This window comes from Stenotrophomonas sp. CS3K5 (genome assembly GCF_059515225.1).
In genome coordinates, this window is sequence record NZ_JCAKRX010000009.1 from 1 (window position 1) to 57099 (window position 57099).

Consider the following 57099-nt stretch of genomic DNA (forward strand, 5'->3'; position numbering starts at 1 on the left):
TCTTTGTGCGCAGGAAAGATCGTGGTTGCCGGCCAGCGGCCGGCACTACCCGTGAGGCGGTTGCGGTGATCGCGCTCGGTAGATCCACGCCATGCGCGGATGCGTGGTGCGGGCCTGCGCAACACGCGCGCCGTGGTTGCCGGCCGGCGGCCGGCACTACCGGCCCGATGGATCGAGACCACCGGGCGTGCCCTTGCCGTGATCCATCACGCAGAACACATGGAAAAACGGCGCCCTGCGGGCGCCGTTTTCATCAGATTGCGTTACCCCCGGGGATCAGGCAACGCGTGCGATCCCCTGCATTTCCTGCTGGCGGAAAACCGAGACCGCTTCGGTCAGCGTCCCGGCCTGCGATTGCAGTTCGCGTGCCGCGGCGGTGGCTTCCTCCACCAGTGCTGCGTTCTGTTGCGTGGCCTGGTCCATCTGCACCACGGTCTGGTTGATCTGCTCGATGCCGATCGACTGTTCCTGCGAGGCGGCGGAGATCTCGCGCATCAGGTGACTGACGTTCTCCACACCACCGACGATGCCCTGCATGCGCTGGCCGGCATCGGCGACCAGCTGGGCGCCCTCACCGACCTGGCGACCGGCTTCGTCGATCAGCGCCTTGATCTCCTGTGCAGCGGCGGCCGAACGCTGTGCGAGCACGCGAACCTCACTGGCAACCACGGCGAAGCCACGACCCTGCTCGCCGGCGCGCGCCGCTTCAACTGCGGCATTCAGCGCCAGGATGTTGGTCTGGAAGGCAATGCCGTCGATCACGCCGGTGATGTCACCGATCCGCTTCGACGCGCCTTCAATGGCCTGCATCGTGTCGACCACCTGTTGCATCACGGCGTTGCCGTCGCCGGCGGCACTCTGTGTGGACGCGGCCAGCTCACTGGCCTGGCGGGCATGGGCGGCGTTCTGGCGGACGGTGGAGGTGAGCTCCTCCATCGATGCTGCAGTCTCCTGCAGATGCGCCGCCTGGCGCTCGCTGCGTTCGGACAGCGCGCCATTGCCGGCAGCGATCTCACTGGCGGCCGTGCTGATCGAGGCGGCGCACTGCTGGATGTGGCCCACCATGCGAGAGAGCTGGCCAGCGGTGGCGTTGGCGTCGCGCTGGATCGCGGCGAACGCGCCGTGATGTTCGCCGTGCATGCGCCGGTCGAGATCACCACTGGCCAGCGCAGAAAGCATCTGCCTTACCTCATCAACGGTGCTGCCGAGCGTGTCCAGCAGCTGGTTGATGCCGCCGGTCAGGCCATCGAGGAAGCTGGCGCCCTCGCGTGCCTGCAGGCGCTGGTCGAGGTCCCCCGCAGCGGCAGCGGCGACGATGCCGGCCACCGCGTTCTCCAGTGCCAGTTCATGGGTACGGTCATGCCACTCCACCGCAAAGCCCAGGCGCAGGCCCTGTGCGTCGAATACCGGAGTAACCACCTGGGCGAAGTGCACCGGGCCGATCTGTACCTTGCCGTTGTGGGTGACCTGCAGTCCATTGAGGATGGCGCGAATACGCTCGGGATTGGCGTGGAAGCGGTGGATGCTGCTGCCGACCAGGCGCTCCGCATCGAAATCGGGGAAGGCCTGGCGCAGCGTTGCCTGCTGGTTGCGCAGCAGGGCCACCACCGAGCGGTTCACATAGCGGATCACGTGGTCGTTGTCGGCGATCATCATCGCCGTGCGCGAGACATCCAAGGCCTGGCGGATCTGTGCGTTCTCGGCATTGGCGGCGGCCTCGCGACTGCGCTGCGCCTGCACGTGCCGCGCGGTATCGGCAAGCGCGTGGGCCAGCGAGCCGGGTGCGTAGGCCGTGGTGTTGGCATGGACGGCCAGGTCTGCGCCGGTGGCGATGTCGCGCGCCAGCGCGGCCAATCGCCGCGGACCGTGGCCCAGTGCCTCGGTCTGCTGGCGCAAACGCTGGGCGACCTGACCGAGCAGCACGGTCAGCCCGGCGAGCACGCCGGCCTGCAGCAGCGCCGGGCCTGGCGCTGCCCCGTGCAGCAGCGGAACCAGCAGGGACAGCGTGCCGACAGCGCCTGCCAGCCATACCGGCAGACGGTCGCGGTGGCCGAGCAGAACCCCGAGCAGCAATGCGATCGGCAATGCGGGCGACAAGGCGACGATCATGCCCACCACAGCCAGCTGCGCTGCGAGCAGCAGCGCCAGACCATTGCGGGCGATGGGACTGCCGGCCAGGGGGCCGGCCAGCCACGCCGCCGGCAACACGGCGGCCGCTGCCAGCGAAGCCTCCAGCAGGTGGTTGCCGCGCAGGGCCAGCCACAGACCTGCGGCAGCCAGCGCTGCGCTGCCGATCAGCAGATGACGGTCACCGCGGCGGGCGAGCTGCAGCAGGTGCGGCAGGCGGGTGGTATCGGGGGGGCGGGAGGATGCAATGGACATCGGCGACTCCTGGATCAGCAGACGACAACGATCACGCCGCAGCGCACGCAGATATGCGCGTGCAGGACATGGACCGGGAATTCAGGGAATGCGGCGCGGACAGCGACGCGGAGACGGGACACCGTGGCCACATCCTGTGGGTGACGGTGCAGCAGAGCGGGCATGCGGACTTCCTTGCAGAACCTGACACACGCCGCAGGCCCGACCGGACCTGCGTGCCGCGGGCGCAGGGGCCCGCAACTGAGGTATCGGCCGCAAACGCGCAGAGTGAAGTGCGCGGACGCTGCGACTCAGCCGGCGTTGTCGACAGCGAGGAAGCGCAGGATCACCTCGGCGATCTGCGCTGGTGTTTCCATGTGCAGGTGATGGTTGCCGGCGAACAGCGCCAGCCGTCCATCACGCAGGTGGCGCAGGCGGTCGCTGCGCATCGGCTCGGGGTAGTAGGACTGTGCCGGCGTGGCGTAGATGACCTGCGTCGGGCAGGCGATGGCCTGCAGCAGGTTGTCGATCTGGCCTTCGCTGAGCCGGATCGCGGTGGGCAGCATCAGGCGCGGGTCGCTGCACCAGCGATAGCCGCCCTTGACCGGTTCCACACCGCGTTCGACCAGCAGGCGTGCACAGGGCTCGCTGAGCTGGTTGGCCATCATCCGCGCACGGATCGGTGCGGCCAGATCGGGAAACACGCGTAGCTGCTTGCGCGCCAGCCCACGCGTGGCATTCACATGCTCGCGCAGGCGATGGGCGGTGTCTTCCTCGGGGCCACGCAGGCCACCCAGTGCCTCGATCGCCACCAACCGTTCCACGCGATCGCTGACCGAGGCGGTGAGGCTGGCGATGCCGGCACCCATCGAATGACCAAGCAGGCTGAAGCGGTCCCAGCCCAGCGCATCGGCCACATCGAGCACGTGGCAGATCGCGGCGGCGGTGGTGTAGCTGGCGCCCGCCGGCAGGTGCGCGCTGTGGCCATGCCCGGGCAGGTCGATCGCCACCAGCTGCAGCGATGACAGGTGCGGGGCCAGCGGCACGAAGCTGGCGGCGTTGTCGAGCCAACCATGCAGGGCCAGCACGCGCGGACCGTCACCGTCATGGCGCAGGCCAGCAACGCGCGCGCCAGCGACCTCCAGTTCAAACGGTTGCAGACTCATGCCAGCGCGGCCACGGCCAGCTGTGCCAGGGCGCGTGCGTGCTCCGCATCGGCGTTGAGGCACGGGATGTAGCGCATCGTCGCGCCACGCTCGGCCAGTGTCTCGGTGAAGCCCAGCGCCACTTCTTCCAGCGTTTCCAGGCAATCGGTGGCAAAGCCTGGGCAGACCACATCGATCTGCTTCACCCCGGACTCGGCCAGCGCCCACAGGCTCGGCTCGGCGTACGGCTGCAACCAGCGTTCGCGGCCGAAGCGCGACTGGTAGCCCATCTGCCACTGGTCGCTGCTCAGGCCCAGTGCTTGGGCGATGGCCTGCGCGCTGGCTTCGCAGCGTTGCGGATACGGATCGCCTGCGTCAGCCACGCGCTGCGGAATGCCATGGAAGGAGAACATCAGTGTCTGGCCGCGGCCATGCTGTTCCCAGTAGCGGCGGATCGATTCGGCCACCGCCTCGACCCAGCCCGGGTCGACGGCGTAGTCGCGCACCAGACTGACGGCCACCGCAGGGTTGCTGCGTTGCCAGGCATCCACCTTGTCCTGCACCGAGGCTGTGGTGGTGGTCGAGTACTGCGGGTACAGCGGCAGCACCACGATGCGGCGCGCGCCATCGGCCGCCAGGCGGTCAAGTTCGCCGGTCAGCGCGGGTTCGCCATAGCGCATGGCGTGGCGCACCGTCAGCGCCGGCAGCAGGCGCTGCATGGCCTGCGCCAGCTGACGCGTATGCACCATCAACGGAGAACCCTCGGGCAGCCAGACCTGGGCGTACTTGGCCGCGGAACGGCCGCTGCGCAGCGGCAGGATCAAGCCGCGCAGCAACGGCTGCCACAGCAGCGCCGGGATCGAGACCACGCGGGGGTCGGACAGGAATTCAGCCAGGTAACGGCGTACGGCGGGGGCCGTCGGCGTCTCGGGCGTGCCTAGGTTGACCGCCAGCACTGCGGTATCGGGTGCGTCGAGCATGGGCGTCATTGTCACCGATCCGGCGCCGCGCCGGGATGCAGGGTTCGGATTGCAGGCATAGTGCGCATCAATGTGAGCAGGGAACGCTCATTGGAGATTCATGACAACACTACTAATTTCAGTCACTTGCTATATCTTCCTATGGACTGACTTCTGGAGCCTGCCATGCGTCGCCCGATCCAAGCCCTGCTGATCGCCGCCAGCCTGCTGTCCAGCCAGGCCATGGCCGGACCGCAGGAAGACCAGCGCGCCCGCAACGCGGTGCGCGTGCTGGCCGAAATCCAGGAAATCCCTGAACAGGGCATTCCGGACAAATTGCTCGACGAAGGCCGCGCGGTCATCGTCATTCCCGACACGATCAAGGCCGGCCTGGTCATCGGCGGACGCCGCGGCCATGGCCTGATGTCGGTGCGCATGCCCAATGGCGCCTGGTCCAGCCCGGTGTTCGTGAAGCTGACCGGCGGCAGCATCGGCTTCCAGGCCGGCGTGCAGTCCTCGGACGTGGTGCTGGTGTTCCGCAATGACCGCAGCCTGGACAATCTGGTCAACGGCAAGTTCACGCTGGGCGCCGACGCCGGCGTTGCGGCCGGTCCGGTCGGCCGCAATGCCGCTGCTGCCACCGACGGCCAGCTGAAGGCCGAGATCTGGTCGTGGTCGCGTGCCCGTGGCCTGTTTGCCGGTGTTGCATTGGACGGTGCGGTGCTGCAGATCGATGATGCCGCCAATCTGGACGCCTACGGCAGCAACACCACGCCGCGGATGATCTTCGAGGGCCGCGCCGCCGGTGCGCCGTCGATGGATGTGGTCGCCTTCCGCGACCGTCTGGAAGAAGCCACCTACGCCGCGCGCAACAACCGCGCCGGCAACGGCGGCAACGCACCGCGCGCCCCGGCCCCGGCCGTGGCGCCGGCGCCTGTTCAGGCAGCTCCTGCGGCCCCGGCCGAGGCCACCACCGCGCCGTTGCAGAACGTGCCACAGAACCCGCCGCCGCCGCAGCAGGGCTTCCAGCCGGTCAACGACGGCGAAATCCGCACGGAAACGCTGGGCGGAAACTGACTTTTGTCACGCGCGCCGGTTAACAGCCGGTGCGCTATGCTCGACAGCCTGATCACTAACGTAACGAGCGTCTTTATGGGCAGTTTCAGCATCTGGCATTGGTTGGTCGTGCTGGCGATCGTTCTGCTGGTGTTCGGCACCAAGCGCCTGACCAGCGGCGCCAAGGACCTCGGCTCGGCGGTCAAGGAATTCAAGAAGGGCATGCGCGACGAGGACAAGCCGAACGCGCAGCTGGGCGATGAGTCGCGCAGCCAGGATGCCTCGCGCACCGCGCAGGACGAGCACGACCGCAACGCTCGCTGATCCGGAGCGATCGCCGTGTTCGATATCGGCTTCAGCGAACTGCTGGTGATTGCGGTGGTGGCCCTGGTGGTGCTCGGTCCTGAGCGCCTGCCCAAGGCGGCCCGCTTCGCCGGCCTGTGGGTGCGCCGTGCCCGTACGCAATGGGATTCGGTGAAACAGGAACTGGAGCGCGAGCTGCAGGCCGAGGAAATCAAGCGGCAGATGCAGGACGTGCGCCAGGGCATGCAGGACACCGAGAACCAGCTGCGCGCCAGCGGTGAGGCGATCCGTCGCGAAGCCCAGCAGGCGCAGCACGAAGGCGACGCCTTGGCGCAGGAAGTGCGCGCGCCGGCACCGGCCGATGTTCCGCCGCACCTGAGCGAACCTGTTGCGGCCGACGCTGCGGCACAGGAGGGCGCTGCGGTTCCAACCGCGGCTGACACGGCCGTCGACACCAGTGCGACGCCGCAGCCGCAGAGCACGGAGCGCCATCCATGAGCGAACAGGACTTCGGCGAAAGCTCGCTGGTCGAACATCTGGTGGAACTGCGCGGGCGCCTGGTGCGAGCGCTGCTGGGCCTGGGCGTGGTGCTGCTGGGGCTGCTGCCGTTTACCCAGCGGCTGTACAACGCACTGGCCGAGCCGTTGGTTTCGCAGCTGCCCAACGGGCAGACGATGATCGCCACCAATCCGGCCGGCGCCTTCTTCGCACCGTTGAAACTGACCTTCTTCGTGGCTTTGTTCGTGGCGGTGCCGTGGCTGCTGTACCAGCTGTGGGCGTTCGTTGCGCCTGGCCTGTACGCGCGCGAGAAGCGCCTGGCGGTGCCGCTGCTGGTGTCATCGGTGCTGCTGTTCTACACCGGCTGTGCGTTCGCCTACTTCCTGGTGCTGCCGGCGGTGTTCCACTTCCTGACCACCTTCAGCCCGGACGTGATCGCGATCACTCCGGATGCGAATGCCTATCTGGACTTCGTGCTGGCGATCTTCTTCGCCTTCGGCGGCAGTTTCGAACTGCCGGTGGCGATGGTGATCCTGGTGCTGCTGGGCTGGGTGACGCCGCAGCAGTTCAAGGAAGGACGCGGCTACGCGATCGTCGGCATCTTCGTGCTGGCGGCGGTGCTGACCCCGCCGGACGTGGTGTCGCAGCTGATGCTGGCGATCCCGATGTGCCTGCTGTACGAGCTGGGCATCCACGCCGCACGCTGGCTGGTGCCGTCCTCGGCAGTGAAGAAACCCGCCGCGTGATGCGGTAGCGCCGGGCCATGCCCGGCGTGCGGGGTTTGATGTGATGCCACCGCCGGGCATGGCCCGGCGCTACCGGTGGGACCGGTCAGGCGTGGAAGATGTCGCTGGAGGTCGGCGTGGTCGGGATCGGCGGGGCCGCGCGGCTGCCGCGATGTACGAACATCTGCTTCCACGCGGCATAGACCGCGCCGACGTAGAGCGGCATCAACACCGTGGTCAGCACCAGCTGGGCGATGAAGGCCGCCGCCAGCGGGCCACCGATCAGCATCGCGATCTGGATCACGATCACGAACAGGATGTACATGCAGAACGCGGCGATCAGGCCGAGCACGGCAAACACGATCATCGCGCCGATGTTCTCGATGCAGCCCTGCAGGCTCAGACGCAGCGCGTGCATGCCGCTCTGCTTGTCGAACACCACCAGTGCCGGCTGGGTGAACATCGCCAGCGACAGCGCCACCGCGCTCAGGAACACCAGCAGCATCCACAGCGCAATGCGCTTGGCCGGCAGGTTGGCGACCAGCGCAGCCGCATCGTCCGGACTGATCTGCTGGCCGCTGCGGCTGATCTCTTCCATCTTGGTCATGACCTCGCTGAAGGCGGTGAAGCCCTCGCGGCCGATCATCAGGAACAGCAGCGCGCCCAGCAGCAGCACCGCCAGCACCTGGATCGCCAGCGGCACCAGCAGGTGGCTGACGCGGTGGTCGCGGATCGGCTGCAGCAGGTGCGAGGCCAGGCCCGGGCGGCCTTCGTCGATCTCGCCCACGGCGTACAGCATGCCGCCGAACATGATCGGCGAGATGGCCAGCGTCATCAGCTGCACGGCCAGGCCAGCGGCACCGGGAATCAGCGTCGACAGCAGGGTGACCACCCAGCTCACCAGCAGCCAGGTCAGGCCGATCCGGGCCAGCTGCAGCGGCGCACGCCGGTACAGCGAGAACGTATCCAGCAACCACTGGGCGCCCGCCGAAGCCGGCAGCTTGCGAATCTCTTTCATGGACATCCGGGAAGGACAGGAGGGAGCCGGGCGGCTGCCCGTGGCGCCGATTATCCCTGTTTTGCCGCCGGCTGGGCTGAAGACAGCCGCGCCTGGCGGACGAAGCGGCGCAGCAGCTGGCGCGCCAGCGGTGCGGCGCTGACCGCGCGCTCGATGCTGCGGGCACAGCCGCCGTGGCGGCCGATGCAGTCGGCGCGGGCGCGCACATAGCCGCGCATGTGGTGGGTGGCGAACTCCGGATGGAACTGCACGCCCCAGGCCTGGCGCCCCCAGCGGAAGGCGTGGCAGCCGTCCAGCGGCGAACGGGCCAGCACCTCGGCCCCGTCGGGCGCGCGCAGCACGGTCTGCAGATGAGTGGCATGGGCGGCGAAATGCTGCGGCAGGCCCTGGAACAGCGGGTCCTGTGCGGCCTGCGGCTGCAGTTCCAGCTCGATGGTGCCGGACTCGCGGCCGGCCGGGTTGTAGGCCACTTCGCCGCCCAGCGCGTGCGCCAGCAGCTGATGGCCGTAGCAGATGCCAAACAACGGGCGGTCGTCATGGGCAGCCTGGCGCAGCCATGCGGCGCTGCGTTCGCTCCACTCGGCGTGGTCGGTGACGAACGCCGCCGAGCCGGTCACCAGCACGCCGGCGAAGGCGCGCGGGTCGGGCAATGCGTCGCCATGTTCAACATCGACCACCACGGTCTCGTGTTCTTCCAGCCCGGCGGCCACGCGGATCCAGTGCGGGAAGCGCCCGTAGCGGCGCAGCGACGGCACCGGGCGGCCGGTTTCAACGATCAGGAAGGGAGCTGGGTTCATCCGGGGGGGGCAGCACTGACAGGACTTCCTCGATTGTAGTCAGCCCCTGCGCCACCTTTTCAAGCCCGGCCTGGCGCAGCGTTCGCAGCCCTTCAGCCCGCGCGGCGCGGCTGAAACCGGCCAGATCCATGTCCGCACGGATCTGCCCGCGCAGCCGCGAGCCCAATGGCAGCAGCTCATACAGGCCGATACGGCCGAGAAATCCGGTGCGTCGGCACTCCAGGCAACCGACCGGTCGACAGGGTGTGGCGTCATCTGGATATGCCTCCTGGCTATCAGCCAGGACCGCCCAATCGGCCGCGCCAAGGCTGTGCGGCTGCTTGCAGTGCGGGCACAGCGTACGTACCAGGCGCTGGGCGAGGATGCCGTTGAGGGTGCTGGCCAGCAGGTAGTGCGGCACGCCCAGGTCGAGCAGGCGGGTGACCGCGGAGGGGGCATCGTTGGTATGCAGGGTGGACAGCACCAGGTGCCCGGTCAGCGAGGCCTGTACCGCCATCTGCGCGGTTTCCAGGTCGCGGATCTCGCCGATCATGATGATGTCCGGATCCTGCCGCAGCAGGGTGCGCACGCCGCTGGCGAAGTCCAGGTCGATGTTGGTCTGCACCTGCATCTGGTTGAACTCGGGCGCGATCATCTCGATCGGGTCTTCCACCGTGCACACGTTCACGTCCGGGGTGGCCAGTCGCTTCAGCGTGGAATACAGGGTGGTGGTCTTGCCCGAGCCGGTTGGGCCGGTGACCAGCACGATGCCGTGCGGGCGCTCGACCAGCGCGTTCCAGCCGGCGGCTTCCTGCGGGCTGAAGCCGAGCTGGTCGATGCTCTTGAAGGCGGCGTCCGGGTCGAAGATGCGCATCACGCACTTCTCGCCGAAGGCGGTGGGCATGGTCGACAGGCGCATTTCGACCTCGCGGCCGCCCGGCGAGCGGGTCTTGATGCGGCCGTCCTGCGGGCGCCGGCGCTCGGCCAGGTCCATGCGGCCGAGCACCTTGATGCGGCTGACCACGGCGGTCATCACCGCCGGGGGTACCTCGAACACCTTGTGCAGCACGCCGTCGATGCGGAAGCGCATGCGCCCCATTTCGCGGCGCGGCTCCAGGTGGATGTCCGAGGCGCGCTGCTCGTAGGCGTACTGGAGCAGCCAGTCGACGATGTGCACGATGTGCTGGTCGTCGGCGTTGACGTCGCCGGTGCGGCCCAGCTCGACCAGCTGCTCAAAGCTGGGCAGGGTGGTGTTGACCTCGCCGCGCACGTCGCCGCGCGCGCCCCGCACCGAGCGGGTCACCCCATAGAACTCCATGGTGTAGCGGTGCAGGTCCAACGGATTGACCACCGCCAGCTCGACCCGGCGGCGGGTGAGATGCTGCAGGTCACGGCGCCATTCCTGCACCAGCGGCTCACTGGTGGCCACCAGCACGCGCTCGGCATCCACCGCCAGCGGCAGGAAGCGATGGCGGCGGGCATAGGCGTGGGACACCAGCGCGGTGACCGTGGCCACGTCGACCCGGGTCGGGTCGATGCGCAGGTAGCGGCTGTCGGTGCGCCGGGCCAGCCATTCGGTGAGGCGCTCCAGGGTCAACTCGCCGCCGTCGCGGGCGGCCAGCTTGAGGTTGGACAGTAGTACCAGCGGGTGCACTTCACTGGCGTTGCGCGCGCCCTGCGCGGAAAACCGCATGCGCTCGTGTTCCTGTTCGGCCACCAGGCCGTCGGCGATCAGGGCCGCGGCCACCTGCTCGAACTGCAGGCGTCCCCACGGCAGCGGTACGCCGCCAGCTTCGCCGGGCGTGCCCACCGGCAGCCGATGTTCCATCTGCCTGCTCCTCCCGGGTACGGAATGCCCCGCAGGTCGGCCGTTATACTAGCGCACCCCCTTGCCGGCCAAGAATCGTCCGAATGTCCGCGACCCCGACCGTTCCGATCACCTTCCAGGGCCTGATCCAGACCCTGAACCAGTTCTGGGCCCAGCAGGGCTGCGTGCTCATCCAGCCGCTTGACCTGGAGGTGGGCGCCGGTACCTTCCACCCGGCCACCTTCCTGCGTGCGATCGGTCCGGAAGGCTGGAACGCGGCGTACGTGCAGCCGTCGCGGCGCCCCACCGACGGCCGCTATGGCGAGAACCCGAACCGCCTGCAGCGCTACTACCAGTACCAGGTGGCGATGAAGCCGGCGCCGGACAACATCCAGCAGCTGTACCTGGATTCGCTGAAGGCCCTGGGCATCGACCCGCTGGTGCACGACCTGCGCTTTGTCGAGGACAACTGGGAATCGCCGACGCTGGGCGCCTGGGGCCTGGGCTGGGAAGTCTGGCTCAACGGCATGGAAGTGACCCAGTTCACCTACTTCCAGCAGGCCGGCGGCCTGGAGTGCCGCCCGGTGCTGGGCGAGATCACCTACGGTCTCGAACGCCTGTGCATGTACCTGCAGAACTGCGACAACGTCTACGACCTGGTCTGGACCTATGGCCCGGACGGCCAGCCGGTGACCTACGGCGACGTCTACCACCAGAACGAGGTGGAGCAGAGCACCTACAATTTCGAATACGCCGACGTGGAAGAGCTGTTCCATCGTTTCGATGCCTGCGAGCGTGAGGCGCAGAAGCTGGTGGAAGTGAACCTGCCGCTGCCGGCCTACGAACAGGTGATGAAGGCCAGCCACACCTTCAACCTGCTCGACGCACGCCGCGCGATCAGCGTGACCGAGCGCCAGCGCTACATCCTGCGCGTGCGCGCGCTGGCCCAGGCGGTGGCCAAGGCTTACTACGAGCAGCGCGAGAAGCTGGGCTTCCCGGGCGCGAAGAAGGCCTGACGGCCGCTCTCCCTCTCTCAACTTCCGGGGCGCCGGACGCGTTGCGCGCTGCGCCCCCACCACAGGATCGAACCGATGAGCCAACTTTCCCCCCTGCTGATCGAACTGGGCACCGAGGAGCTGCCGGTCAAGGCGCTGCCGGGCTTGGCCCAGGCCTTCTTCGACGGCGTTGTTGAAGGCCTGCGCAGCCGCGGCGTCGCGCTGGAACTGGGCGATGCGCGCCCGCTGTCGACCCCGCGCCGGCTGGCCGTGCTGCTGCCCGGCGTGGGCCTGGAACAGCCGGAACAGCGCAGCGAAGTGCTGGGCCCGTACCTGAACATCGCGCTGGACGCCGACGGCCAGCCGACCAAGGCCCTGCAGGGATTCGCGGCCAAGGCCGGGATCGACTGGACCGCGCTGGAAAAGACCACCGACAACAAGGGTGAGCGCTTCGTGCACCGCGCGGTGAGCCCGGGTGCGCGCACCGCCAGCCTGCTGCCGGAGATCCTGCGCGAGGCGATCGCGGCGATGCCGATTCCCAAGCCGATGCGCTGGGGCGACCACGCCTGGGGCTTCGCGCGCCCGGCGCACTGGCTGGTGCTGCTGCACGGCGCCGACGTGGTCGAGGCCGAACTGTTCGGCCTGCAGGCCGGCCGCGTCAGCCGTGGCCATCGCTTCCACCACGACCAAGCCGTGTCGCTGGCGCAGCCGCAGGACTACGTTGAAGCGCTGCGCGCCGCCTTCGTGCTGGTGGACCCGAGCGAGCGCCGCGCGCGCATCGTCGCCGAGGTCGAGACCGCCGCAGGCAAGGCCGGTGGCAGCGCCCGCATCACCGAGGACAACCTGGAGCAGGTGGTGAACCTGGTCGAGTGGCCGTCGGCGGTGCTGTGCAGCTTCGAGCGCGCGTTCCTTGCGGTGCCGCAGGAAGCGCTGATCGAGACCATGGAAATCAACCAGAAGTTCTTCCCGGTGCTGGACGACAGCGGCACGCTGACCGAGAAGTTCATCGGCATCGCCAACATCGAATCGAAGGACGTGGCCGAAGTGGCCAAGGGCTACGAGCGCGTGATCCGCCCGCGCTTCGCCGATGCCAAGTTCTTCTTCGACGAGGACCTGAAGCAGGGCCTGGTGTCGATGGGTGACGGCCTGAAGACGGTGACCTACCAGGCCAAGCTGGGCAGCGTGGCCGACAAGGTGGCACGGGTGGCCGCGCTGGCCGAAGCGATCGCGCCGCAGGTGGGCGCCGACGTCGCGCAGGCCCGGCGCGCCGCCGAGCTGGCCAAGAACGATCTGCAGTCGCGCATGGTCAATGAGTTCCCGGAACTGCAGGGCATCGCCGGCCGCCACTACGCGGTGGCCGGTGGCGAAGCGGCCGAGGTGGCGCTGGCCATCGACGAGGCCTACCAGCCGCGTTTCGGTGGCGATGACATCGCACTGTCGGCGCTGGGCAAGGTGCTGGCCATTGCCGAACGCGTGGACACCCTGGCCGGCGGCTTCGCCGCAGGCCTGAAGCCGACCGGCAACAAGGACCCGTTCGCCCTGCGCCGCAATGCGCTGGGCCTGGCCCGCACGATCATCGAAAGCGGCTTCGAGCTGGACCTGCGCGCGCTGCTGACCAGGGCCAACGCCGGCCTGGTCGCGCGCAACGTGCAGGCCGATGTCGGCGAGCTGTACGATTTCATCCTCGACCGCCTGAAGGGCTACTACAGCGACAAGGGCGTGCCGGCCACGCATTTCAACGCCGTGGCCGAGCTCAAGCCCGGCTCGCTGTACGACTTCGACCGCCGCCTGGATGCCATCGGCACCTTCGCCGCGCTGCCGGAAGCCGAGGCGCTGGCTGCGGCCAACAAGCGCATCCGCAACATCCTGCGCAAGGCCGAGGGTGATATCCCGGGCCAGATCGACACGGCGCTGCTGCAGGAAGATGCCGAGCGCGCGCTGGCCGAAGCGGTCACGGCGGCCATCGATGACACCGGCGCCAGCCTGCAGCACAAGGACTACGTGGCCGTGCTGGCACGCCTGGCCCGGCTGCGCCCGCAGGTCGACGCCTTCTTCGACGGAGTGATGGTCAATGCCGAGGATCCGGCGCTGCGTGGCAACCGCCTGGCGCTGCTGACGCTGTTGGGCGAGCGCCTGGGCAAAGTGGCAGCGATCGAGCATCTGTCGAGCTGACGTCGTATCGGTCGTGCCGGCCGCTGGCCGGCATTGCCCCCGCGCATCGAATCGCCGGCGGATGTCCATCGGGGTCATCGCCGGCAGCGCGCAGGATGCCGGCATCCTCGCCTGCGATCGCGATGATCGCCACACAGGCGGGTAATTTGACCGCAACTTAACAACCGATCCTCAAGGGCGTGATGCATTTCGCATCGTCACCTCCGGTCGGTATGCTGTGCCGCATGCAGCCAAAGAATTACGCCCTGCCGCTGATGGTCCTGTCGCTGGCCGCCACCTCCGTGGCCCACGCGCGCGGCACCATCGACAAGGTGGACATCAAGGGACTGGACAAGGGCGACGACGCCGCAATCATCGAGAACATCCAGGAATCGCTGTCGCTGTACGACACGATCGGCAAGGAACAGGGCGAATCGCGCCTGGAGTACCTGCTGTCGCAGGCCGAGCGGCAGACCCGCCAGGCGCTGGAGCCGTTCGGCTACTACAACCCGGTGATCACCGTTGAAGCCCCGCGCGAGAACGAGCATGTGCGGGTGCTGATCCATGTCGACAAGGGCACCCCGGTGACCGTGCGCCGCGAGCACATCGACATCACCGGCCCGGCCATGTACGACCAGTACCTGCAGGATGACCTGGCCGCGTTCAAGCCCCGCAAGGGACAGCGCTTCGAGCATACCCAGTACGAAGCCAGCAAGATCACCATCACCCGGCGCTTGGCCGAACGCGGCTATTTCGATGCCGACTACACCCAGCGCCAGGTGCAGATCACCCGTGCCGACAATGCCGCCGACATCGACCTGACCTGGGACAGCGGCCGCCGTTACAACATGGGCCCGGTGCGTTTCGAGCAGGACTACTTCGTCGACAAGCTGTTCGACCCGTTGGTGTACTGGGAGCAGGGCAGCTACTTCCACGAGGGCAAGCTGGACCGGCTGCGGCAGTCGCTGACCAAGCTGGACTACTTCAGCGTGATCGACATCCAGCCGCGGCCCGACCAGGCCGATGAGAACGGCGAAGTGCCGGTGGATGTGAAGCTGACCCGCGCCAAGCGCACCATCTACACGGCCGGTCTGAGCTATGGCAGCGAGAGCGGCCCGGGTGTGCGCGGCGGCATCGAGCGGCGGTTCCTGAACAACCGCGGGCACAAGATGAACACGCAGCTGGACTATGCGCAGAAGCGCAAGAGCCTGGTGACCAGTTACCGCATCCCTGCCTTCAACTGGCTGGACGGCTGGTATACCTTCGCCGCCAGCGCCTACGACGAACAGACCGACTACATCGATCTACGCAACTTCAAGCTGATTGCCAGCCGCAGCGGCGAGATCAACGAGCACTGGACCGCGATCGCCTCGATCAACGCGCTGCGCGAGCGCTGGCGCTATGCCTCCGGCACCGAGTTCACCGATGCGGTCTACAACACCTCGACGCTGGTGTACCCGCAGATGGTCGCCGACTACGTCAACGTCGACGACCAGATGTTCCCGCGCAAGGGCATCAGCGGCACCGCGACGATGCGTGCCGGCGTCGAGGGCGCCGGCTCCGATACCAGCTTCGTGCAGGCCAATGCCGTGCTGCGCTGGTACATCCCGGTGGGTGAAAGCAATCGCCTGATCCTGCGCGGCGAAGGCGGCACCACCTGGACCAGCGACCTGGTGGCGATGCCGCCGAGCCTGCGCTACTTCGCCGGTGGCGACCGCAGCATCCGTGGTTATGCCTACCGCGAGGTGGGCCCGCGCACGCCGGCACCGGACAAGTACGCGCTGGGTGCCAAGAACCTGGTGATCGGCTCGGCCGAGTACGAGCACTACTTCAACGGTGGCCCGTGGGGTGCGGCGGTGTTCGTCGATACCGGCAGTGCCTTTGACAACACCATCGACCTGCATACCGGCGTCGGCTTCGGCGTGCGCTGGAAATCGCCGGTGGGTCCGGTACGTGTGGATATCGCCCACGGCCTGAACAACCCGGATTCGCAGTTCCAGCTGTACCTGAACATCGGAGCGGACCTGTGAGCACGCCCGCACCAAGCACGAACCCGAACACGCCGCCGCGCGTGCGCTTCTACCGCCGCCGGCGCTTCTGGGCGTGGTCCGGCGCGGGTGTGATCGGCCTGGTGCTGCTGGCGTTGTTGGCGGTGTACTGGCTGCTGCAGACCGTGGCCGGCCGTGACGTGCTGCTGGCGCAGGTGGTGGCGCGCCTGCCGGTGGGTGCCAGCTTCACCTGGGACAAGGTGGAAGGCCCGGTGGCCGGCCCGTTGACCCTGTACAACGTCGATTTCCGCTATGACGACATCCATTTCCACGCCGAGCGCGCGCACCTGGAGCCGGACCTGCGCCCGCTGCTGGGCCGCAAGCTGCTGCTGGACAAGCTGGAGCTGACCAACGCGACCTTGAACCTGGCCAAGAGCGATGAGCCGTTCAAGCTGCCGTCGTGGCCGGATTCCCTGCCGCAGATCGAGATGCCGCTGGCCATCCAGGCCGATGCCATCGCCATCGACGGGTTCCGCATCAGCCAGGCCAACGAACCGGTGATCGACATCAGCCGCGTGCGCGGTGGCATCGAGATCGCCAACGGCGAATTCCAGGCGCGCAAGCTGGTGGTGGACAGCGACATGGGCAACTTCACTGCCCAGGGCCGCTACATCCCGGCCAAGGACTACGACACCGATGTAACCGTCACGGCGGTGCTGCCGGCACCGCGTGGGCGTACCGCCGCCACGGTGGGGCTGGTGGCACGCGGCGATCTGGCACACATGGAAGTGGCCGTGGCCGGGCGTGCGCCGAAGCCGCTGCACGCGATGCTGGTGTTCGACGGGCGCACCGATCCGACCTGGAACGCCAGCGTGCGCAGCGAGGAGCTGGATCTGGCGCTGCTGTCGCCCGCCCTGGCAGGTTCGGCGATCGCGCCGCTGGCGCTGGACTTCACTGCCAGCGGCAAGGGCGGCAACGCCAACCTGCACGGCAGGTTGAAGCAGGGTGGGCAGGAACTGGAGCTGGCCCCTTCGGTGGTCTCGCTGCAGGACCAGGTGCTGAAGGTGTCGCCGTTGGTGGTGAAGGGGCTGGGCGGCGAAGCACGCCTGGAAGGCACCGCCGATTTCAGCAAGGAAGACCAGCAGACGCTCAATTTCTCGGTGGTGGCGCACGATCTGACCTACGTGCCGGCGCCGGACCCGAACACCGCCGGCAGCGCACCGGTGCCGGTGACGCTGAAGGAAGCACGCTTCGGCCTGGCCGGTACGCTCAAGGCCTGGGCGGCGATCGGCCGCGCCGATGTCGAACGTGATGCACAGAAGGCGCAGCTGCGCTTCGACGTGCGTGGCAACGACCAGGCCGCGTCGATCCACCAGCTGCAGGCGCAGACGCCGGGTGGCCAGCTGCAGGTGGAGGGCCAGGTGGCGTGGGCGCCGCAGCTGGACTGGGACGCCAAGGCCACGCTGAAGGACTTCGATCCCGGCTATTTCGTGCCGGGCTGGAACGGCCGCCTGTCCGGCAATCTGGCGTCCAAGGGCCGCCAGCTGCCGCCGCCGGCCAATGCGCCGCCGGGCACCGCCGGTACCCTGGAAGCCACGGTGGATCTGCCGTCGCTGAAGGGCATCCTGCGCCAGCGCAATCTCGATGCGCAGGGCAAGTTCGCGCTGCAGGGTGAGCAGGGCCAGGGCGAGCTGAAGCTGGCGTTGGGCAGCAGCCGGGTGACCGCGTCGGGCAAGGTCGGCGACCGCCTCGACATCGATGCGCGTTTCGAACCGTTGCAGCTGAGCGATCTGCTGCCGGGCGCCGATGGCGGCCTGCGCGGTCAGGTGCAGGTCAAGGGCCCGCGCGACGCACCGGACATCACCGCCGACCTGGTCGGCAACAACCTCAACTGGGATGGCTACGGCGCCGAGAGCGTGAGCATCAAGGGCCACCTTCCGTGGCGCGGCGAAAGCGGCACGCTGGCGGTGCAGGGCCAGCAGGTCAACGCCGGCATGCTGCTGGAACGACTCAACATCGATGCGCAGGGCAGTGTTTCCAACCTGCGCCTGGCCGCGCAGACCCGCAACGAGATGGGCGCGGTGGAGCTGCAGGGCAGCGTGCGCCAGCAGGGCACGCAGTGGCGCGGCGAGCTGGCGTCGCTGCGCATCGCACCGGTGAAGGGCGATGCCTGGTCATTGCGTGCACCGGCGGCGTTCGCGATCAATGGCAGCACCTACACCCTGTCCGAAGCCTGCCTGGCCGCCGCCAGCAGCGGCGCGTTGTGCGCACAGGCGAACTGGCCGCGCGAGGGCCTGGTGGTGCGCAGTGACGCGCTGCCGCTGGCGCTGGTGCAGCCGTGGCTGCCGCCGCAGTCCGGCCGCCGCATCAACCTGCGCGGTGAGGTCAGCCTGGACGCACAGATCCGCCCGCGCGGCAATGCCTGGGAAGGCCACGTGGAAGTGCGCTCGAAGGAAGGCGGCATCCGCCTCGGTGAGAGCCGGGTCACGGTGGGCGATACCACCCGTGGCGAGCTGGTGCGCTATGACCAGTTCTCGCTGAAGCTGGACATGACCCCGGCCAGCATCAAGGGCTACCTGGGCATGGGCTTCCAGGGCAACGGCTTCGTCGACGCCAAGATGCAGACCGGCTGGGAAGCCAGTGCGCCGTTGAACGGTGAGCTGTACCTCAACATGTCGCGGCTGTACTGGCTGGAGCTGTTCTCGCCGGACATCGTGCGCCCCACCGGCCTGATCGAAGGCCACGTCAGCCTGCGCGGTACGCGTGGCCAGCCATCGCTGGGCGGCGATGCGCAGCTGAGCAACTTCAAGGGTGAATTCCCGGCGCTGGGCCTGACCCTCGACCAGGGCAAGGGCAGCTTCGTCGCCCAGCCCGATGGCTCGGCCAAGATCACCGCGCAGGCCAATTCGGGGCAGGGCACGCTGTACGTGGACGGCGGTCTGTCCTGGTTCGGCGATGCGCAACCGCTGCAGCTGAAGATCCATGGCGAAAACGTGCTGGTGTCCAACACCAGCGAACTGCGCATCATTGCCAACCCGAACCTTGATTTCACCCTGGCCAAGGCCGCGATGGAACTGCGCGGCACGGTGCACGTGCCCGAGGCCGACATCGATCTGGAACGCCTGGACCGTGGCACGTCGGTGTCTGAAGACGTGGTGGTGCTCGACCCGGTGGATCCGGAAGAGTCGCGCACCTCGCCGCTGGACATGGACCTGACGGTGAGCCTCGGCGACAAGGTGAAGATGACCGGCTTCGGCCTGAAGGGCGCGCTGACCGGCAAGATGCAGGTGTGGGCCAAGCCCGGCCGCGAGATGACCGCCAACGGTGGCCTGGAAGTGAGCGGTCGCTACAAGGCCTACGGCCAGGACCTGACCATCACCCGTGGCAATCTCACCTGGAACTACAACGCGGTGTCCGACCCGCGCATCAACATCCGCGCCGAGCGCCGGATCGGTGATGTCACCGCCGGCATCGATGTGACCGGGCGCGCGCAGCAGCCGCGCGCGGACGTGTGGTCCGATCCGGCGATGTCGCAGTCCGAAGCACTGGCCTACCTGGTGCTGGGGCGCAGCTTGACCGGCGCCAGCAGCGACCAGACCCAGCAGGTCAACGCGGCTTCGGCGGCACTGTCGGCCGGCAGCGGCCTGCTGGCCTCGCAGCTGGGCGCCAAGCTGGGCCTGGACGATGCCGGCGTGAGCCAGTCGCGCGCGCTGGGCGGTTCGGTGATCGGCGTCGGCAAGTACATCTCGCCCAAGCTCTACGTCGGCTACGGCGTGTCGCTGGTCGGTGCCGGTTCGGTGATCACGCTGAAGTACCTGCTGCGCCGTGGCTTCGACGTGGAAGTGGAATCGAGCACGGTGGAAAACCGAGGTTCGATCAACTGGCGCAGGGAAAAGTAGCGCCACGCCATGCGGGGACGGGGCCACGCCGGGCCAAGCCCGGCGGGTGCAATACCCACCCCCAACCATCGGCCGTTGCCCCGCCGGGCCCCAGCGGCTATGGTCCCGGGCTGTTCTGTCGTACCGGATTGCCTCATGTCGCCACGCAAAGCCCTTCCCACCGCCCTGGCCCTGGGCCTGACCCTCGCCGCCGGCGCGCATGCCGATGAAGGCATGTGGATGCCGACCCAGCTGCCGGAGCTGGCCAAGCCGCTGCGGGCGGCCGGCTTCAAGGGCAACCCGGCCGACCTGGCCAACGTCACCGCGCCGCCGTTGAGCGCCGTGGTGCGTGCCGGTGGTGGCACCGGTTCGTTCGTGTCCGCCGACGGCCTGCTGCTGACCAACCACCACGTGGCGATGGGCGTGATCCAGTACAACAGCTCGCCCGAGCACAACCTGATCGACAACGGCTTCATCGCCAATGGCCGCGCCGACGAGCGCCCGGCCAACCCGGATTTCCGCGTGCTGGTGACCGTCGGCTTCGACAAGGTGACCGATCAGGTGCTGGCCCAGGCCCGCGGCAAGACCGGCCGGGCCTACTTCGATGCGGTGGACGCGGCCAGCAAGCAGATCGTGGCCGAGTGCGAGAAGGACGGCAGCGTGCGCTGCTCGGTGGCCAACATGTACTACGGCACCGATTTCTACCGCATCGCCCAGCTGGAACTGAGCGACGTGCGCCTGGTGTACGCGCCGCCGCGCGCGATCGGCAACTATGGCGATGAGATCGACAACTTCATGTGGCCGCGCCACACCGGTGACTTCACCCTGCTGCGCGCCTACGTCGGCAAGGACGGCAAGCCGGCTGCCTACAGCAAGGACAACGTGCCCTACCAGGCGCCGGCACACCTGCAGATGTCGGTGGAAGGCCCGAAGGAAGGCGACTACGCGATGCTGGCCGGTTACCCGGGCATCACCTACCGCCATCGCACGGCCGCCGAATTCGCCGGCCAGATCGATGCCGTGCTGCCGCGCCGCGTGTCGGTGTTCCAGCAGATGATCGACACCATCGAGACCGCCAGCGCCAAGGACGCGCAGGCGCGCACCCGCTACGCCTCGCAGCTGCAGTCGCTGAAGAACAACCGCAAGCGCGCCGCCGGCGAGCTGGAAGGCCTGCTGCGCAGCGACGCCAAGGCCCAGCGTGCCGCCGACGAGACGGCCATGCTGGCCGCCACCGACCGCAGGTACCAGGGCGACATCAAGGCGCTGCTGGCCAACCTGTCGCAGGGTGCGGCGGTGGGCGAGCGTGACCTGCTGCTGGAGCAGATGGCCGCGCAGAGCCAGCTGCTGCGCTCGGCCCTGCTGCTGGAACGCCTGCGCATTGAATCGGCCAAGCCCGATGCACAGCGCGAGAGCGGCTACCAGCAGCGCGACCAGGCGATGATCGAAGGCGTGCTCAAGCAGGTCCAGCGCCGTTACGCGCCGGAAGTCGAGAAGGCCCTGCTGACCACCCTGCTGACCCGCTATCAGCAGCTGCCGGATGCGCAGCGCGTGGCCGAGTTCGACGCCGCCTTCGGCCGCACCCCGGCACAGCTGGCCAAGGCGCTGGACACCCTGTACGCCGGCACCCAGCTGGGTGACGAGGCGCAGCGCCTGTCCCGTTTCGCCGCCGCGCGCGAAGGCAAGGCGCTGGCCGCCGATCCGCTGATCGCCGTGGCCGGCCCGCTGGTGGCCGCGCAGCTGCGCATCGAGAACGAGAGCAAGACCCGCGAAGGCGAGCAGCTGCGCCTGCGCCCGGCCTACATGCAGGCGCTGTTCGCCTGGCGTGCCAAGCAGGGCCGCGCGGTATATCCGGATGCCAACCGCACCCTGCGCATCAGCTACGGCAAGGTCGAGGCACTGCACCCGCGCGACGGCGTGACCTACTCGCCGGTGACCACCGTGGCCGGCATCGTCGAAAAGAACACCAACGCCTATCCGTTCGATGCGCCCAAGCCACTGCTGGCGGCGATCGCCAAGGGTGATTTCGGCAGCACCGCCGACCCTGCACTGAAGACCCAGACGGTCAACTTCCTGACCAACCTGGATACCACCGGCGGCAACTCCGGTTCGCCAGTGCTCAATGCCAAGGGCGAACTGATCGGCCTGAACTTCGACAGCAACTGGGAATCGGTCAGCGCCAGCTGGTGGTTCGACCCGCGCTACAAGCGCGCCGTGCACGTGGACATGCGCTACCTGCGCTGGCTGCTGGCCAAGGTCTACCCGGCCCCCGAGCTGCTGAAGGAAATGGGCGTGCCGGCAGAATAAGGCCGGTTGCGGGTGGGTGCCCACTGTTGGTGGGCACTGAGGCTCAGTCACGACCAACGGTCGTGACCTACCGTCATGACCTACCCTCACCACCAACGGTCGTGATCTACTGACCCCTCCTCCGACGGAAACACACGCGTGGTCTCCAGTTGGATCCTGCTGCTGGTCTCGGTTGCCTATGCCGCGCTGCTGTTCGGCGTAGCGTGGTGGGGCGACCGTCGGCCCATGTATCCCGACCGGCCGTGGCTGCGGCCGGTGGTCTACAGCCTGGCGCTGGCCGTGTACTGCTCGTCGTGGACCTTCTACGGCGCGGTCGGCACCGCCGTGCGCAACGGCGTGGGCTATCTGCCGATCTACATCGGCCCGTTGCTGCTGCTGCTGTTCGGCTGGCGCATCATCGAGCGCCTGGCGCTGATCGCACGCAGCCAGAACGTGGTGTCCATTGCCGACTTCATCTCCTCGCGCTTCGGCCGCTCGCGGCGGCTGGCGGCGCTGGTGGCGATCATCGCGCTGATCGGCATCATTCCGTACCTTGCCCTGCAGTACAAAGCGGTGGCGATGAGCCTGCAGGTGCTGACCGGCAACACCGGGCCGACCGGCTTCTTCAGCGACCCGGCGCTGTACGTGGCGCTGCTGATGGCGCTGTTCGCCACCCTGTTCGGCACCCGCCAGGTCGATGCCACCGAGCACCACCACGGCATGATGCTGGCGATCGCCTTCGAATCGGTGATCAAGCTGCTGGCCATGCTGGCGGTGGGCGTGTTCGCCTACCTGTGGCTGAGCAACCGCACCGACGCGGTGGTTGAGTCGGTGCATACGCTGTTCACCGGCCTGCCGCCGGTCGGCTTCATCTCGCAGACACTGCTCAGCTTCCTGGCCATCATCTGCCTGCCGCGCCAGTTCCACGTGGCCGTGGTCGAGTGCGGAGATGTGCGCGATGTGCGCCGCGCGCGCTGGATGTTCGGCGGTTACCTGGTGCTGATCTCGGCCATGGTGCTGCCGATCGCCACCGCCGGCGTGACCCTGTTCGGCACCGGTGGCAGCGTTGCCGACGATTCGATGGTGCTGGCGCTGCCGCTGGCCGAAGGCCGCAACGCGCTGGCGCTGATCGCCTACGTGGGCGGGTTCTCGGCCGCCACCGGCATGGTCATCGTGTCCTCGATCGCGCTGGCCACCATGGTCAGCAACGACCTGGTGATGCCGGTGCTGCTGCGCCGCAGTGGCGACCATCAGGAGGCGGCCGATGTTGCCTCGCGCGTGCTGTGGATCCGCCGCCTGGCGATCCTGATGCTGGCGCTGATGGCCTACAGCTACTACCGCACCAGCAGCAACGACAGCACGCTGGCCTCGTATGGGCTGATGGCCTTCGCCGCAGTGGCACAGTTCGCGCCGGGCCTGATCGGTGGCCTGTACTGGCGTGGAGCCAGCCGTCGCGGCGTCGAGACCGGCATGCTGCTGGGCTTTGCCACCTGGCTGTACACCCTGCTGCTGCCGGCGATGACCATGGCCGGCTGGGTTGACGCGGGCTGGGTGCAGCACGGACCGTTCGGCATCGAGTGGCTGCGCCCGCAGCAGCTGTTCGGCATGACCGGCTGGGATCCGCTGACCCACGGCACCTTCTGGTCGCTGCTGGTGAATGCGGCAACGATGATGCTGGTGTCCGCGCGCTGGCGTCCCGGCGTGGACGAGCGCCTGCGTGCCGCTCCGTTCCTCGACCCGTATGCCGAGCGCCCGTCGGTGGCCGGTGGCTGGCCCGGGCACGTGCATGTGGGCGATCTGCTGGCGCTGGCCTCGCGCGTGGTTGGCGAGCGCCATGCGCGGCGCTCGTTCTTCGAGCAGGCACAGTCGCTGGGTCGCGAGCTGCAATCCTCCGCGCCCGCCGACCGGCCCTGGGTGCAGTTCACCGAACGCTTGTTGGCCGCCTCGATCGGCGCGGCATCGGCGCGCCTGCTGCTGACCAGCCTGCTGCGCGGTTCGGGCATGGACCTGGGTGAAGTAGTGGCGGTGCTGGACGAAGCCGGGCAGGAACTGCGCTTCAACCGCGAGATCCTGTCGACCACGCTGGAGAACATCAGTGCCGGCGTCAGCGTGGTCGACCCGGACATGCGCCTGACCGCCTGGAACCGCCGCTACCAGGACATGTTCGGTTACCCCGACGGCATGCTCTACGTGGGCCGCCCGGTGGCCGACCTGATCCGCTACAACGCCGAGCGCGGTGAGCTGGGCGAAGGCGATATCGAGGTACAGATCAACCGCCGCATTGGCTACATGCGTGCCGGTTCACCGCATGTGTTCGAGCGCACCCGCAGCGACGGCAAGGTGATCGAGATGCGTGGTCAGGCGCTGCCCGGCGGTGGCTACGTGACCAGCTACAACGACATCACCGACTACAAGCACGCGGAAAAGGCACTGCTGGAAGCCAACGAGACGCTGGAGCAGCGCGTGGCCGAGCGCTCGCACGAGGCCGAGGTCGCGCAGCAGTCGAAGACGCGCTTCCTGGCGGCGATCAGCCATGACGTGCTGCAGCCGCTGAACGCCGCGCGGCTGTTCGCCTCGGCATTGCGTGACAGCGACCACGTGAGTGACGAGCAGAAGCATCTGGCTGAGCGCGTGGATGCGTCGCTGCGTGCTGCCGAAGAGCTGCTTGATGGCCTGCTGGACGTGTCGCGGCTGGATGCCGGTGGCCTGCACCCGGTGATCGGCGAGTTCGATGTGAGCGCGTTGATGCGCGAGCTGGCCGCGCAGTACACGCCAGTCGCCGCCGGTCGCGGACTGCGCCTGGACCTGTTCGCGCGCCCGGCCTGGGTACGCAGCGATCGCCGGCTGCTGCGCCGTGTGCTGCAGAACTTCCTGGCCAACGCGCTGCGCTACACACGGCAGGGGCGCATCGTGCTGGCGGTGCGTCATCGTGGTGATGAAGTGGAACTGCAGGTGTGGGATACCGGCCCCGGCATCCCAGAGCACCACATGCGGCAGATCTTCGACGAGTTCCACCGCTACCAGCAGCCGTTCGACTGGGGCGAACAGGGTCTGGGGCTGGGCCTGTCGATCTGCCAGCGCATCTCGCGCCTGCTTGACCATCGCCTCAACGCACGCAGCCGGGTGGGCAGTGGCTCGATGTTCTCGATCATCCTGCCGCGGGTGGCGCCGTTGCCAGGCTACACCGAGCTGGCCGCGCCGGTACAGGCGGTGTCCGCACCGGTACGCAGCGATTCGCTGGCGGGCCTGCGCGTGTTGTGCGTGGACAATGACGAGGAGATCCTCGACGGCATGCGCGCGCTGCTCGGCCGTTGGCAGGTGCAGGTGATCACTGCCGCCACCGTCGACCAGGCGCTGCAGAAGATTGCCGAGCGCCCGCAGGTGATGCTGGTGGACTACCACCTGCACGACCGCATGGACGGCCTGGATGCGCTGGTGGCCCTGCGCGAGGCAGCGGGCTACCCGTTGCCTGGCGCGTTGCTGACCGCCGATGGTCGCGACGAACTGAAGCGGATGGCACGCGAACGCGGTTACCGCGTGCTGACCAAGCCGATCAAGCCGGCCTCGCTGCGCGCCTTCCTGGGCGCGCTGCGCGACGCCGGCAACAACGACGCCTGACGGGCACCTGTAGAGCCGAGCCCATGCTCGGCTCCAGCGCGAAGCGTGGTGTTCCGTGGTCGGGCCGAAAAGCAGCCGAGCGTCGGCTCGGCTCTACAAATACTGGTGCCGCGGGGTTCTGTAGAGCCGAACCCGTGCTCGGCTCCGCGCGCAGCCCGGTGCTGATATAGCCATCGCTATACAAACCAGCCCTGCCTGCGCGTTTGCCTGGAAATGCGCCACGTGCGGATCGCGGTGCTAAGCTGCGCGTCCCCTTGGGGAGTAGCCGGATTCCTTCGCAGGAATCGTCCACGTCAACATACTCGGCCAGTGCGCCGTGGCGTGGACAACCATGATGGTTGGCGAGACCAGCGGCCCGCGCGCGCAACGTCAGGTTGGGCGCGAGCGCGAGCCGTGCGTCCGTCCTTGCCCGACCTTCAGCAGCCGCCAATGTCCCCCATTTCGATCCTCCTGATCGGCTTTGCCATGTCCACCGATGCCTTCGCCGCAGCGATCGGCAAGGGTGCCGCGATGCGCAAGCCGGTGTTCCGCGACGCGCTGCGCGCCGGCATCATCTTCGGCGTCATCGAAGCGATCACACCGATCATCGGCTGGCTGCTCGGCCGTGCCGCCCTGCAGTACGTGGAAGCCTTCGACCACTGGATCGCCTTCGGCCTGCTCGGCGCGCTGGGCATCCACATGATCTACAACGGACTGCGCCCGGACAGCGCCGAGGAGGAAGAAGATCCTTCGCAGCACCACGGTTTCTGGAAGCTGGCGCTGACCGGCTTCGCCACCAGCATCGATGCGATGGCGGTGGGTATCGGCCTGGCTTTCATGGACGTGCATATCGGCGTGATGGCCACAGTCATCGGCCTGTGCACGCTGACCATGGTCACCGTCGGCATCATGCTCGGCCGCGTGCTGGGCAGCATGGTCGGCAAGCGCGCGGAGATCATCGGTGGCGTGATCCTGGTGATCATCGGCGCGACGATCCTGTACGAACACCTGCACGGCGTGGGGTGACGCCTGTTCCTGTAGAGCCGAGCCCATGCTCGGCTGGCGTGTGAAGCAGCCGAGCGTGGGCTGGGCTCTACATTGCGGCAATGGCCGACATGCAGCGTCGCATACCGGCAATGCCTATGCGATCACCACGGTGACGCATGCGCGTCGTCCCTGGTTCAGTGACAAGGCCAACGTTGATCTGCTGATCGAAGCCCTGCGCACAGTAGAGCGGACCGGTCGCACCTTCTCCCTCGCCTGGGTGATCATGCCGGACCACCTGCGTTGGTTGATCGAGTTGCGTACCGGCACGCTGGCCGGCTGCATGCAGATCCTGAAGTCCAGGAGCGGAAGATCCATCGCCACGGGCGTTGATGCGAACGCGCCGATCTGGCAGCCGGGGTACTACGACCATGCGCTGCGCAGTGATGAATGCCTGCGCGCGCAGGCGATGTACATCGTGGCCAATCCAGTGCGTGCTGGGCTGGCCTCGCGTATCGGGGAGTACCCCTATGTGTGGAGTCGATGGCCGTTTGAGGCGTGATCGGGTATTGAGGCGAGGAGCAGCCGAGCGTGGGCTCGGCTCTACAGGGGCGTCATGACGTCTGTAGAGCTGATCCCATGCTCGGCTCTGCACCCCATCACGGTCAATCTTCTTCCGGCGGCAGCACGATGGCGTCGTCGTCGATGGCCAGCTTGCCGGCCATCAGCACGGCCTGGGTGCGGTTGGTCACGCCCAGCTTGCGCAGGATGGCGGTGACGTGGGCCTTGATCGTGGCTTCGGAGACGTTGAGGTCGTAGGCGATCTGTTTGTTCAAGCGGCCTGCGCCCAGCATCTGCAGCACGCGGAACTGCTGCGGGGTCAGCTCGCGCAGGCGCTGGCCGACTTCGCGTTCCTCGCGCTCGGTCGGCGGCACGTTGTGCGCTTCCGGTGGTGCCCAGGTCTCGCCATCGAGGATGGTGCCGAGCGCATGGCCGATGGTGTCCGAGTCGGCCGACTTGGGAATGAAGCCGAGCGCGCCGTGGTCGAGTGCGCGCCGCATCACCGTCGCTTCTTCGCGCGCGGAGACCACCACGACCGGCAGGTGTGGGTGCAGCGAGCGCATGTGCACCAGTGCGTTGAATCCCTGTGCACCGGGCATGTTCAGGTCCATCAGGACCAGGTCGGCGTCGTTGTGCTGGTCGGCCAGCGCGTACAGCGCTTCCACGCTGTCGGCCTCGAACAGCTGCACGCCGGGGATGACCCGCTGCACGGCGCCGCGCAGGGCTTCGCGGAACAGCGGGTGGTCATCGGCAATCAGGAGGGTGGTCATGGTCGGGGGGAACCGTGGGGGAAACTGTCTGGGGTCAGATCCCTTTCCTTGCGGAAAGGGATCCGACCCCGGGTTCTGCATCAGCGTACCTTGCGCTCGTCCACCAGCGAGGCCACCACCGACGGGTCGGCCAGGGTCGAGGTGTCGCCGAGCTGGTCCGGTGCGTTCTCGGCGATCTTGCGCAGGATGCGGCGCATGATCTTGCCCGAACGGGTCTTGGGCAGGCCCGGCGCCCACTGCAGGTGGTCCGGCGTGGCGATCGGACCGATCTCCTTGCGCACCCAGGCGACCAGTTCCTTCTGCAGCTCGTCGCTCGGGGTCTCTTCGGCCACCAGGGTCACATAGGCGTAGATGCCCTGGCCCTTCACGTCGTGCGGGAAACCGACCACGGCCGCTTCGGCCACCTTCGGGTGCGAAACCAGCGCGCTTTCCACTTCGGCGGTACCGATGCGGTGGCCGGACACATTGATCACATCGTCCACGCGGCCGGTGATCCAGTAGTAGCCATCCTCATCGCGGCGGCAACCGTCGCCGGTGAAGTAGCTGCCCGGGTAGGTGCGGAAATAGGTATCGATGAAGCGCTGGTGGTCGCCGTACACCGTGCGCATCTGGCCCGGCCAGGAATCGCGGATGATCAGGTTGCCCTCGGTTGGGCCGTCCTTGATCTCGCCATCGGCATTGACCAGCGCCGGCTGCACACCGAAGAACGGCAGGGTGGCCGAACCGGGCTTGAGGTCCATCGCGCCGGCCAGCGGTGAGATCAGGATGCCGCCGGTCTCGGTTTGCCACCAGGTGTCGACGATCGGGCAGCGGCTGTCGCCGACCACTTCGTAGTACCAGCGCCACGCTTCCGGATTGATCGGTTCGCCGACGCTGCCGAGCAGGCGCAGTGAGGCGCGCGAGGTCTTCTTCACCGGCTCCTCGCCCTCGCGCATCAGCGCACGGATGGCGGTCGGGGCGGTGTAGAAGATGCTCACCTTGTGCTTGTCGATGACGTTCCAGAAGCGCGAAGTATCCGGGTAGTTCGGTACGCCTTCGAACATCAGCGAGGTCGCGCCGTTGGCCAGCGGCCCGTACACGATGTAGCTGTGGCCGGTGACCCAGCCGACGTCGGCGGTGCACCAGTAGATGTCATCCTCGCGCAGGTCGAACACCGCTTCATGGGTGTAGGCCGCGTACAGCAGGTAGCCGCCGGTGGTGTGCAGCACGCCCTTCGGCTTGCCGGTAGAGCCGGAGGTGTAGAGGATGAACAGCGGGTCTTCCGCGTTCATGCGTTCCGGCTCGCAGGTGGCCGGCTGACTGTCCACCACATCGTGGAACCAGCGGTCGCGCGGCGCCTGCATGTCCACCGCGCCGCCGGTGTGACGCACCACCAGCACGGTTTCCACGGTATTGGTGCCGGGCAGCTTCAGCGCGGCATCGACGTTGGCCTTCAGCGGAATCCTGCGCCCACCGCGCAGGCCCTCGTCGGCGGTGATGATCAGCTTGCTCTGGCAGTCGCTGACGCGGTCGGCGATCGAGTTCGGCGCAAAGCCGCCGAACACCACCGAGTGGATCGCACCGATGCGTGCGCAGGCCAGCATGGCCACCGCAGCGTCGACGATCATCGGCAGGTAGATGGTGACCCGGTCGCCCTTCTTCACGCCGAGGTTGCGCAGCGCATTGCCGAGGCGGCAGGTGCGCTCGTACAGCTCGCGATAGGTCACGTGCTGGGCCGGCGCATCCGGGCTGTCGGGCTCGAACAGCAGCGCGGTCTTGTCGCCGCGCGTTTCCAGCTGGCGATCCAGGCAGTTCACGCTGGCGTTGAGCTCGCCATCCTCGAACCACTTGATGTGGAAGTCGGACAGGTCGTAGCTGACGTTCCTGATCTTGGTCGGCTTGCGCATCCAGTCCAGCCGTTCGGCGGCCCTGCCCCAGAAACCATCCGGGTCGGTTACCGAAGCCTGGTACTGCTGTTGGTAGGACGTCTTGTCGATGCGTGCCTTGGCGGCGAACTGCGGATCGACGGGGTAGATATCAGCCATGGCACCCTCACTTGCACGTTGACTTTGTATGTGCGGTCGCAGCATCGCGGCGACCGATCCCCCTCAGTTTGCCCCATCCACCCCCGGCCGCGTCACCACCTTGGTTAGACCATGGTCGAAAGTGAGCGCCCAGCAGGGCCGGGTTCGACCAATGGCGAATAGCCGCTATACATGAACGCCCCGCAGTCTCGGCTCGACCGTGCCCCACGCGCGGCATCACCTTGCCACTTGGGAGAGAGGGCAACATGAGCCACCGTACGTTGAAAGCCGTGCGCACACCTTTGGCGGCCTGCCTGTTGGTCGCCCTGGTCGCACCGGGCATGGCGTTCGCAGAGACCGCCAAAGAGAAAGCGCTGGAAGCACGCGTTGCCGAACTGGAACGCCAGGTCCAGCTGCTGTTGTCTTCGCAGCAACAACAACAGACCCAGATCACCCAGACCCAGCAGGCCGTGACCGACGTGCGCAGCGTGCAGGCCGCGCAGAAGCCGGTTGCTTCGGTGCCGGCCGGCAAGCAGCCGATCCAGGTCACTACCCTTACCCCGGGCGCCGCGCCGGGCACCACGGTCAAGATCGGCGGCTTCATCAAGGCCGACTTCCTGGCCACCCAGACCAGCGATGGCCAGCTGGCCGACGACGCTACCGGCCGTTCACTGTACCTGCCGGGCCAGACCCCGGTGGAAGGCGCCGGTGGCAGCGGAAAGCGTTCGGGCACCGACTTCAACGCCCACGCCAAGTTCTCGCGCTTCAACCTCGGCATCGACAACGTGAGCGAATCGGGCAACAAGGCCGGTGCGTTCTTCGAGATGGACTTCTTCGGCAACTCGCTGGGCAACCAGACCGCCACCAATACCTACGGCGTGACCCTGCGTCACGCCTACATGTACTGGAACAACTGGATGGCGGGCCAGACATGGTCCAACTTCATGGATGCGGCCGCGCTGCCGGAAGCGGTCGACTTCGTCGGCCCCACCGATGGCGTGATCTTTGTGCGCCAGGCCCAGGTGCGCTACACCCAGGGTGGCTTCAGCGTCGCACTGGAAAACCCGGAAACCACCACCCTCACCGGCACCCGCAACCCGGTCACCGGGGCCTGGACCAACGCCAGCGCCAACTCCGACCGTGGCAGCCTGCCCGACCTCACGATGCGTTATGGCTGGAAGGGCGACTGGGGCACCTTTGGTGTCGGTGGCATCGTCCGCCAGTTGAAGGTGGACAACCAGGCCACCGGCGCGAAGGCCGACAAGGTGGCTGGCGGCCTGACCCTGGGCGGCAAGTGGGTGATGGGCGACAGCGATTCGCTGCACTACCAGCTGACCGGCGGCGAAGGCATCGCCCGCTACATCGGTTTGGGCATCACCGCTGACAGCGCCTACGACGTGGCCCGCGACGAGCTCAACCCGACCGGCGTGCTTGCCGGTTACGTGGGCTGGCGGCATGCGTTCTCGCCGAAACTGCGCACCAACCTGATCTATGCGCGCAGCGACTACGACAACGACAGCATCCTCGGCCCGCTGGTGACCAAGAGCGTGCAGAGCATCCGCGGCAACATCTTCTACTCGCCGCTGCCCAAGGTCGATATCGGTGCGGAGCTGATGTACGGCCGTCGCGAAGTGGAGAACGGCAACAAGGGTGACATCACCCGATTGCAGTTCACCACCAAGTACAGCTTCTAAACCAGTGCCGACCAAGGTCGGCACCTACAGAGATTGCGCCGGCCAACGTCCGGCACCTACCGAATTGAGTGCCGACCAGGGTCGGCATCTACCGAGGGAAATGTCCCATGTCCAGCACATCCAGCTCCGCACACAAAGCGGGCACCCTGACCCAAGGGCACAAGAAAGTCATTTTCGCATCGAGCCTCGGCACGGTGTTCGAGTGGTATGACTTCTTCCTGTACGGCTCGCTCGCAGCCATCATCGCCAAGCAGTTCTTCAGTGGCGTCAATGAAACCACGGGCATGATCTTTGCCCTGCTGGCGTTCGCCGCCGGCTTCTTCGTGCGTCCGTTCGGCGCGGCCTTCTTCGGCAGCCTCGGCGACCGCATCGGCCGCAAGTACACGTTCCTGGTCACCATCCTGATCATGGGCATCTCGACCTTCCTGGTCGGCGTGCTGCCCAATTACGCCTCGATCGGCTTCGCCGCGCCGGTGATCCTGATCATCCTGCGCCTGGCCCAGGGCCTGGCCATGGGCGGCGAGTACGGCGGTGCGGCCACCTACGTGGCCGAGCATGCGCCGGAAGACAAGCGTGGCCTGTACACCAGCTTCATCCAGTGCACCGCCACGCTCGGACTGTTCATGTCGCTGCTGATCATCCTGGCCTGCCGCTACTTCCTGGGCAACGAAGCCTTCGAAGCCTGGGGCTGGCGCATCCCGTTCCTGGTCTCGATCCTGCTGCTGGGCATCTCGGTGTGGATCCGCCTGCAGCTGAGCGAATCGCCGTTGTTCCAGCAGATGAAGTCGGAAGGCAAGGGCTCCAAGACGCCGTTCCGTGACAGCCTGAAGGGCGGCAACCTGAAGCTGATGCTGCTGGTCCTGCTCGGCGCGGCGGCCGGCCAGGCCGTGGTCTGGTACGGCGGCCAGTTCTACGCGCTGTTCTTCCTCAGCAGCATGCTGAAGGTCGACGCCACCACCTCCTATCTGCTGATTGCCGCGGCGCTGGCGCTGGGCGTGCCGTTCTTCATCTTCTTCGGCTGGCTGTCCGACCGTATCGGCCGCAAGAAGATCATCCTGGCCGGCTGCCTGCTGGCCGCCGTCACCTACATCCCGATCTTCAAGGGCCTGACCCACTTCGCCAACCCGGCCATCGAAGAGGCCCGCAGCAGCTCGCCGGCCCTGGTCGTGGCCGATCCGAACACCTGCTCGTTCCAGTTCGATCCGGTTGGCCTGCGCAAGTTCACCAGTTCCTGCGACGTGGCCACCGCCGCGCTGACCAAGGCTGGCGTGCCGTACGACGTGCAGCCTGCCGCCGCCGGTTCGCTGGCGATGGTGAACGTGGGCAGCGCCAGCGTCACCTCGTATGAAGCCGCGGGCCTGACCAAGGAAGAAGGCAAGGCCAAGGCCGACGCGTTCGGTGCGGAACTGAAGACCGCCCTGACCACTGCCGGTTACCCTGCCAAGGCCGACGGCGCACGCATCAACATCGCTGGCACGATCTTCATGCTGTGGCTGCTGGTGCTGTACGTGACCATGGTCTACGGCCCGATCGCCGCCTATCTGGTCGAACTGTTCCCGACCCGCATCCGCTACACCTCGATGTCGCTGCCGTACCACATCGGCAACGGCTGGTTCGGTGGCTTCCTGCCGGCGATCTCCTTCGCGCTGGTGGCCGGTACCGGCAACCTCTACTACGGCCTGTGGTACCCGATCGGCATCGCGCTGATGTCGGTGGTGATCGGCGGCCTGTTCCTGCGTGAAACGAAGAACGTGGACATCACCAAGTAAGCGGTGGGTTCCATGCAATGAAGGAAAGGCCGCGGTGCACACCGCGGCCTTTCTGTTTGTGGGGCGGCGACGGGGGTAGAGTCGACCGTTGGTCGACTGCTCTTGGAGGAACTGCTGAAAAGCCCGCGCTGCGCGCGATAGTCGACTGACAGCCGACTCTACCCGCCATACAGCGCCTCTCTCTGCAAAGGCATGACCTCAAAGGTCCCTGCATCGATCAGCTTCCTGTAGTGGTCCCTGTTGCCTGGACCAGGCGGGTCGCAGCGAAGCAGATTGTCGAGGGAGCCACCGGGCGCATCCGAAGGGCCTAGGCGGCCTGAGGCATAGCCCTCTGCGGTAGGGCGCCCCTCAGAAAGGGTCAGGTCGGAAAGGGCCGGAGATACCCAGGCGCCAGCATCATTGCAGTGCCCTCCACAGAATTGCCCGGTCTGACGCGCGAACAGGCAGCCGCTTCGTGTGTCGATGAAACCGCAGTACTGCCTTTCATGCAGAGAACCGCGCCCATCGGGCATGCCAACCTCACCGGATTCCACATCAGAGACGAGCACATACCGGCCGTCAGGAGACGTCGCCGGATCGCGGTCGTACTCGAACCGGGAGTAAGAGCGCTCGCTCAGTTCCATGCGGAGCACCAGCTTGCCCTGCTTCATCACTGACACGTTCCGGTAGCGACCGTTCTGCTCACCGTCGTATCGGAGTTAGATGTTGCTGCCAGCGGTTACCGATTTTCCGCCGTCAGCCTTCGCATCCTCTGTTGCAGCCACTGTTGCGAGCACGGCTAAGATCAAGCTCAACAAGTTCATTCTCCAGGAAACCGTCATCTGCAGGCGCGAGCATGCGATGGGTATCAAGGGCTTGTGATGGCCATTCCGGGGCACTCACCTTTCTCCGCCAGCCTTCGCCTCGAGAACTCCTTGAGGCAGAACAAGCGCTGTTCACTCTCATCGCCTGCCTGCCCGATCTCTCTACGCAACTGGTCGGCTCCTGGGCAGCGCGCAGCGCGAGCCACAACGAGGTTGCACACAGGAACAAACGGGAAGTGCCCGTCAGGGCGTGGAATGTTCAGCTTCTCGTCCCAGGCTTCGAACGGAAAGAGAACGTGTAGCAACCCATCTACCGCCTCATCCTCGCTTGGTCGCATGGGGGCGACATCGGGTGCGTAATAGGGGAAAAGGCTGCCTACATCGGGTCCGCTGCATGTCACACCGGGCGAACGTGAGTTGTCGTTGACGGGGGTCTGTACATGGCAGGTCGTACGTTCGAGTCTCTCTGCAAGTGTCTCGAGCATCCTGACAATACTGGCGCCGGGTGTGGCATCGCCCTCAAGCTCGCCGACGACGGCGGCCAGGGTGTCGCCCACCAATGGGATGTGTTCGCGCTCGGTGTTCAGGCCGACCGCCGCGACATCAATGGACTGCTCGCTGGCATCGGAAGCTCCGGCCATGAGAAGGCATCCGATCAGAAATGCATGTGCGCGTCGCATCTACGCATGTTATTGGGGTGGGACACTACCCTCAGCGGGCTGACAGCCTGCGGCAATGAAACAAGTACGAATCTACATATCAGACCAATAATCGATCGTGCCGGTGAGAGGTGACGTATCCAGCCACACGGAACACGGAGATTTCTAGCCAGACCCGCCAACTTTTGACGCAATCGGCCCGAATTCCCTTTGCTGGTAAGTGCGTCCCATAGCATGGGTGACTCATCGAATCGGATCTGGGCATGCGCAGGGTACTTCTGGCAGCGATCATCGCTGTCTCAGCGTCAGCGGCCAACGCAGAGACGCGTGTGGCTGCCGACGGCACGGCACCGCAGGGAAGCCTGCGAGTCGAGGAAAGATCGCCCGTGATCAAACAACTTTGCAAGACAGAGGCGGTCTGGCTGTCCTGGAACAGCGCCGTACCAAACGCAACATTGGTGACCTGCGATTGCAGTTGCACATCGCATGACAACTCAGGATGGCTCGTCGAGGCACAACCGGATTTCGATAGCTATCGGGTACATCGCGTCTCTCTCGGCAAGGTTTTCAGTCCCACGGAGTTCCGCCGGGCTGGTGCGCGGATTGAGGACATCGTCTCGTCGCATCCGTGGTGTTCAGTCGCCAAGCCGAGCATGCCGACGAATGCCGTTTTTGCAACGTTGGTGAAGCAGCCTACGGAGTCGGGCGATGATCCTTACTGCTTTACCCCCCACTTCTTCGTAGGTGACCCCAAAGCCCCCCTGAGAAGAACTCCAGTTTCGGGTGAGCTGTTCTCGGACGAGTCCGCAGCGTCGTCGGTGCGGATCGCGCGTGAGGTCGAGATCCTGCGTGACTGGAGGCGGGAGTTTACGCCTGAGTAGGGCACTGGTGCCCTCGGGCAAGATATGAGGACTACACCTTATGGAGTGTCAGTGATGCTTGTTTTGAAGCGCGTGGTGCTGGCATTGCTTGCCGGATCACCTCTGCTCTTGTCTGCCTACGCTGTGGATGCCAGTGCCATCTACGGCATCAACCATACCCACTGGGCGATCAACCGATTCAGTGTCGATGGCCGTTCGGCGATTGACAGCATTGGTCGATATCAAGGCGGCGGTGGAGGCTGTTGCTACAGCACACCAGCACTCTGGTATCCGGGCCTGATGGTACGGGTTGACTGGGAAACGGGAGCTGGAAGCACAAGAGATTTTCCTGGGACAGAAGATTGGCCCAAATTTTTGGCTTGGGAGAAGAGAATCCTGGCGCAGAAGCGCAGGCACAGCAAAGTCGTCCCCGTACCGGATTGCACCGATCAGAAAGTCTGCGGCATCACCGTTCATTTCCTGCCCTGCGATGAAATTCAGGTCACCACCTCCTGTTACGCCTACGGCAGCCCCGGGTACCCGATCAATACTCCGTTGCAACTGCCGGAGCCGCAGTCATGCCCGGCAGAGCGTACCGACCAGCAGATGGCGTAGTGATGGCGGGGATTGCATCAAAGGGTGAACGCACGCGCGGCGGTGGGGAGACGAACGAATGAGACCCTGTGCCACGGCGTGAAGGTTGGCATGCGAGCGAGGCACGGCTCGACCCTACAATCGGTCCATGACCACCACCGCCCCAGCCGACCTCCCCGCCATCCTGCACACCCTGCGCAGCGCCTGGCAGGCCCAGCGCCCTTCGCTCGACCAGCGCGACACCGACCTGCGCCGCCTGCGCGAGGCGCTGCAGGCGCGCATGGATGAAATGGCCCAGGCCATCGCCGAGGACTTCGGCCACCGCGCCCACGTCGAATCGAAGCTGGCCGATGGCATGAGCGTGCTGTCAGCCATCGATCACCTGCGCCGCCACCTGCGGCGCTGGTCGAAACCGCAGCGGGTGGGCGCCGGCTGGCGACTGTGGCCGGCGCGCGCGCAGCTGCGGCCGACGCCGCTGGGTGTGGTCGGGGTGATCTCGCCGTGGAACTACCCAGTCACGCTGGCGTTGGTGCCGCTGGCCACTGCGATTGCCGCCGGCAACCACGTGCTGCTGAAGCCGTCCGAACATACCCCGCGCACCAGTGCGTTCCTGGCCGATCTGCTGGCCAGCGTGTTTCCGCCCGATCGCGTGGCAGTGGCGCAGGGCGGGGCGGACGTGGCCGCGGCGGTGTCCTCGCTGCCGCTGGACCATCTGCTGTTCACCGGCTCGACGGCCGTGGGCCGGAAGGTGATGGCCGCCGCCGCCGAGCATCTGGTGCCGGTCACGCTGGAGCTGGGCGGCAAGTCGCCGGCGATTGTCTGCCGAGATTTCCCGCTGGACAAGGCCGCCGCGCGGCTGGCCACCGGCAAGTGGTTCAACGCCGGCCAGACCTGCATCGCGCCGGATTACGTGCTGATCGATACCGTGCGCCAGCGCGAGTTCGTGCAGGCGCTGCAGCAGCAGGTGCGCGAACGCTACGGCGATTTCAGCGATGCCGGCGACTACACCCGCATCATCAACGACGGCCAGTACCGGCGCCTGCAGGGCTATCTGGCGCAGGCGCGCGAACGCGGCGTGCCGGTCATTCCGCTGGCGCAGGTGGATGAGGCACGTGCCGACCGCGAGCGCCTGCTGGTGCCGACCGTGGTGCTGGACCCGCCGGACGACCTGGAGCTGATGCGCGAGGAGATCTTCGGCCCGATCCTGCCGGTGCGCGCCTATCCGGACCTGGAGGCGGCGCTGGCCGACGTGCTGTCCCGCGACCGGCCGCTGGCGCTGTATCCCTTCAGCCACGACGCGGCGACGGTGGAGCGCATCCTCGGCCAGGTGGTGGCCGGTGGCGTGACGGTGAATGACACGCTGCTGCACTTCGCCGCCGATGGCCTGCCGTTTGGCGGGGTGGGGGCCAGCGGCATGGGTGCCTACCACGGCCGCGCCGGGTTCGATGCGATGAGCAAGCGGCTGCCGGTGCTGTGGCAGTCGCGCTGGGCGGCCAGTGACCGGCTGCGGCCGCCGTATTCGAAGATTGCGGGGTTGTTGCGGTTCCTGCTGCGGTAGCGCCGGCGGGGGGCATCGGGTTGCCGGCCAGCGGCCGGCACTACCGGTAGGTGACAACCTGGGTTGGCACGCGGGGCATCCATGCGCCAACCAAGGTTGGCGTCTACCAAAGCAGGGCCGGGTAGAATGCCCCCATGAAGATCGCCTCGTGGAACGTCAATTCGCTCAATGTCCGCCTGCCGCACCTGGAGCAGTGGCTCAAGGAGTTCGGCCCGGACATCGTCGGTATCCAGGAAACCAAGCTGGAGGACCACAAGTTCCCCGATTCGGCGCTGATCGCGGCGGGTTACCGCAGCGTGTTCGCCGGCCAGAAGACCTACAACGGCGTGGCGCTGCTGTCGCGTGAGCCGGCGCAGGACGTGCAGATCGGCATTCCCGGCTTCGAGGACGAGCAGAAGCGCGTCATCGCCGGTACCTTCGGCGACCTGCGCGTGATCAACCTGTACGTGGTCAACGGCCAGGACATCGGCACCGACAAGTACGAGTACAAGCTGCGCTGGCTGGAAGCGGTGCATGCCTGGATCGCGCAGGAGCTGCAGCGCCACCCGAAGCTGATCGTGATGGGCGACTTCAATATCGCACCGGACGCGCGCGACGTGCACGATCCGGAGGTGTGGAACGAAAACCACATTCTCACCTCCACCTCCGAGCGCGGCGCATTGAACAAGCTGCTGCAGCTGGGCCTGCACGATGGCTTCCGCCTGCACAACGACGAAACCGGTGTGTTCAGCTGGTGGGATTACCGCGCGGCCGGCTTCCGCCGCAACCTGGGCCTGCGCATCGACCTGACCCTGGTCTCCGATGCGCTGAAGGGCAGCGCGGTGGCCTCGGGCATCGATCGCGAGCCGCGCACCTGGGAACGCCCGAGCGACCATGCGCCGGCGTGGGTAGAGCTGGGTTGAACGAACCGGGCCCGACGATTGCCGGGCCCGTTCTGGAACGTCTGCCGGCCAGCGGCCGGCACGTCCCTCAGATCACCGTATGCTCTTGCGGGTGAACAGGTTGACGATCGCCAGCAGGATCACCGCACCGATGAGCGAGAACAGGAAGGTGCGCAGGGTGATCGCTTCGTTGATGCCGCCGCCGAACAGCCAGCCGGAAATCAGCGCGCCGACGATGCCGACCACAATGTTGAGGATGATGCCCTGCTGGGCATCGCGCTTCATGATGATGCTGGCCAGCCAGCCTACGATGCCGCCGACGATCAGCCAGATGATGATGCCCATGATCGAACCTCCGGTGGGAAACTGTGACCAGTTGACGCGCATGGCCGTGAACCCGTCGTGCAATTGCGTGATGGGCGCGTGCGGATGAGCCTGCCAGCCACCCTCGACGGCCCCTGGCGCTTCGGCCCGGTCACGGTCTGGCGGCGCCCGCACGTGCCCGGCCAGCGCGGCGAGCCGCAGGCGCGGCAGGTGCTGGCGCAGGCACTGGGCACCGCGCCGGACACCCTGCCGCTGGTGCGCGATGACAAGGGCCGGCCGGAGCTGAGCGGCGCGCTGGCCCACTACGGCACCGGCTGGAGCCACAGCGGCGAAGTGCTGCTGGTGGCGCTGGGCGAGGGCGTCCGCCTGGGCGTCGACCTGGAGCTGCTGCGGCCGCGCGCCCGCCTGCTGGAAATCGTGCAGCGCTTCTTCCACCCCGCCGAGGTGGCCTGGCTGGAGAGCCTGGACGAGGCCGCCCGCGAGCACTGGTTCTTCCGTGTGTGGTGCGCCAAGGAAGCGATGCTGAAGGCGCACGGGCAGGGTATCTCGTTCGGCCTACACCGCCTGCAGCTGGCACCGGGGGCGGATGGCGCCCTGCACCTGCGCTGGTGCGACCCGGAACTGGGCGAGGCCGCGCGCTGGCATCTGCATGAGTGGCAGGCCACCGGGCAGTTCCGCGCCGCATTGGCCTGGTATCCGCATTGAAGCGGGGAATCAACGTGCAAAACCGGCGATAATGCCGGCATGAGCGAACACCCACTTCCCGCCAGCGTGGCCGCCACGCTGGAACAGGGCCTGGCCAGCATGGGCCTGGACGCCGCGCTGGCGCCGCCGCTGCTGCGCTACCTGGCCCTGCTGCACCGCTGGAACGGCACCTACAACCTCACCGCCATCCGCGACCCGCAGGAGATGGTCACCCGCCACCTGCTCGATTCGCTGGCGATGCAGCCGTTCGTGGCCGATGGCAGCCTGGCCGATCTCGGTACCGGCCCCGGCCTGCCCGGCATCCCGCTGGCCATCGCCTGCCCGGGCCTGCAGGTCACCCTGGTCGAGAGCAACGGCAAGAAGGCGCGCTTCATGCGCGAGGCGGTGCGGCAGCTGGGCCTGGGCAACGCCCGCGTGGCCGAATCGCGGGCCGAGGCGCTGGACGAGGCCGGTCGCTACGACCAGTTGACCGCGCGCGCGATGGACACCCTGGCCGGCATCGTCCGTGTCGGTGGCCACCTGCTGCGCCCCGGTGGCGTACTGCTGGCCATGAAGGGCGTCTACCCGCATGAGGAGATCGCGGAGCTGCCGGCCGGTTGGCAGGTGCGCGAGGTGACCCCGCTGAGCGTGCCCGGCCTGGCCGGCGAACGCCACCTGGTCACCGTTACAGGTCCTTGATTGCCCTCGCCAGCCCCTTGTGGAACAACGGGTTGGCGATTCACGATTTCCGCCCGGGGCCGGTTGTACGCATAATGACCGGTCCCAACCATCCGTCGACGAGGCACACCTGCATGGCCCGCATCATCGCCATCGCCAACCAGAAGGGTGGCGTCGGCAAGACCACGACCGCCGTCAACCTGGCCGCTTCCCTGGCCAACGCACCCAAGCGCGTGCTGCTGGTCGACCTTGATTCGCAGGGCAACGCGACCATGGGCAGCGGCGTGGACAAGCGCGAGCTGACCGCCTCCACCTGCGATCTGCTGCTGGGCGAGAACAGCGCGGCCGACGTGCGCGTGCAGACCGCCGAAGGCTACGACCTGCTGCCCGGCAACATCGACCTGACCGCCGCCGAAATCCAGTTGATGGGTGAGAGCGAGCGCGAGCAGCGCCTGAAGCGCGCGCTGGCGCCGATCCGCGAGGAGTACGACTTCATCCTGATCGACTGCCCGCCGGCGCTGTCGCTGCTGACGCTCAACGCGCTGGCCGCCGCCGATTCGGTGATCGTGCCGATGCAGTGCGAGTACTACGCACTGGAAGGCCTGAGCGCACTGGTGGAAACCATCGAAGCGCTGCGCACCAGCCTGAACCCGGCGCTGGAGATCGAAGGCGTGCTGCGCACCATGTTCGATGTGCGCAACAACCTGGCCAACGCGGTGTCGGCCGAACTCACCGAGCACTTCGGCGACCGCGTGTTCCGCACCATCGTGCCGCGCAACGTGCGCCTGGCCGAGGCGCCCAGCCATGGCCAGAGCATCGTCGGCTACGACCGCGCCTCGCGCGGTGGCGTGGCCTACCTGGGCCTGGCCGGCGAGATCATCCGCCGCAACAACGAACGCAACAAGGCCGCCAAGGCCGTGGAGACCGTCTGATGACCAGCAGCAAGCCGGCAGCCAAGAAGCGGGGCCTCGGCCGTGGCCTGGATGCGCTGCTGGGCCCGAAAGGCGCGGTCAGCCAGGTGCAGGCCACCACCGCGGTGATCGAGCCGCTGCCGGGTGAAGTGCTGCGCAAGCTGGCGGTAGGCCAGCTGCAGCCGGGCAAGTACCAGCCGCGCCGCGAGATGGACGAGGGCAAGCTGTCCGAGCTGGCCGACTCGATCAAGTCGCAGGGCGTGATCCAGCCGATCCTGGTGCGCCAGCTGCCGGCGGGCAACTACGAAATCGTCGCCGGTGAACGCCGCTGGCGCGCTTCGCAGCTGGCCGGGCTGGACGAAGTGCCGGTGGTGGTGCGCGAGCTGGAAGACCGCACCGTCATCGCGATGGCGCTGATCGAGAACATCCAGCGCGAAGACCTCAACCCGCTGGAAGAAGCCGAGGCGCTGCAGCGCCTGATCAGCGAGTTCACCCTCACCCATGCCGAGGCCGCTGAAGCGGTGGGCCGCTCGCGTGCGGCGGTGTCCAACCTGCTGCGCCTGCTGGAGCTGCCGGTGGCCATCCGCCTGCTGCTGGAAACGCGCCGCCTGGAAATGGGCCACGCCCGCGCGCTGCTGACCCTGGCCCCCGAGCTGGCCGGCAAGCTGGCGCAGGAAGCGGCCGATGAAGGCTGGTCGGTGCGCGAGGTCGAGCGCCGTGCGCAGGCCTTTGCGGCCGGCAAGGTGCCGAGCAACCGCCCGGTGGCCACGCCGAAGGTGCAGCAGGCCGACATCGCCTCGCTGGAAACCGAGCTGTCCGAAGCGCTAGGCGCTAAGGTCGCGATCAATCACGGCCGTGGCGGCAAGGGCAAGCTGATCATCCATTACACCGACCTGGACACCCTGGACGGCGTGCTGGAAAAGCTGCGCACGCGCCAGGGCTGAGCCCGGCGCCACATCACGCGGGCCGACGCATCCCCGCGACGTCGGCCACGCCGTTGGCAGCGGGGTGCTTTGATCGAGACCCGCGATGACCATCCTGCTCACCGGCGCTGCCGGCTTCATCGGTGCCTACACCGCCCGCGCGCTGCTGGAGGCCGGCCAGGCCGTGGTCGGCCTGGACAACTTCAACGACTACTACGATCCGCAGATCAAGCGTGATCGCGTGGCTGCGCTGTGCCCGACGCTGGACCTGCGCACACTGGACCTGACCGACCGCGACGGCCTGGCCGCGCTGTTCGATGAGGTGCAGCCGACCGCGGTGATCCATCTGGCCGCACAGGCCGGCGTGCGCTACTCGCTGGAAAACCCGCAGGCCTACGTCGACAGCAACCTGGTCGGCTTCGTCAATATGCTCGAGCTGTGCCGCCATCGCGGCGTGCAGCACCTGGTGTATGCCTCCAGCAGCTCGGTGTATGGCGATTCGGCCACGCCGCCGTTCTCCGAGGACCAGCGCGTGGACCAGCCGCGCTCGCTGTACGCGGCGACCAAGGCCGCCAACGAGCTGATGGCCTACACCTATGCGCAGCTGTACGGCCTTCACGCCACCGGCCTGCGCTTCTTCACCGTGTATGGCCCGTGGGGCCGGCCGGACATGGCGCCGCTGCTGTTCTCGCGTGCGGTACTGGCCGGGCGGCCGATCGACGTGTTCAACGAAGGCCGCATGCAGCGCGATTTCACACATGTTTCCGACATCGTGGCCGGTATCCTCGGCGCGCTCGCGCATCCGGCCGATGGTCCGGTACCGCACCGGGTGTTCAACCTCGGCAACCATACGCCAGTCGAGCTGGAACGCTTCATCGGCGTGATCGAGCAGGCCGCCGGCCGCCCCGCGCAGAAGGTCTACAAACCCATGCAGCCCGGCGACATGGTGCGCACGATGGCCGATACCCGGCGCGCTCATGACGCTTTCGGCTTCGATGCGGTGACCCCGATCGAACAAGGCCTGCCGCCCGTCGTGGCGTGGTGCCGCGAGTATTTTGGTGATCGCGCCTGAGGAGGGATCCTCACGCCGCCGGGTTCATCTTCGGATAACCTCGGTTTCGGAGAATGCGCGGTCTTTGTTTCCCTTTGGCCGAGTGCCTTATGAGCCAACCCGAGCTTTCCGTTGTCGTTCCGGTGTTCAACGAGCGTGACAACGTCGCCCCGCTGGTCGCTGAAATCACCGCCGCGCTGCGCGGCCGGCTGCCGTTCGAGATCGTCTACATCGACGACCACTCGCGCGATGACACCCTGGCCGTGCTGCAGGGCCTGAAGGCGACCACGCCGGAGCTGCGGGTGCTGCACCACGTGAACCAGAGCGGGCAGAGCACCGCCGTGCGCACCGGCGTCAAGCACGCGCGCGCACCGTGGATCGCCACCCTCGATGGTGACGGCCAGAACGATCCGGCCGATATTCCCAAGCTGCTGGCCGCGCGCGATGCCGCCGAGGCGCAGGTGAAGCTGTTCGCCGGCTGGCGCGTCAACCGCCAGGACAGCGGCAGCAAGCGCTGGGCCAGCCGCTGGGCCAACGCCATCCGCGCGCGCATGCTGCGCGACGATACCCCCGATACCGGCTGCGGCATCAAGCTGTTCGAGCGCAGCGCGTTCCTCGACCTGCCGTACTTCGACCACATGCACCGCTACCTGCCGGCGCTGATGCAGCGCGCCGGCTGGAAGACCACCAGCGTGCCGGTCAACCACCGTCACCGCACCGCAGGCGTGTCCAAGTACAACAACCTCGGTCGCGCGCTGGTCGGCATCCGCGACCTGCGCGGCGTGGCCTGGCTGATCACCCGCAGCAAGCGCACCGCGGTGGAGGAGCGTTGATGGATCTGGAGCTGCACTGGCTGGACCAGCCGCTGACCTGGCTGTACTGGACCGGCCTGCATGTGACCGGCTGGAAGCTGATCGGTTACACCGGCGCGCTGATGTTCGGCGGCCGCTGGCTGGTCCAGTTCATCGCCTCCAAGCGCGCCGGCAAGCCGGTCATCCCGCGCCTGTTCTGGTACATGAGCGTGGTCGGCAGCCTGATGACGCTGAGCTACTTCCTGTTCTCGGCCAAGCAGGACTCGGTGGGTGTGCTGCAGAACCTGTTCCCGGCGTTCACCGCGCTGTACAGCCTGCACCTGGACATCAAGCACCGCGGCTGGAAGCGCGACAGGGCCAGCCACTAGGTCTCCGGTAGATGCCGACCTTGGTCGGCGCTGGGTTTCGGGGGGCCAACCAGGGTTGGCCGCTACCAGAGCAGCCGGCTCCCGGTCCTGCCTGCGTTGCAGGCAGGACCTTCGTCCCATGCCACCGGCGGTGGGGGGTGCCATGATCGGGGTCTGCCTTCCCGGGAACCTCTGCTCGTGAAAACCCGTCTTGCCGTTGCCCTGCTGATCGCCCTGTCCGCCCCCGCCGTGGCCCTGGCCGCGCCGCCCGCCGCTGCCGCGCCGGCCAGCGTCGCCACCGAATCGCCTGCCGATGCCGCCTTCCGCGCGCTGTACGAGAAGGAATGGAAGTGGCGCCAGCAAGGCGGCGGCGAGGCCAGCGAGGACGAAGACGCCCCGGCCAATGCCACCCGCATGCCCGACGTCGGCCCGGCCGCGCAGCAGGCGCGCCTGAAGGTGTGGGACGAGACCCTGGCCGCACTGAAGAAGATCGACCCGAAGGCCCTGTCGGCCGACAACCAGGTCAACTACGCGATCTACCACGACCAGGTGTTCAACCTGGCCGAAGAAGTGCGCCTGCGCGGCTACGAGATGCCGTTCAACGCCGACTCCTCGTTCTGGTCCAACCTGTCCTTCATGGCCCGGCGCGAGATGAAGACCGCGCAGGACTACCAGAACTACATCGCCCGCCTGAATGATGTGCCGCGCTACTTCGGCCAGCAGACCGAGAACATGCGCGCCGGCCTGAAGCGTGGCTTCAGCGTGCCGCGTGCCGTGCTCGATGGTCGCGAAGTGTCCATCGCCACCGTCGCCGAACTGAAGGACCCGACCGAATCGCCGCTGTACGCGCCGTTCAAGAAGCTGCCCAACAGCATCCCGGCCGCCGAACAGGCCAAGCTGCAGGCGCAGGCGCGCGCGGCGATCAGCGGCAAGGTGGTGCCGGCGTTCCAGCAGCTGCGCACCTTCTTCGTCAACGAGTACGTGCCGCAGGCGCGCACCACCCTGGCCGCCGAAGCGATGCCCGATGGCAAGGCGTACTACAAGCAGCAGATCCATGAATACACCACGCTGGACCTGTCGCCGGACGAGATCCACCGCATCGGCCTGGACGAAGTCGCTCGCATCCAGGGCGAGATGAACGACATCATCAAGCAGGTGAAGTTCAAGGGCAGCTTCGCCGAGTTCCTGACCTTCCTGCGCACCGACCCGCAGTTCTACGCCAAGACCCCGCAGGAGCTGCTGTCGCGTGCCGCATGGATTTCCAAGCGGGCCGATGGCCAGCTCGGCAAGTACATGACGCTGCCGCGCGCGCGCTTCACCATCGTGCCGGTGCCGCCGGACATTGCACCGTTCTGGACCGCCGGCCGTGGTGGCATGGGCACCTATTGGCTCAACACCTACAACCTGCCGTCGCGCCCGCTGTACAACCTGCCGGCGCTGACCCTGCATGAATCCGATCCGGGCCACGCGCTGCAGGGCGCCATCGCCGCCGAGCAGAAGAACCTGCCCGAGTTCCGCCGCAACGCCTACATCTCCGCCTATGGCGAAGGCTGGGCGCTGTACTGCGAGAAGCTGGGCGTGGAAATGGGCATCTACGAAACCCCGTACGAGGATTTTGGCCGCCTGACCTACGAAATGTGGCGCGCCGCGCGCCTGGTGATCGACACCGGCGTGCACAGCAAGGGCTGGACCCGCGAGCAGGCGCTGGCCTACCTGCGCGACCACACCGCGCTGAGCGAGCATGAAGTGACCACCGAAGTGGATCGCTACATCTCCTGGCCGGGCCAGGCGTTGAGCTACAAGCTGGGCGAGATCGCCATCGTGCGCCTGCGTGCGCAGGCCGAGAAGGAGCTGGGCGACAAGTTCGACATCAAGGCTTTCCACGACACCCTGCTCAAGCAGGGCTCGGTGCCGTTGCCGGTGCTGGAACAGCAGATCCAGGCGTATATCGCCGAGCGCAAGAAGGCCTGACCGTTACCGGGTAGTGCCGGCCGCTGGCCGGCAATCCGACCCTGTCACGGGGTCGGATCCCTTTCCCAAGGAAAGGGCTCCGACCCCCTCGCATCTCACCCCACCGCCCGCGGCTTGGCCACGCGCGCGGCAAACGTCGGCAGCACCAGCAGGGTCAGCACGGTGGCGGTGATCAGGCCACCGATCACCACCGTCGCCAGCGGCTTCTGCACTTCCGCACCGGAACCACTGGCAATGGCCATCGGAATGAAGCCGACGATCGCCACCAGCGCCGTGGTCAGCACCGCGCGGATACGGCTGGAGGCACCGTTGATCGCCGCCTGCAGCGGCAGGTCACCGGCATCCAGGTGTTCGCGGATCGCCTGCATCAGCACCAGGCCGTTCAAGGTGGCCACGCCGGAGACGGCGATGAAGCCGACCGCCGCCGACACCGAGAACGGCATGCCACGCAGCAACAGCGCGAGGATGCCGCCGACCAGTGCCAGCGGCACGCAGCTGAACACCAGAACGGCTTCCTTGCCGCTGCGCAGGGCCATGAACAGCAGGCTGCCGATCAGCAGGAACACCACCGGCACCACCGTCGCCAGCCGCTTCTCCGCGCGCTGCAGGTTCTCGAACTGGCCGCCCCAGGTCAGGTAGGCACCCGGCGGCAACGCCACGTCAGCCACCGCCGCCTGCGCCTCGCCGACGAAGCCGCCCAGGTCACGCCCACGCACATTGGCCTGCACCACCACGCGGCGGCTGCCGTTGTTGCGGCTGATCTGGTTCGGTCCTTCGCTGACCGTGATGCGCGCCACCGACGACAGCGGAATCACCAGCCCCGACGGCGTGGCGATCGGCAGTGACGCCAGCTGGTCCGGATCGTTGCGCGAGGCATCATCCAGGCGCACCACCACGTTGAAGCGGCGATCACCTTCGAAGATCTTGCCCGCCGCAGTACCGCCGATGCCGGTGGACAGCGCATCACTCACGTCCGCGGCGGTCAGCCCGTACTGCGCCGCCGCCACGTGGTCGATCGCCACGTTCAGCGTGGGCAGGCCGGAGATCTGCTCCACCCGCACGTCGGCTGCGCCGTTCACTGCGCGCAGCTTCAGCGCCACCTGGTCGGCCACCTTCTGCAGCTGGCTGAAGTCATCGCCGAAGATCATCACCGCCAGGTCGGTACGCACGCCGGAAATCAGCTCGTTGAAGCGCAGCTCGATCGGCTGGCTGAACTCGAAGCTGTTGCCCAGCTGCTGTCCGGCCAGTTTCTCGAAGCGCGCCACCAGTGCGTCCTTGGCCAGCTTCGGATCGGGCCAGTCCTTGCGCGGCTTCAGCACGATCACGCTGTCGGAGATGTTGGCCGGCATCGGGTCGATCGCCGCCTCGGCAGTACCGGTGCGCGAGAACACGGTCGCCACTTCCGGCTGCTTGGCGATTGCCTTTTCCAGTGCCAGCTGCATCGCCAGCGACTGCTCCAGCGAGGTCGACGGCACGCGCAAGGCCTGCATCGCCACGTTGCCTTCGTCCAGCGTCGGCATGAACTCGCGGCCCAGCAGCGAGAACGAGCCGATGCCCACCACCAGCATCATCACCGCACCGGCCAGCACCGTTCGCGGATGTGCCACGGCCTTGCGCACCACCGGTTCAATGCGCGCGCGCAGCACGCGGATCAGCTTCGTTTCGTGCTCGCCATCATTGGCATGGGCATCGCCGTCCTTCACCTTCGGCTCGCGCACCAGCAGTGCGGCCATTGCCGGCACGAAGGTGAAGGAGAAGATGAAGGCACCGACCAGGGCCAGCATGAAGGTGGCCGCCATCGGGTGGAACGTCTTGCCCTCCACGCCTTCCAGGGTGAGGATCGGCGCGAACACCAGCAGGATGATCAGCTGTCCGAACGCCGCCGGCCGCGCCATCTTCATTGCCGAGTCGGCGGCCACGCGCAGGCGTTCCATCGCGGTCAACGCACGGCCCAGTTCGGCGCGGCGCTGGCCCAGCATCAGCAGCGTCGATTCGACCACGATCACCGCACCGTCCACCAGGATGCCGAAGTCCAACGCGCCCAGGCTCATCAGGTTGCCGCTGATGCCGAAGCGGTTCATGCCGATCACTGCGAACAGGAACGATAGCGGGATCACCAGCGCGGTGATGGTCGCCGCACGCAGGTTGCCCAGCAGCAGGAACAGCACCACCACCACCAGCAGCGCGCCCTCGGTAAGGTTCTTGGCCACGGTCTTGATGGTGGAATTGACCAGCACGCTGCGGTCCAGCACCGGCGCGGCCACGATGTCGGCCGGCAGCGATTTGTTCACCTGTTCCAGGCGTGCGGCCGCGGCCTGCGCCACGGTGCGGCTGTTGCCCCCGGCAATCATCAGCGCGGTGCCCAGCACGGCCTCGTGGCCGTTGCGGCTGGCCGCGCCCAGGCGTGGCGCGCGGCTCAGTTCCACGGTGGCCACATCGGCCACGCGCACCACCACGCCATTGCGGGTGGCCACTGGTGCCTGTGCAAGATCCTCGGTGGTCAGTGCCAGGCCATCGGCACGCACCACCAGGCCTTCGCCGGCACGCTGCACGAAACCGGCACCGGCCTGCACGTTGGAACGCTGCAGGGCAGTGACCAGGTCGGCCAGGCCGAGGCCATGCGCGGCCAGCCGCGCGCTGTCCGGATGCACGCCGTATTCCTTGACGTAGCCGCCAACGGTATCGACACCGGCCAGCCCCGGGCTGGAGCGCATCTGCGGCGCGATGATCCAGTCCTGCACGGTGCGCAGGTAGGTCGCGCGTTCTTCCGGCGTGCGCAGCAGGTTGCCTTCCGGCGTGCGATAGACCTCACCGGCCTGCCAGCCGGCGTCACCGGGCTTGGCCAGCTTGGCTGGATCGAAGGTGGTGAAGTCCACCGTCCACATCAGCACTTCGCCGAGGCCGGTGGTGACCGGCGACAGCATCGGCGACGCGCCATCGGGCAGATCATCGGCCGCTTCGCGCATGCGCTCGGCCACCTGCTGGCGCGCGAAGTAGATGTCGGTGGCATCGGTGAAGATCGCGGTGACCTGCGAGAAGCCATTGCGCGACAGCGAACGGGTGGTGGTCAGGCCGGGAATGCCGGCCAGCGCGGTTTCCAGCGGGTAGGTCACCTGCCGCTCGATCTGCTCCGGGGTCAGCGCCGGTGCCACCGTGTTGATCTGCACCTGGCGGTTGGTGATGTCCGGCACCGCGTCGATCGGCAGCTTGCCCAGCTGGAACAGGCCCACTGCAGCGATCAGCGCCGCCAGGAACACCACCAGCCAGCGGTGGCGCACCGCTGTTTCAATGATCAGCTTGAACATGGTCGCCTCCTCAGTGGCCGTGCTCGGCTTCGCCCTTGGCCAGTTCGGCCTTGAGCAGGAAGGCGTTGGCACCGACGATGCGTTCGTTGCCGGTCAGACCACCGAGGATCTCGATGCGGTCGCCGGCACGACGCCCGGCCAGGACCGGCTGGGCCTTGAAGCCGCCATTGACGGCGACGAACACCGCGCTGCCGCCATCGACGTTCTGCACTGCGTCGGCCGGCACGCTGAGCGAGCCGTCCTGGCCTTCGGTGACCACCACCGCCGATACCGGCGAACCGGCCGGCGGCAGCGAATCGTCCACTGGCGTGGCGCGGATCACGGCCACGCCGCCCTGCTGGCGCACGTCAGCCGCCGAGCCGGTGACGGTGGCGGTGAAGCTGCCACCCGGCACGCTCACTTCCAGCTTCATGCCCGGCGTGACCTGCGCGGCCAGTGCCGGCGGCGCGGTGAACACCAGCTCGTTCATCGCCGGATCGGCGACGTCGGCCACCGCGCTGCCGGCGGCGACCACGCCACCCGGCGTAACCTGTACGTTGCCGACGATGCCGGCCACCGGGCTGGTGATGCGCACGCGGCCACTGGCATCGGGCGCCCCGTTGGCGGCGGCCTGCGCCTGCGCGGCAGCGGCCTGGGCCTGGGCGGCCAGCGAGCGTGCGCGCGAAGCTTCCATTTCCTGGCGCGCGACCACGCCCTGGTCGACCAGCGCCTTGTCGCGGCCATAGGCCAGGCGTGCGGCCTCGGCTTCGGCCGATGCGGCCAGCGCATTGGCCCGGAACACCGCCGCCTCGCCGCTGACCACGATGGCCAGTGCCTGGTTCTGCTTCACCGCCGTGCCGGGTGCAACCAGCACGCGTTCAACGCGGCCGGTCACGGTGGAGGCCACCGATGCACGCGCACCGACCGAGGGCTCGACCCGGCCGGCGAGGCGGGTTGAACCGCCACCGCCGCGACCGACGGCAACCACTTCGATACCGGACGCCTTGATCTGCTCAGGGGTCAGCGGCACCACGCCTTCATCGGCGTCTGCCGGCGCCTTTGCGGTTTCTGCCTTGGCCTCCTTGCGGTCGGCGGCATGGCCGTGGCCATCGTCGGTGCCGGCCTTGGCCGCAGCGGGGTCTTCATTCGCCGGCGTCTGCGCGTTGCCGGCGCAGCCGGCCAGGAACACGGTCAGCAGGAGGCCGCCGATCAGGGGGAAGGAACGGGAGAGAGTCATGGGGCCTCCACAAAAGGTGCGCGCCCTTCCAGGCGGGCAAGATCGATTTCCGCGCCGACGCGCGACAGGCGCGCATCCACGGCGGTGCCGCGGGCGGCGATGAGGGCGCTGCGCGTGCTGCGCAATTCCAGCTGCGAGATGCGTCCAACGTCGAAGCCGACGCGTGCCAGGCGATACGCCTCTTCGGCGGCGACCACGCTTTCATCGGCGGCGCGGGTACGGCTGCCGGCCGCCTTCAGCCCGGCCACGGCGGACAGGCGCTCGGCCTCGCTGTCGCGGCGCTGCTGGTCCAGGCGCGCTTCGGCCGCGCGCTGGTCGGCGTTGGCGGCGCGGATGCCGCCGCGGTTGCGGTCGAACAGCGGGATGCTGAGGCTGAGCCCGAGGTTGTAGGCACGCTCGCCGCCTTCGCGGAAGCGGGTCTGCGCGGCGGTGACGCTGAGGTCGGGCAGGGCGCGCTTGCGCTCCACGTCCACCAGCTTGCCCGCTGCATCAGCTTCGGCTTCGGCGATGCGCACCGCCAGCGCGGTATCGGTGGCACCGCGCGGCAGCGGTGGCGCGCGGTCGAGCAGGCTGTTGTCGATCGACTGCACCGGCGCATCCAGCAGCGCGGTACCGGCCAGGCGGGCCAGTGCGGCATCGCGGAACGCCTGGGCTTCATCCAGCGACGCCGTGGCGTTGGCCACTTCGCTCTGTGCCTGCACGGCGCGCAGCTGGGGTTCGCGGCCCTGCTTGACCATCGCATTGACGGCAGCCGCATCGTCGCGGGTCAGGGTCAGCGCTTCGGCGGCGAGGGCGTAACGACGCAATGCACTTTCCGCCTGTGCGTAGACCGCCGCCAGTTGGCTGGCGACATCACTGCGGCTCTGCGAACCACGCAGGGCAGCGGCTTGTGCCTCGGCCCGGGCGGCACGAACGCGCGCGCCACGCTGGCCCCAGACCTCCAGCGGCTGGGACAGGGTGAGCACAGTGTCGGCCTTGCCCATGCCGCGGTAGGTGCCGGAGCCCCAGGCGTTTTCGGCCGACCAGGAAAGGGAGGGATTGGGCAGCGCACGGGCCTGGTCGGCGCGCGCATCGGCGGCCTCGGCCAGCGCCGTACCCACACGGGTGCCGGGCAGCTGGTCCAGGCGTTCAAGCAGGGTGTCGTAGGAGGGGGCGGCTTGCGCCATCACCGATGCCGCCGGGGCCAGGCCCAGCAACACGGCGACGACCAGCCCGGCCGCACGCGGCGACCGAGGTGTCAGGATCGACATAGGGGGATTCCGGTTGTGAGTGAAACGGGAGCCCGCAATCGCGGGATGCGCTCAACTCACGCCCGGGGTGGACGCGTCAATTCATCATGGGCGACCGCATAGGTCGCCGCATCGCCCGCACTCATCCAGCGCGCCGGCAGCGGCGCCCCGAACGCGGCCAGCGTGTGTGCCGGCAGGCTGAGGTTGGAGTGGTGGCAGTGGTTGTGGCCACAGGCACCGACATGCTTGCCGTCGGTATCGCCATCGGCATCCGGTGCGGCCTCCACATGCACCGTGCTGGCATGCGGTTCCACCGTGCACGCCAGGGCATCGGCCACCGGCACGACCACGAATGCCGCCATCAGCAGCATCAGCAGGGTCGAACGGAGGTGGCGGGTGATCCAGCGCATGAAGGGGAGGCTAGCAAGCGGTTTTCGCCGGATACAATATCAATGGCCGCTTCGGGAATTCGTCGGAATCTCCCGTTCAGGTGGGCCGCGCACATGGCTCTGGTAGGTGTCGACCTTGGTCGACACGCTTTTCAGCCCGTGGGGTAGGACACCGGGCTGCGCGTCTGTAGAGCCGAGCCTACGCTCGGCTGCTTTCGCACGACCAGCCGAGCATGGGCTCGGCTCTACAGTAACGGTCACGGCAGCTTCGCGATCACCTTGATCTCGAACTGGAATCCATACAGCCAGGTCACGCCGATGCCGGTCAGGGTCGGGTGCGGCGCCTGGCCCCAGTACTCGGGCACGATTGCCCAGGCCTTCTCGAAGTTCTTTTCTGGATCGACCAGGAACACGGTCACGTCGATCACGTCATCGAACGTGCAGCCTGCGGCGGCCAACACCGCATTGAGATTCTCGAAGGCGCGGCGCACCTGCGTCTCGAAGTCCGGCTCGGGCGAACCGTCCTCGCGGCTGCCGACCTGGCCGGAAACGAACAGGAAGCCATCGGACCGGATCGCCGGCGAGTAGCGGTTGCGCTCGTACAGGGCCTGGCGCCCGGCGGGGAAAACGACATCACGCTGTGACATGGGGAAGATCCCGTGGGAGAGAACGCCATCCTCCCCGCCGGCGCTGTCTGGATAAACCGCGATGATCGGCCTAGATTGATTGCCAATTCCAAACAATCGCGGCCAGCCATGGACCGTTTCGAGGCGATGCGGGCCTTTGCCCGGGTGGTGGAAACCGGCAGCTTCACCCGTGCCGCGCACACCCTTCAGATCAGCCGCACCACGGTCACCCAGCTGGTGCAGCAGCTGGAGGCGCATCTGCGGCTGCGCCTGCTCAACCGCACCACGCGGCGGGTCAGCGTCACCGCCGACGGTGCGGCCTATTACCCGCGCATCGCCCGGCTGCTGGCCGAGCTGGACGAGGTGGAAGGCGGGCTGGGCGATGCGGCCGCCCAACCGCGCGGCCGCCTGCGCGTGGATGTGCCCGGACCGTACGCGCGGTTGCGGCTGGTGCCGGCACTGCCGGATTTCCAGGCACGCTACCCGGAGATCCAGCTGGATATCGGCGTCAGTGACCGCGAAGTCGATGTCATCGCCGACAACGTCGACTGCGTGATCCGCGGCGGCACCCCGGCCGATCCTGCACTGGTGGCACGGCCGCTGGGGGCGTTGCCGATCGGTTTCCACGCCAGCCCGGGCTATGTGCAGCGTTTCGGCCTGCCGAGCGATCCGCGCGCGCTGGAAGGACCGGACCATCACATGGTCGGATTCCTCAGCCCGCGCAGTGGCCGTGCCCGCGTGTTCACTGCACAGCGCGGCGATGAGCGCATCGAGGTGCAGGGCCGCTACACGGTCGGTTTCGACGACGGCAACGCCTATCTTGCGGCGGCGTTGGCGGGGCTCGGCGTGGTCGCGCTGCCCCGCTACATGGCCGAACCGCACATGGCGCGTGGCGAACTGCTGCCGGTACTGGAGGACTGGCAGCTGCCGCCGATGCCGATGCACGTGATGTTCCCGCCGAACCGGCACATGAGCCAGCGGCTGCGGGTGTTCATTGATTGGGTGGTGGAGGCGCTGGGCTGAGCATCCGCAACATTTCCGAATCCGGTCGCGCGCCGGCACGTGCGAAAATTCAATGCACCTGCAACAGGAAACACCGCACGCCATGAGTCGAATCGTCGCGCTGGATACCGAGACCACCGGCATTTCCCATCGCCTCGGTCATCGCGTGATCGAGATCGGTGCCGTCGAACTGATCGATGGCCAGCTCACCGGGCGCCAGTTCCACACCTACCTGCAACCGCAGCGCAGGGTCGACTGGGGCGCACAGCGCGTGCATGGCATCAGCGATGCGATGCTGGTGGGCAAGCCGCTGTTCTCCAGCAAGGCCGCCGAACTGCTGGACTTCCTGCGCGGCAGCGAGATGGTCGCGCACAACGCCACCTTCGACGTTGGCTTCCTCGATAACGAGCTGCGCCTGGCCGGCATTCCCGCAACGCTGGCCCAGCATTGCCGCATCACCTGCAGCCTGAAGCTGGCGCGCGGGCGATGGCCGGGGCAGGGCAACAAGCTGGACGATGTGCTGCAGCGCCTGCGCATTCCCGGCAATCGCGGCCTGCACGGTGCACTGAAGGATGCCCATCTGCTGGCCCAGGTCATCCCGCACCTGCGCTGAGCCGGCGCTACAGGGGGCGATCGCCGTGTTCAGCCCCAGCCTGTGGGTAACTTGCGCAAGTGCTTGAACCCGTGCATAATGAGCGGCTCGCTGTGTCCGGTTTTCTACCGGGCGGCGCCCCCGGGAGCACGTCCCCGGCCGCCCAACGCCAGCGTAACCCTTTGATTCTCTTGACGTGTGGTGGGCAACCATCGAGGCCGCCGTCTCCCGGGCTACGGGCTGACAACTACTACTATCGAGGTGCGCAATGTCCCGCGTATGCCAGGTTTCCGGCAAGCGAGTGCAGACGGGTAACAACGTCTCGCACGCCAACAACAAGACCCGTCGTCGTTTCCTGCCGAATCTGCACGAGCGCCGTTTCTGGGTGGCCAGCGAGAACCGCTGGGTCAAGCTTCGTGTTTCCGCGCATGCACTGCGCACCATCGACAAGAACGGCATTGATTCCGTTCTGGCTGAGCTGCGTGCGCGCGGCGAAAAGGTCTGAGGAGTAAAGCATCATGGCAGGCAAGCGCGATAAGGTCCGTATGATTTCCTCGGCCGGTACCGGCCACTTCTACACGACCGACAAGAACAAGAAGAACACCCCGGGGAAGATGGAATTCCTGAAGTACGATCCGGTCGTGCGCAAGCACGTCCTGTACAAGGAAGGCAAGATCAAGTAATCCGCACGGATTGCTGATCCCCGCGAAGAAACCCGCCCTTGTGGCGGGTTTTTTCATGCCTGGCATTCGGGGGATGGGTACTTCCTGCATTGCTGTGGTGGGTGCCGACCGTTGGTCGGCACTGGGCACTCCCTGCGCATGCTGTCGCCAATGGCGCCGTGCGCGGAATGATGGGCCGAATGCGATAAGTGATTGTTCCTACCGGCTCCGGAGCTTCGCGCGGTTCAAATCGATTGGAACGACAGGCCTTGCCGTGCCCATGATGGCTGGCCGCTGCGGTTGCAGTGGCCGGGCTTGCAATCCCGTCGAATCGGTAGCCAGTAAACTCGCCCGCCGTTGCCGGAAAGCTCCGCCGACGGCGGGCGACCCATCTGCCTCTATGGCGGACGGTGCGTGGGGGCCTCGCGCCCGCCGGTTTGGTGGCTACCGTTCCCGGTATTGCAACCACGCATCGTCCGCCACCTTCACGGTGGCCAGATCCGTTGAAGGAGGTTGCATGAACACCCCATCACACCGGCAGGACCTGGAACTGGGCTGGCTGCGCCTGCAGCGCATGCTGGAAGGCATCGAGGGCATGGCGCTGCTGCTGTGCGACCACCACCTGGCACTGGCCAACGGCGCACCGCCGACGCTGCCGGAGGCGCAGCTGGAGCGGGCCGCACAGGCGATCGCCTGCATGGCGCTCAACGGCCGCCGCCATGCCGACGCGGTGCGGCGGCTGTGCGAGGTGCCGGTGCGGCATTGAGCCATCCTGTAGAGCCGAGCCCACGCTCGGCTGCGCTGCTGTCGGGCCGAAAGGCAGTCGAGCGCGGCTCGACTCTACAAAGGCCGGTGGGCAGAATGGCCCATCACCTCCCGACGGGCGACGCGATGCTGTTCGAGTGGTTGCTGGGTTCGTATCTGCTGCTGATCGACTGGCTGATCCGGCTGGTCGCGCTGTGCTGGATTCCCACCCGCACCACGCCGGGTGCGGCGCGCAGCTGGCTGCTGCTGGTCGGCTTCGTGCCGCTGCTGGGCCTGCCGCTGTACCTGCTGTTCGGCCACCCGTGGCTGTCGCGCGAGCGCATCCGCCGCCAGGCCGAGGCTTCGCAGGTGATCCGCGAGGAACAGGCGCTGCAGCACCGCCTGCGCTGGACCCCGCAGCCGGATACCGCCAGCGCCGAGATCGTGCCGCTGGTGCAACGCCAGGGCGATTTCATGCCGGTGCACGGCAATGCGGTCGATCTGCTGACCGACTACGACGAATCACTGCACACACTCATCGCCGACATCGACCAGGCCGAAGACCGTGTGCACCTGCTGTACTACCTGATGTTCGACGACGCGGTGGGCGAGGCCATCGTCGAGGCATTGCAGCGCGCCGCCGCGCGTGGCGTGCAGTGCCGCGTGCTGCTTGATGCGGTGGGCGCCAAGCGCGGCCTGCGCGCCTACCGCAACCGTCTGGAAGCACGCGACATCGAAGTGCGCGCAATGCTGCCCGGCGGCCTGCGCTGGCGACGCAGCGGTCGGATGGACCTGCGCAACCACCGCAAGATCGCGGTGATCGACAACGAAGTGGCCTATGTCGGTTCGCAGAACCTGGCTGGCCCGCAGTTCGTACCCGGCCACCCGAACCGCGAGCTGGTGGCGCGCGTGCGCGGCCCGGCGGTGGCGCACCTGGAGGCGGTGTTCGCCAGCGAC

At 67.3% G+C, this 57099-nt stretch carries 49 protein-coding genes and 1 riboswitch (1 of these 50 only partly in view); of the genes, 32 read left to right on the forward strand and 17 right to left on the reverse strand.

Annotation, left to right across the window (positions count from 1 at the left end; translation table 11 throughout):
- Positions 1 to 276: 276 nt before the first annotated feature.
- From AC5YGJ_RS13775 to hemH, 4 genes are all read right to left on the reverse strand, one after another.
- Positions 277 to 2382, reverse strand: a complete 2106-nt coding sequence (locus AC5YGJ_RS13775; protein ID WP_496186849.1) for a methyl-accepting chemotaxis protein — start codon at positions 2380 to 2382, stop codon at positions 277 to 279.
- A gap of 14 nt (positions 2383 to 2396) precedes the next feature.
- Positions 2397 to 2546, reverse strand: coding sequence for a hypothetical protein (locus tag AC5YGJ_RS13780; protein WP_496186850.1), 150 nt, complete (start codon positions 2544 to 2546; stop codon positions 2397 to 2399).
- A 126-nt stretch (positions 2547 to 2672) separates the two neighbouring features.
- The gene (locus AC5YGJ_RS13785; RefSeq protein ID WP_496186851.1) at positions 2673 to 3527 is read right to left on the reverse strand and encodes an alpha/beta fold hydrolase; all 855 of its coding nucleotides are present in this window, start codon (positions 3525 to 3527) and stop codon (positions 2673 to 2675) included.
- On the reverse strand, positions 3524 to 4486 hold the full coding sequence (gene hemH, locus AC5YGJ_RS13790; RefSeq protein ID WP_496186963.1) for a ferrochelatase: 963 nt from the start codon (positions 4484 to 4486) through the stop codon (positions 3524 to 3526). Before hemH ends, AC5YGJ_RS13785 begins: the two co-directional genes overlap by 4 nt.
- Positions 4487 to 4651: 165 nt before the next feature.
- Between hemH and AC5YGJ_RS13795 the strand changes: the two genes are divergently transcribed.
- The 4 genes from AC5YGJ_RS13795 (at position 4652) to tatC (ending at position 7068) form a co-directional block, all read left to right on the forward strand.
- Positions 4652 to 5542, forward strand: coding sequence for a lipid-binding SYLF domain-containing protein (locus AC5YGJ_RS13795; RefSeq protein WP_496186852.1), 891 nt, complete (start codon positions 4652 to 4654; stop codon positions 5540 to 5542).
- 75 nt (positions 5543 to 5617) lie between these two features.
- Positions 5618 to 5845 carry a Sec-independent protein translocase subunit TatA gene (gene tatA / locus AC5YGJ_RS13800; RefSeq protein ID WP_005420453.1) on the forward strand — a complete coding sequence of 76 codons (228 nt, stop codon included), beginning with the start codon at positions 5618 to 5620 and terminating at the stop codon, positions 5843 to 5845.
- A gap of 15 nt (positions 5846 to 5860) precedes the next feature.
- Positions 5861 to 6322, forward strand: a complete 462-nt coding sequence (gene tatB / locus AC5YGJ_RS13805; protein ID WP_496186853.1) for a Sec-independent protein translocase protein TatB — start codon at positions 5861 to 5863, stop codon at positions 6320 to 6322.
- Positions 6319 to 7068 carry a twin-arginine translocase subunit TatC gene (tatC, locus tag AC5YGJ_RS13810; protein ID WP_057497773.1) on the forward strand — a complete coding sequence of 250 codons (750 nt, stop codon included), beginning with the start codon at positions 6319 to 6321 and terminating at the stop codon, positions 7066 to 7068. Before tatB ends, tatC begins: the two co-directional genes overlap by 4 nt.
- An 85-nt stretch (positions 7069 to 7153) precedes the next feature.
- Here tatC and AC5YGJ_RS13815 read toward each other — a convergent pair whose 3' ends face one another.
- Genes AC5YGJ_RS13815 through AC5YGJ_RS13825 form a run of 3 tightly spaced genes read right to left on the reverse strand, consistent with a single transcriptional unit; the run spans position 7154 to position 10669 of the window.
- Complete coding sequence (locus AC5YGJ_RS13815) at positions 7154 to 8065, reverse strand: BPSS1780 family membrane protein (RefSeq protein WP_057497774.1); 912 nt, start codon at positions 8063 to 8065, stop codon at positions 7154 to 7156.
- Positions 8066 to 8115: 50 nt separating this feature from the next.
- Positions 8116 to 8862 (reverse strand): glutamine amidotransferase, encoded by a 747-nt coding sequence (locus AC5YGJ_RS13820; RefSeq protein WP_249842424.1) that lies wholly within the window; start codon positions 8860 to 8862, stop codon positions 8116 to 8118.
- The gene (locus AC5YGJ_RS13825) at positions 8834 to 10669 is read right to left on the reverse strand and encodes a GspE/PulE family protein (protein WP_107232661.1); all 1836 of its coding nucleotides are present in this window, start codon (positions 10667 to 10669) and stop codon (positions 8834 to 8836) included. The genes AC5YGJ_RS13820 and AC5YGJ_RS13825 overlap by 29 nt, the downstream gene beginning before the upstream one ends.
- 83 nt (positions 10670 to 10752) lie before the next feature.
- Between AC5YGJ_RS13825 and glyQ the strand changes: the two genes are divergently transcribed.
- From glyQ to AC5YGJ_RS13865, 8 genes are all read left to right on the forward strand, one after another.
- On the forward strand, positions 10753 to 11664 hold the full coding sequence (glyQ, locus tag AC5YGJ_RS13830; protein WP_049430272.1) for a glycine--tRNA ligase subunit alpha: 912 nt from the start codon (positions 10753 to 10755) through the stop codon (positions 11662 to 11664).
- Positions 11665 to 11739: 75 nt separating this feature from the next.
- Positions 11740 to 13815, forward strand: a complete 2076-nt coding sequence (glyS, locus tag AC5YGJ_RS13835) for a glycine--tRNA ligase subunit beta (protein WP_496186854.1) — start codon at positions 11740 to 11742, stop codon at positions 13813 to 13815.
- Positions 13816 to 14027: 212 nt separating this feature from the next.
- The gene (locus tag AC5YGJ_RS13840; protein WP_249844932.1) at positions 14028 to 15824 is read left to right on the forward strand and encodes an autotransporter assembly complex protein TamA; all 1797 of its coding nucleotides are present in this window, start codon (positions 14028 to 14030) and stop codon (positions 15822 to 15824) included.
- On the forward strand, positions 15821 to 19681 hold the full coding sequence (locus AC5YGJ_RS13845) for a translocation/assembly module TamB domain-containing protein (RefSeq protein ID WP_496186855.1): 3861 nt from the start codon (positions 15821 to 15823) through the stop codon (positions 19679 to 19681). The genes AC5YGJ_RS13840 and AC5YGJ_RS13845 overlap by 4 nt, the downstream gene beginning before the upstream one ends.
- A gap of 135 nt (positions 19682 to 19816) precedes the next feature.
- A complete protein-coding gene (locus AC5YGJ_RS13850; RefSeq protein ID WP_249842428.1) occupies positions 19817 to 21964 on the forward strand; it encodes a S46 family peptidase in 2148 nt (715 codons plus the stop codon).
- 138 nt (positions 21965 to 22102) lie between these two features.
- Positions 22103 to 25561 (forward strand): hybrid sensor histidine kinase/response regulator, encoded by a 3459-nt coding sequence (locus tag AC5YGJ_RS13855; RefSeq protein ID WP_249842429.1) that lies wholly within the window; start codon positions 22103 to 22105, stop codon positions 25559 to 25561.
- 250 nt (positions 25562 to 25811) lie between these two features.
- Positions 25812 to 25901: riboswitch (yybP-ykoY riboswitch) on the forward strand.
- Positions 25902 to 25990: 89 nt separating this feature from the next.
- A complete protein-coding gene (locus AC5YGJ_RS13860) occupies positions 25991 to 26566 on the forward strand; it encodes a manganese efflux pump MntP (protein ID WP_496186856.1) in 576 nt (191 codons plus the stop codon).
- Between the two features lie 25 nt (positions 26567 to 26591).
- Positions 26592 to 27086 carry an REP-associated tyrosine transposase gene (locus AC5YGJ_RS13865; protein WP_496186857.1) on the forward strand — a complete coding sequence of 165 codons (495 nt, stop codon included), beginning with the start codon at positions 26592 to 26594 and terminating at the stop codon, positions 27084 to 27086.
- A 103-nt stretch (positions 27087 to 27189) separates the two neighbouring features.
- On the opposite strand, the gene AC5YGJ_RS13870 is transcribed toward AC5YGJ_RS13865, so the two are convergent.
- On the reverse strand, positions 27190 to 27855 hold the full coding sequence (locus tag AC5YGJ_RS13870) for a response regulator transcription factor (protein WP_005411662.1): 666 nt from the start codon (positions 27853 to 27855) through the stop codon (positions 27190 to 27192).
- 80 nt (positions 27856 to 27935) lie between these two features.
- Positions 27936 to 29879: an acetate--CoA ligase gene (acs, locus tag AC5YGJ_RS13875; RefSeq protein ID WP_496186858.1), complete on the reverse strand. Its 1944-nt coding sequence runs from the start codon at positions 29877 to 29879 to the stop codon at positions 27936 to 27938.
- 245 nt (positions 29880 to 30124) lie between these two features.
- On the opposite strand from acs, the gene AC5YGJ_RS13880 reads away from it, so the two are divergent.
- Both AC5YGJ_RS13880 and AC5YGJ_RS13885 read left to right on the forward strand, forming a co-directional pair.
- Positions 30125 to 31552: a DcaP family trimeric outer membrane transporter gene (locus AC5YGJ_RS13880; protein WP_309338126.1), complete on the forward strand. Its 1428-nt coding sequence runs from the start codon at positions 30125 to 30127 to the stop codon at positions 31550 to 31552.
- A gap of 107 nt (positions 31553 to 31659) precedes the next feature.
- Positions 31660 to 33321 (forward strand): MFS transporter, encoded by a 1662-nt coding sequence (locus AC5YGJ_RS13885; protein ID WP_496186859.1) that lies wholly within the window; start codon positions 31660 to 31662, stop codon positions 33319 to 33321.
- A 158-nt stretch (positions 33322 to 33479) separates the two neighbouring features.
- Here AC5YGJ_RS13885 and AC5YGJ_RS13890 read toward each other — a convergent pair whose 3' ends face one another.
- The gene (locus AC5YGJ_RS13890) at positions 33480 to 33971 is read right to left on the reverse strand and encodes a hypothetical protein (RefSeq protein WP_496186860.1); all 492 of its coding nucleotides are present in this window, start codon (positions 33969 to 33971) and stop codon (positions 33480 to 33482) included.
- A 197-nt stretch (positions 33972 to 34168) separates the two neighbouring features.
- The gene (locus AC5YGJ_RS13895) at positions 34169 to 34765 is read right to left on the reverse strand and encodes a hypothetical protein (protein WP_496186861.1); all 597 of its coding nucleotides are present in this window, start codon (positions 34763 to 34765) and stop codon (positions 34169 to 34171) included.
- Positions 34766 to 35169: 404 nt separating this feature from the next.
- Here AC5YGJ_RS13895 and AC5YGJ_RS13900 point away from each other — a divergent pair, with 404 nt between their 5' ends.
- From AC5YGJ_RS13900 to xth, 4 genes are all read left to right on the forward strand, one after another.
- On the forward strand, positions 35170 to 35664 hold the full coding sequence (locus AC5YGJ_RS13900; RefSeq protein ID WP_496186862.1) for a hypothetical protein: 495 nt from the start codon (positions 35170 to 35172) through the stop codon (positions 35662 to 35664).
- A 54-nt stretch (positions 35665 to 35718) separates the two neighbouring features.
- Positions 35719 to 36258, forward strand: a complete 540-nt coding sequence (tli1a, locus tag AC5YGJ_RS13905; RefSeq protein WP_496186863.1) for a Tli1a family immunity protein — start codon at positions 35719 to 35721, stop codon at positions 36256 to 36258.
- A gap of 127 nt (positions 36259 to 36385) precedes the next feature.
- Positions 36386 to 37795 (forward strand): coniferyl aldehyde dehydrogenase, encoded by a 1410-nt coding sequence (locus tag AC5YGJ_RS13910; protein ID WP_496186864.1) that lies wholly within the window; start codon positions 36386 to 36388, stop codon positions 37793 to 37795.
- A 134-nt stretch (positions 37796 to 37929) separates the two neighbouring features.
- On the forward strand, positions 37930 to 38697 hold the full coding sequence (xth, locus tag AC5YGJ_RS13915) for an exodeoxyribonuclease III (protein ID WP_496186865.1): 768 nt from the start codon (positions 37930 to 37932) through the stop codon (positions 38695 to 38697).
- Between the two features lie 72 nt (positions 38698 to 38769).
- Here xth and AC5YGJ_RS13920 read toward each other — a convergent pair whose 3' ends face one another.
- Positions 38770 to 39021 carry a GlsB/YeaQ/YmgE family stress response membrane protein gene (locus AC5YGJ_RS13920; protein WP_014648887.1) on the reverse strand — a complete coding sequence of 84 codons (252 nt, stop codon included), beginning with the start codon at positions 39019 to 39021 and terminating at the stop codon, positions 38770 to 38772.
- Positions 39022 to 39105: 84 nt separating this feature from the next.
- Between AC5YGJ_RS13920 and AC5YGJ_RS13925 the strand changes: the two genes are divergently transcribed.
- From AC5YGJ_RS13925 to AC5YGJ_RS13960, 8 genes are all read left to right on the forward strand, one after another.
- Positions 39106 to 39705 (forward strand): 4'-phosphopantetheinyl transferase family protein, encoded by a 600-nt coding sequence (locus AC5YGJ_RS13925; RefSeq protein WP_309338116.1) that lies wholly within the window; start codon positions 39106 to 39108, stop codon positions 39703 to 39705.
- 39 nt (positions 39706 to 39744) lie between these two features.
- The gene (rsmG, locus tag AC5YGJ_RS13930; RefSeq protein WP_012481632.1) at positions 39745 to 40383 is read left to right on the forward strand and encodes a 16S rRNA (guanine(527)-N(7))-methyltransferase RsmG; all 639 of its coding nucleotides are present in this window, start codon (positions 39745 to 39747) and stop codon (positions 40381 to 40383) included.
- A 113-nt stretch (positions 40384 to 40496) separates the two neighbouring features.
- A complete protein-coding gene (locus AC5YGJ_RS13935; RefSeq protein ID WP_496186866.1) occupies positions 40497 to 41294 on the forward strand; it encodes a ParA family protein in 798 nt (265 codons plus the stop codon).
- Positions 41294 to 42217 carry a ParB/RepB/Spo0J family partition protein gene (locus AC5YGJ_RS13940; protein ID WP_008267278.1) on the forward strand — a complete coding sequence of 308 codons (924 nt, stop codon included), beginning with the start codon at positions 41294 to 41296 and terminating at the stop codon, positions 42215 to 42217. The genes AC5YGJ_RS13935 and AC5YGJ_RS13940 overlap by 1 nt, the downstream gene beginning before the upstream one ends.
- An 85-nt stretch (positions 42218 to 42302) precedes the next feature.
- The gene (locus AC5YGJ_RS13945; protein WP_249842438.1) at positions 42303 to 43268 is read left to right on the forward strand and encodes an NAD-dependent epimerase/dehydratase family protein; all 966 of its coding nucleotides are present in this window, start codon (positions 42303 to 42305) and stop codon (positions 43266 to 43268) included.
- An 89-nt stretch (positions 43269 to 43357) separates the two neighbouring features.
- Positions 43358 to 44080 carry a glycosyltransferase family 2 protein gene (locus tag AC5YGJ_RS13950; RefSeq protein WP_049443806.1) on the forward strand — a complete coding sequence of 241 codons (723 nt, stop codon included), beginning with the start codon at positions 43358 to 43360 and terminating at the stop codon, positions 44078 to 44080.
- Positions 44080 to 44427, forward strand: a complete 348-nt coding sequence (locus AC5YGJ_RS13955) for a lipid-A-disaccharide synthase N-terminal domain-containing protein (protein ID WP_162292089.1) — start codon at positions 44080 to 44082, stop codon at positions 44425 to 44427. The genes AC5YGJ_RS13950 and AC5YGJ_RS13955 overlap by 1 nt, the downstream gene beginning before the upstream one ends.
- Before the next feature lie 177 nt (positions 44428 to 44604).
- Complete coding sequence (locus tag AC5YGJ_RS13960; protein ID WP_496186867.1) at positions 44605 to 46377, forward strand: DUF885 domain-containing protein; 1773 nt, start codon at positions 44605 to 44607, stop codon at positions 46375 to 46377.
- A 95-nt stretch (positions 46378 to 46472) separates the two neighbouring features.
- On the opposite strand, the gene AC5YGJ_RS13965 is transcribed toward AC5YGJ_RS13960, so the two are convergent.
- The 5 genes from AC5YGJ_RS13965 to AC5YGJ_RS13985 form a co-directional block, all read right to left on the reverse strand.
- Positions 46473 to 49682 (reverse strand): efflux RND transporter permease subunit, encoded by a 3210-nt coding sequence (locus AC5YGJ_RS13965; RefSeq protein WP_496186868.1) that lies wholly within the window; start codon positions 49680 to 49682, stop codon positions 46473 to 46475.
- Positions 49683 to 49692: 10 nt separating this feature from the next.
- Complete coding sequence (locus AC5YGJ_RS13970) at positions 49693 to 50898, reverse strand: efflux RND transporter periplasmic adaptor subunit (protein WP_496186869.1); 1206 nt, start codon at positions 50896 to 50898, stop codon at positions 49693 to 49695.
- A complete protein-coding gene (locus tag AC5YGJ_RS13975; protein ID WP_496186870.1) occupies positions 50895 to 52148 on the reverse strand; it encodes a TolC family protein in 1254 nt (417 codons plus the stop codon). Before AC5YGJ_RS13975 ends, AC5YGJ_RS13970 begins: the two co-directional genes overlap by 4 nt.
- A 56-nt stretch (positions 52149 to 52204) precedes the next feature.
- A complete protein-coding gene (locus tag AC5YGJ_RS13980; protein ID WP_496186871.1) occupies positions 52205 to 52537 on the reverse strand; it encodes a hypothetical protein in 333 nt (110 codons plus the stop codon).
- A gap of 236 nt (positions 52538 to 52773) precedes the next feature.
- Complete coding sequence (locus AC5YGJ_RS13985; RefSeq protein WP_496186872.1) at positions 52774 to 53163, reverse strand: RidA family protein; 390 nt, start codon at positions 53161 to 53163, stop codon at positions 52774 to 52776.
- Between the two features lie 108 nt (positions 53164 to 53271).
- Here AC5YGJ_RS13985 and AC5YGJ_RS13990 point away from each other — a divergent pair, with 108 nt between their 5' ends.
- The 6 genes from AC5YGJ_RS13990 to cls all read left to right on the forward strand — a co-directional run.
- Positions 53272 to 54165 (forward strand): LysR family transcriptional regulator, encoded by an 894-nt coding sequence (locus tag AC5YGJ_RS13990; protein WP_496186873.1) that lies wholly within the window; start codon positions 53272 to 53274, stop codon positions 54163 to 54165.
- 82 nt (positions 54166 to 54247) lie between these two features.
- A complete protein-coding gene (dnaQ, locus tag AC5YGJ_RS13995) occupies positions 54248 to 54757 on the forward strand; it encodes a DNA polymerase III subunit epsilon (RefSeq protein ID WP_249842446.1) in 510 nt (169 codons plus the stop codon).
- 247 nt (positions 54758 to 55004) lie between these two features.
- Entirely contained in the window at positions 55005 to 55241 is a 237-nt protein-coding gene (gene rpmB, locus AC5YGJ_RS14000) for a 50S ribosomal protein L28 (protein ID WP_005411638.1), read from the forward strand.
- A gap of 10 nt (positions 55242 to 55251) precedes the next feature.
- The gene (gene rpmG / locus AC5YGJ_RS14005) at positions 55252 to 55419 is read left to right on the forward strand and encodes a 50S ribosomal protein L33 (protein WP_169411268.1); all 168 of its coding nucleotides are present in this window, start codon (positions 55252 to 55254) and stop codon (positions 55417 to 55419) included.
- A 496-nt stretch (positions 55420 to 55915) separates the two neighbouring features.
- Positions 55916 to 56164, forward strand: a complete 249-nt coding sequence (locus AC5YGJ_RS14010) for a hypothetical protein (RefSeq protein WP_496186874.1) — start codon at positions 55916 to 55918, stop codon at positions 56162 to 56164.
- Positions 56165 to 56289: 125 nt separating this feature from the next.
- Positions 56290 to 57099, forward strand: partial view of a cardiolipin synthase gene (gene cls, locus AC5YGJ_RS14015; RefSeq protein WP_309338155.1) — the 5' portion only. It continues 609 nt past the right edge of the window; the window shows 810 of its 1419 coding nt (coding positions 1-810); its start codon is at positions 56290 to 56292; its stop codon lies off the right edge, out of view.

Excerpts from the sequence above, each read along its gene's own strand:
- AC5YGJ_RS13775 (WP_496186849.1), bottom strand. The coding sequence starts at position 2,382 with ATGTCCATTGCATCCTCCCGCCCCCCCGATACCACCCGCCTGCCGCAC.
- AC5YGJ_RS13780 (WP_496186850.1), bottom strand. The coding sequence starts at position 2,546 with ATGCCCGCTCTGCTGCACCGTCACCCACAGGATGTGGCCACGGTGTCC.
- AC5YGJ_RS13785 (WP_496186851.1), bottom strand. The coding sequence starts at position 3,527 with ATGAGTCTGCAACCGTTTGAACTGGAGGTCGCTGGCGCGCGCGTTGCT.
- hemH (WP_496186963.1), bottom strand. The coding sequence starts at position 4,486 with ATGCTCGACGCACCCGATACCGCAGTGCTGGCGGTCAACCTAGGCACG.
- AC5YGJ_RS13795 (WP_496186852.1), top strand. The coding sequence starts at position 4,652 with ATGCGTCGCCCGATCCAAGCCCTGCTGATCGCCGCCAGCCTGCTGTCC.
- tatA (WP_005420453.1), top strand. The coding sequence starts at position 5,618 with ATGGGCAGTTTCAGCATCTGGCATTGGTTGGTCGTGCTGGCGATCGTT.
- tatC (WP_057497773.1), top strand. The coding sequence starts at position 6,319 with ATGAGCGAACAGGACTTCGGCGAAAGCTCGCTGGTCGAACATCTGGTG.
- AC5YGJ_RS13815 (WP_057497774.1), bottom strand. The coding sequence starts at position 8,065 with ATGAAAGAGATTCGCAAGCTGCCGGCTTCGGCGGGCGCCCAGTGGTTG.
- AC5YGJ_RS13820 (WP_249842424.1), bottom strand. The coding sequence starts at position 8,862 with ATGAACCCAGCTCCCTTCCTGATCGTTGAAACCGGCCGCCCGGTGCCG.
- AC5YGJ_RS13825 (WP_107232661.1), bottom strand. The coding sequence starts at position 10,669 with ATGGAACATCGGCTGCCGGTGGGCACGCCCGGCGAAGCTGGCGGCGTA.
- glyQ (WP_049430272.1), top strand. The coding sequence starts at position 10,753 with ATGTCCGCGACCCCGACCGTTCCGATCACCTTCCAGGGCCTGATCCAG.
- glyS (WP_496186854.1), top strand. The coding sequence starts at position 11,740 with ATGAGCCAACTTTCCCCCCTGCTGATCGAACTGGGCACCGAGGAGCTG.
- AC5YGJ_RS13840 (WP_249844932.1), top strand. The coding sequence starts at position 14,028 with ATGCTGTGCCGCATGCAGCCAAAGAATTACGCCCTGCCGCTGATGGTC.
- AC5YGJ_RS13850 (WP_249842428.1), top strand. The coding sequence starts at position 19,817 with ATGTCGCCACGCAAAGCCCTTCCCACCGCCCTGGCCCTGGGCCTGACC.
- AC5YGJ_RS13860 (WP_496186856.1), top strand. The coding sequence starts at position 25,991 with ATGTCCCCCATTTCGATCCTCCTGATCGGCTTTGCCATGTCCACCGAT.
- AC5YGJ_RS13865 (WP_496186857.1), top strand. The coding sequence starts at position 26,592 with ATGCTCGGCTGGCGTGTGAAGCAGCCGAGCGTGGGCTGGGCTCTACAT.
- AC5YGJ_RS13870 (WP_005411662.1), bottom strand. The coding sequence starts at position 27,855 with ATGACCACCCTCCTGATTGCCGATGACCACCCGCTGTTCCGCGAAGCC.
- acs (WP_496186858.1), bottom strand. The coding sequence starts at position 29,879 with ATGGCTGATATCTACCCCGTCGATCCGCAGTTCGCCGCCAAGGCACGC.
- AC5YGJ_RS13880 (WP_309338126.1), top strand. The coding sequence starts at position 30,125 with ATGAGCCACCGTACGTTGAAAGCCGTGCGCACACCTTTGGCGGCCTGC.
- AC5YGJ_RS13885 (WP_496186859.1), top strand. The coding sequence starts at position 31,660 with ATGTCCAGCACATCCAGCTCCGCACACAAAGCGGGCACCCTGACCCAA.
- AC5YGJ_RS13890 (WP_496186860.1), bottom strand. The coding sequence starts at position 33,971 with ATGAAGCAGGGCAAGCTGGTGCTCCGCATGGAACTGAGCGAGCGCTCT.
- AC5YGJ_RS13895 (WP_496186861.1), bottom strand. The coding sequence starts at position 34,765 with ATGGCCGGAGCTTCCGATGCCAGCGAGCAGTCCATTGATGTCGCGGCG.
- tli1a (WP_496186863.1), top strand. The coding sequence starts at position 35,719 with ATGCTTGTTTTGAAGCGCGTGGTGCTGGCATTGCTTGCCGGATCACCT.
- AC5YGJ_RS13910 (WP_496186864.1), top strand. The coding sequence starts at position 36,386 with ATGACCACCACCGCCCCAGCCGACCTCCCCGCCATCCTGCACACCCTG.
- xth (WP_496186865.1), top strand. The coding sequence starts at position 37,930 with ATGAAGATCGCCTCGTGGAACGTCAATTCGCTCAATGTCCGCCTGCCG.
- AC5YGJ_RS13920 (WP_014648887.1), bottom strand. The coding sequence starts at position 39,021 with ATGGGCATCATCATCTGGCTGATCGTCGGCGGCATCGTAGGCTGGCTG.
- AC5YGJ_RS13925 (WP_309338116.1), top strand. The coding sequence starts at position 39,106 with ATGAGCCTGCCAGCCACCCTCGACGGCCCCTGGCGCTTCGGCCCGGTC.
- rsmG (WP_012481632.1), top strand. The coding sequence starts at position 39,745 with ATGAGCGAACACCCACTTCCCGCCAGCGTGGCCGCCACGCTGGAACAG.
- AC5YGJ_RS13935 (WP_496186866.1), top strand. The coding sequence starts at position 40,497 with ATGGCCCGCATCATCGCCATCGCCAACCAGAAGGGTGGCGTCGGCAAG.
- AC5YGJ_RS13940 (WP_008267278.1), top strand. The coding sequence starts at position 41,294 with ATGACCAGCAGCAAGCCGGCAGCCAAGAAGCGGGGCCTCGGCCGTGGC.
- AC5YGJ_RS13945 (WP_249842438.1), top strand. The coding sequence starts at position 42,303 with ATGACCATCCTGCTCACCGGCGCTGCCGGCTTCATCGGTGCCTACACC.
- AC5YGJ_RS13950 (WP_049443806.1), top strand. The coding sequence starts at position 43,358 with ATGAGCCAACCCGAGCTTTCCGTTGTCGTTCCGGTGTTCAACGAGCGT.
- AC5YGJ_RS13955 (WP_162292089.1), top strand. The coding sequence starts at position 44,080 with ATGGATCTGGAGCTGCACTGGCTGGACCAGCCGCTGACCTGGCTGTAC.
- AC5YGJ_RS13965 (WP_496186868.1), bottom strand. The coding sequence starts at position 49,682 with ATGTTCAAGCTGATCATTGAAACAGCGGTGCGCCACCGCTGGCTGGTG.
- AC5YGJ_RS13970 (WP_496186869.1), bottom strand. The coding sequence starts at position 50,898 with ATGACTCTCTCCCGTTCCTTCCCCCTGATCGGCGGCCTCCTGCTGACC.
- AC5YGJ_RS13975 (WP_496186870.1), bottom strand. The coding sequence starts at position 52,148 with ATGTCGATCCTGACACCTCGGTCGCCGCGTGCGGCCGGGCTGGTCGTC.
- AC5YGJ_RS13980 (WP_496186871.1), bottom strand. The coding sequence starts at position 52,537 with ATGCGCTGGATCACCCGCCACCTCCGTTCGACCCTGCTGATGCTGCTG.
- AC5YGJ_RS13985 (WP_496186872.1), bottom strand. The coding sequence starts at position 53,163 with ATGTCACAGCGTGATGTCGTTTTCCCCGCCGGGCGCCAGGCCCTGTAC.
- AC5YGJ_RS13990 (WP_496186873.1), top strand. The coding sequence starts at position 53,272 with ATGGACCGTTTCGAGGCGATGCGGGCCTTTGCCCGGGTGGTGGAAACC.
- dnaQ (WP_249842446.1), top strand. The coding sequence starts at position 54,248 with ATGAGTCGAATCGTCGCGCTGGATACCGAGACCACCGGCATTTCCCAT.
- rpmB (WP_005411638.1), top strand. The coding sequence starts at position 55,005 with ATGTCCCGCGTATGCCAGGTTTCCGGCAAGCGAGTGCAGACGGGTAAC.
- AC5YGJ_RS14010 (WP_496186874.1), top strand. The coding sequence starts at position 55,916 with ATGAACACCCCATCACACCGGCAGGACCTGGAACTGGGCTGGCTGCGC.